76 protein-coding genes and 2 pseudogenes (1 of these 78 running past the window's edge) are annotated in these 56696 nt (G+C 31.8%); 68 read left to right on the top strand and 10 right to left on the bottom strand.

Going from position 1 to position 56696, the window contains the following annotated elements; all coding sequences use genetic code 11:
* Positions 1-724, top strand: the 3' portion of a protein-coding gene (locus tag BHU61_RS10940; RefSeq protein ID WP_111716816.1) for a metallophosphoesterase. Its footprint begins 359 nt before the window's first position; the window shows 724 of its 1083 coding nt (coding positions 360-1083); the start codon falls outside the window, past its left edge; the stop codon is at positions 722-724.
* 26 nt (positions 725-750) lie between these two features.
* Entirely contained in the window at positions 751-1656 is a 906-nt protein-coding gene (locus tag BHU61_RS10935; protein ID WP_111716815.1) for an AEC family transporter, read from the top strand.
* A 46-nt stretch (positions 1657-1702) separates the two neighbouring features.
* On the opposite strand, the gene BHU61_RS10930 is transcribed toward BHU61_RS10935, so the two are convergent.
* The 4 genes from BHU61_RS10930 to BHU61_RS10915 form a co-directional block, all read right to left on the bottom strand.
* A complete protein-coding gene (locus BHU61_RS10930; RefSeq protein ID WP_111716813.1) occupies positions 1703-2488 on the bottom strand; it encodes a glucose 1-dehydrogenase in 786 nt (261 codons plus the stop codon).
* Between the two features lie 17 nt (positions 2489-2505).
* Positions 2506-3357 (bottom strand): GRP family sugar transporter, encoded by an 852-nt coding sequence (locus BHU61_RS10925; RefSeq protein ID WP_111716811.1) that lies wholly within the window; start codon positions 3355-3357, stop codon positions 2506-2508.
* Positions 3358-3517: 160 nt separating this feature from the next.
* Positions 3518-4369, bottom strand: coding sequence for a GNAT family N-acetyltransferase (locus BHU61_RS10920; protein ID WP_111716809.1), 852 nt, complete (start codon positions 4367-4369; stop codon positions 3518-3520).
* A 5-nt stretch (positions 4370-4374) separates the two neighbouring features.
* A complete protein-coding gene (locus BHU61_RS10915; RefSeq protein ID WP_111716807.1) occupies positions 4375-5187 on the bottom strand; it encodes an HAD-IIB family hydrolase in 813 nt (270 codons plus the stop codon).
* 130 nt (positions 5188-5317) lie between these two features.
* Here BHU61_RS10915 and BHU61_RS10910 point away from each other — a divergent pair, with 130 nt between their 5' ends.
* Both BHU61_RS10910 and BHU61_RS10905 read left to right on the top strand, forming a co-directional pair.
* Positions 5318-7447: a DNA topoisomerase III gene (locus BHU61_RS10910; protein WP_111716805.1), complete on the top strand. Its 2130-nt coding sequence runs from the start codon at positions 5318-5320 to the stop codon at positions 7445-7447.
* 77 nt (positions 7448-7524) lie between these two features.
* A complete protein-coding gene (locus BHU61_RS10905) occupies positions 7525-9042 on the top strand; it encodes an SLC13 family permease (RefSeq protein ID WP_111716803.1) in 1518 nt (505 codons plus the stop codon).
* 52 nt (positions 9043-9094) lie between these two features.
* Here BHU61_RS10905 and BHU61_RS10900 read toward each other — a convergent pair whose 3' ends face one another.
* On the bottom strand, positions 9095-9811 hold the full coding sequence (locus BHU61_RS10900; protein WP_111716801.1) for a PepSY domain-containing protein: 717 nt from the start codon (positions 9809-9811) through the stop codon (positions 9095-9097).
* 254 nt (positions 9812-10065) lie between these two features.
* On the opposite strand from BHU61_RS10900, the pseudogene BHU61_RS10895 reads away from it, so the two are divergent.
* Positions 10066-11402 (top strand): annotated as a pseudogene (locus tag BHU61_RS10895) (NCS2 family permease).
* A gap of 37 nt (positions 11403-11439) precedes the next feature.
* Here BHU61_RS10895 and BHU61_RS10890 read toward each other — a convergent pair.
* Positions 11440-11838 (bottom strand): hypothetical protein, encoded by a 399-nt coding sequence (locus BHU61_RS10890; RefSeq protein ID WP_096077504.1) that lies wholly within the window; start codon positions 11836-11838, stop codon positions 11440-11442.
* 424 nt (positions 11839-12262) lie between these two features.
* Between BHU61_RS10890 and rpsJ the strand changes: the two genes are divergently transcribed.
* The 36 genes from rpsJ to rpsI (BHU61_RS10710) all read left to right on the top strand — a co-directional run bounded on the left by rpsJ (position 12263) and on the right by rpsI (BHU61_RS10710) (position 30996).
* Positions 12263-12571, top strand: a complete 309-nt coding sequence (gene rpsJ / locus BHU61_RS10885) for a 30S ribosomal protein S10 (RefSeq protein WP_096077503.1) — start codon at positions 12263-12265, stop codon at positions 12569-12571.
* Positions 12572-12597: 26 nt separating this feature from the next.
* The gene (rplC, locus tag BHU61_RS10880) at positions 12598-13260 is read left to right on the top strand and encodes a 50S ribosomal protein L3 (RefSeq protein WP_099578991.1); all 663 of its coding nucleotides are present in this window, start codon (positions 12598-12600) and stop codon (positions 13258-13260) included.
* 28 nt (positions 13261-13288) lie between these two features.
* Positions 13289-13912 carry a 50S ribosomal protein L4 gene (rplD, locus tag BHU61_RS10875; protein ID WP_099578989.1) on the top strand — a complete coding sequence of 208 codons (624 nt, stop codon included), beginning with the start codon at positions 13289-13291 and terminating at the stop codon, positions 13910-13912.
* Positions 13912-14187, top strand: a complete 276-nt coding sequence (gene rplW, locus BHU61_RS10870) for a 50S ribosomal protein L23 (RefSeq protein ID WP_096077500.1) — start codon at positions 13912-13914, stop codon at positions 14185-14187. The genes rplD and rplW overlap by 1 nt, the downstream gene beginning before the upstream one ends.
* A 47-nt stretch (positions 14188-14234) precedes the next feature.
* On the top strand, positions 14235-15065 hold the full coding sequence (gene rplB / locus BHU61_RS10865; RefSeq protein WP_096077499.1) for a 50S ribosomal protein L2: 831 nt from the start codon (positions 14235-14237) through the stop codon (positions 15063-15065).
* A 66-nt stretch (positions 15066-15131) separates the two neighbouring features.
* Complete coding sequence (gene rpsS / locus BHU61_RS10860) at positions 15132-15410, top strand: 30S ribosomal protein S19 (RefSeq protein ID WP_012656110.1); 279 nt, start codon at positions 15132-15134, stop codon at positions 15408-15410.
* 22 nt (positions 15411-15432) lie between these two features.
* Positions 15433-15810 (top strand): 50S ribosomal protein L22, encoded by a 378-nt coding sequence (gene rplV, locus BHU61_RS10855; RefSeq protein ID WP_099578987.1) that lies wholly within the window; start codon positions 15433-15435, stop codon positions 15808-15810.
* A 27-nt stretch (positions 15811-15837) separates the two neighbouring features.
* On the top strand, positions 15838-16491 hold the full coding sequence (gene rpsC, locus BHU61_RS10850) for a 30S ribosomal protein S3 (protein ID WP_096077496.1): 654 nt from the start codon (positions 15838-15840) through the stop codon (positions 16489-16491).
* A gap of 2 nt (positions 16492-16493) precedes the next feature.
* Positions 16494-16928: a 50S ribosomal protein L16 gene (gene rplP / locus BHU61_RS10845; protein ID WP_086041700.1), complete on the top strand. Its 435-nt coding sequence runs from the start codon at positions 16494-16496 to the stop codon at positions 16926-16928.
* A complete protein-coding gene (gene rpmC, locus BHU61_RS10840; RefSeq protein ID WP_041635771.1) occupies positions 16918-17130 on the top strand; it encodes a 50S ribosomal protein L29 in 213 nt (70 codons plus the stop codon). Before rplP ends, rpmC begins: the two co-directional genes overlap by 11 nt.
* Before the next feature lie 26 nt (positions 17131-17156).
* Positions 17157-17420: a 30S ribosomal protein S17 gene (gene rpsQ, locus BHU61_RS10835; RefSeq protein ID WP_096077495.1), complete on the top strand. Its 264-nt coding sequence runs from the start codon at positions 17157-17159 to the stop codon at positions 17418-17420.
* 30 nt (positions 17421-17450) lie between these two features.
* Entirely contained in the window at positions 17451-17819 is a 369-nt protein-coding gene (gene rplN, locus BHU61_RS10830) for a 50S ribosomal protein L14 (RefSeq protein WP_086041702.1), read from the top strand.
* Between the two features lie 31 nt (positions 17820-17850).
* Positions 17851-18159: a 50S ribosomal protein L24 gene (rplX, locus tag BHU61_RS10825; RefSeq protein WP_099578983.1), complete on the top strand. Its 309-nt coding sequence runs from the start codon at positions 17851-17853 to the stop codon at positions 18157-18159.
* 23 nt (positions 18160-18182) lie between these two features.
* A complete protein-coding gene (gene rplE / locus BHU61_RS10820) occupies positions 18183-18728 on the top strand; it encodes a 50S ribosomal protein L5 (RefSeq protein ID WP_096077493.1) in 546 nt (181 codons plus the stop codon).
* A gap of 28 nt (positions 18729-18756) precedes the next feature.
* Complete coding sequence (gene rpsN / locus BHU61_RS10815; RefSeq protein WP_036787751.1) at positions 18757-18942, top strand: 30S ribosomal protein S14; 186 nt, start codon at positions 18757-18759, stop codon at positions 18940-18942.
* Between the two features lie 29 nt (positions 18943-18971).
* Entirely contained in the window at positions 18972-19370 is a 399-nt protein-coding gene (gene rpsH, locus BHU61_RS10810; protein WP_096077492.1) for a 30S ribosomal protein S8, read from the top strand.
* 28 nt (positions 19371-19398) lie between these two features.
* Positions 19399-19935 (top strand): 50S ribosomal protein L6, encoded by a 537-nt coding sequence (gene rplF / locus BHU61_RS10805; protein ID WP_099578981.1) that lies wholly within the window; start codon positions 19399-19401, stop codon positions 19933-19935.
* Between the two features lie 27 nt (positions 19936-19962).
* Complete coding sequence (rplR, locus tag BHU61_RS10800; RefSeq protein ID WP_096077490.1) at positions 19963-20325, top strand: 50S ribosomal protein L18; 363 nt, start codon at positions 19963-19965, stop codon at positions 20323-20325.
* Between the two features lie 18 nt (positions 20326-20343).
* Positions 20344-20841 (top strand): 30S ribosomal protein S5, encoded by a 498-nt coding sequence (rpsE, locus tag BHU61_RS10795; RefSeq protein ID WP_099578979.1) that lies wholly within the window; start codon positions 20344-20346, stop codon positions 20839-20841.
* 14 nt (positions 20842-20855) lie between these two features.
* The gene (rpmD, locus tag BHU61_RS10790) at positions 20856-21035 is read left to right on the top strand and encodes a 50S ribosomal protein L30 (protein WP_099578977.1); all 180 of its coding nucleotides are present in this window, start codon (positions 20856-20858) and stop codon (positions 21033-21035) included.
* 27 nt (positions 21036-21062) lie between these two features.
* Positions 21063-21503: a 50S ribosomal protein L15 gene (gene rplO, locus BHU61_RS10785; protein WP_096077488.1), complete on the top strand. Its 441-nt coding sequence runs from the start codon at positions 21063-21065 to the stop codon at positions 21501-21503.
* Complete coding sequence (secY, locus tag BHU61_RS10780; RefSeq protein WP_111716800.1) at positions 21503-22792, top strand: preprotein translocase subunit SecY; 1290 nt, start codon at positions 21503-21505, stop codon at positions 22790-22792. Before rplO ends, secY begins: the two co-directional genes overlap by 1 nt.
* A 17-nt stretch (positions 22793-22809) precedes the next feature.
* Positions 22810-23457, top strand: coding sequence for an adenylate kinase (locus BHU61_RS10775; protein WP_096077486.1), 648 nt, complete (start codon positions 22810-22812; stop codon positions 23455-23457).
* A 51-nt stretch (positions 23458-23508) separates the two neighbouring features.
* Positions 23509-23790, top strand: a complete 282-nt coding sequence (locus BHU61_RS10770) for a KOW domain-containing RNA-binding protein (protein ID WP_099578973.1) — start codon at positions 23509-23511, stop codon at positions 23788-23790.
* Positions 23791-23810: 20 nt separating this feature from the next.
* Positions 23811-24029 (top strand): translation initiation factor IF-1, encoded by a 219-nt coding sequence (gene infA, locus BHU61_RS10765; protein ID WP_001118443.1) that lies wholly within the window; start codon positions 23811-23813, stop codon positions 24027-24029.
* A gap of 35 nt (positions 24030-24064) precedes the next feature.
* Positions 24065-24178 (top strand): 50S ribosomal protein L36, encoded by a 114-nt coding sequence (gene rpmJ, locus BHU61_RS10760; RefSeq protein WP_003156543.1) that lies wholly within the window; start codon positions 24065-24067, stop codon positions 24176-24178.
* A gap of 22 nt (positions 24179-24200) precedes the next feature.
* A complete protein-coding gene (gene rpsM, locus BHU61_RS10755; RefSeq protein WP_096077484.1) occupies positions 24201-24566 on the top strand; it encodes a 30S ribosomal protein S13 in 366 nt (121 codons plus the stop codon).
* A gap of 20 nt (positions 24567-24586) precedes the next feature.
* A complete protein-coding gene (gene rpsK / locus BHU61_RS10750) occupies positions 24587-24976 on the top strand; it encodes a 30S ribosomal protein S11 (RefSeq protein ID WP_096077483.1) in 390 nt (129 codons plus the stop codon).
* Positions 24977-25059: 83 nt separating this feature from the next.
* Positions 25060-26004, top strand: a complete 945-nt coding sequence (locus BHU61_RS10745; protein WP_099578971.1) for a DNA-directed RNA polymerase subunit alpha — start codon at positions 25060-25062, stop codon at positions 26002-26004.
* Between the two features lie 19 nt (positions 26005-26023).
* Entirely contained in the window at positions 26024-26392 is a 369-nt protein-coding gene (rplQ, locus tag BHU61_RS10740; RefSeq protein WP_096077481.1) for a 50S ribosomal protein L17, read from the top strand.
* Between the two features lie 296 nt (positions 26393-26688).
* Positions 26689-27489, top strand: coding sequence for an energy-coupling factor transporter ATPase (locus BHU61_RS10735; RefSeq protein ID WP_111716798.1), 801 nt, complete (start codon positions 26689-26691; stop codon positions 27487-27489).
* Positions 27486-28340, top strand: a complete 855-nt coding sequence (locus tag BHU61_RS10730) for an energy-coupling factor transporter ATPase (protein ID WP_111716796.1) — start codon at positions 27486-27488, stop codon at positions 28338-28340. Before BHU61_RS10735 ends, BHU61_RS10730 begins: the two co-directional genes overlap by 4 nt.
* Positions 28333-29136 (top strand): energy-coupling factor transporter transmembrane component T family protein, encoded by an 804-nt coding sequence (locus tag BHU61_RS10725; protein ID WP_111716794.1) that lies wholly within the window; start codon positions 28333-28335, stop codon positions 29134-29136. Before BHU61_RS10730 ends, BHU61_RS10725 begins: the two co-directional genes overlap by 8 nt.
* Positions 29137-29955 carry a tRNA pseudouridine(38-40) synthase TruA gene (truA, locus tag BHU61_RS10720; protein ID WP_111716792.1) on the top strand — a complete coding sequence of 273 codons (819 nt, stop codon included), beginning with the start codon at positions 29137-29139 and terminating at the stop codon, positions 29953-29955. It abuts the gene before it with no gap.
* A gap of 191 nt (positions 29956-30146) precedes the next feature.
* Positions 30147-30584: a 50S ribosomal protein L13 gene (gene rplM, locus BHU61_RS10715; protein ID WP_096077476.1), complete on the top strand. Its 438-nt coding sequence runs from the start codon at positions 30147-30149 to the stop codon at positions 30582-30584.
* A 19-nt stretch (positions 30585-30603) separates the two neighbouring features.
* Positions 30604-30996 carry a 30S ribosomal protein S9 gene (rpsI, locus tag BHU61_RS10710; protein ID WP_096077475.1) on the top strand — a complete coding sequence of 131 codons (393 nt, stop codon included), beginning with the start codon at positions 30604-30606 and terminating at the stop codon, positions 30994-30996.
* A 102-nt stretch (positions 30997-31098) separates the two neighbouring features.
* On the opposite strand, the gene BHU61_RS10705 is transcribed toward rpsI (BHU61_RS10710), so the two are convergent.
* From BHU61_RS10705 to BHU61_RS10695, 3 genes are read right to left on the bottom strand one after another with little or no spacing between them, the layout of a single operon-like run.
* Positions 31099-31293, bottom strand: a complete 195-nt coding sequence (locus BHU61_RS10705; protein WP_111716790.1) for a hypothetical protein — start codon at positions 31291-31293, stop codon at positions 31099-31101.
* A 21-nt stretch (positions 31294-31314) separates the two neighbouring features.
* Positions 31315-32481: a tyrosine-type recombinase/integrase gene (locus tag BHU61_RS10700; protein ID WP_111716788.1), complete on the bottom strand. Its 1167-nt coding sequence runs from the start codon at positions 32479-32481 to the stop codon at positions 31315-31317.
* Between the two features lie 38 nt (positions 32482-32519).
* Positions 32520-33365 carry a helix-turn-helix domain-containing protein gene (locus tag BHU61_RS10695; RefSeq protein ID WP_111716787.1) on the bottom strand — a complete coding sequence of 282 codons (846 nt, stop codon included), beginning with the start codon at positions 33363-33365 and terminating at the stop codon, positions 32520-32522.
* A 158-nt stretch (positions 33366-33523) separates the two neighbouring features.
* Between BHU61_RS10695 and BHU61_RS10690 the strand changes: the two genes are divergently transcribed.
* The 11 genes from BHU61_RS10690 (at position 33524) to BHU61_RS10640 (ending at position 40732) form a co-directional block, all read left to right on the top strand.
* Positions 33524-33805, top strand: coding sequence for a helix-turn-helix domain-containing protein (locus BHU61_RS10690; protein WP_111716785.1), 282 nt, complete (start codon positions 33524-33526; stop codon positions 33803-33805).
* Positions 33806-33967: 162 nt separating this feature from the next.
* On the top strand, positions 33968-34816 hold the full coding sequence (locus BHU61_RS10685) for a conserved phage C-terminal domain-containing protein (RefSeq protein ID WP_170122540.1): 849 nt from the start codon (positions 33968-33970) through the stop codon (positions 34814-34816).
* 562 nt (positions 34817-35378) lie between these two features.
* On the top strand, positions 35379-35744 hold the full coding sequence (locus BHU61_RS10680) for a hypothetical protein (protein ID WP_111716781.1): 366 nt from the start codon (positions 35379-35381) through the stop codon (positions 35742-35744).
* A 47-nt stretch (positions 35745-35791) separates the two neighbouring features.
* Entirely contained in the window at positions 35792-36184 is a 393-nt protein-coding gene (locus BHU61_RS10675; RefSeq protein ID WP_111716779.1) for a hypothetical protein, read from the top strand.
* A gap of 84 nt (positions 36185-36268) precedes the next feature.
* On the top strand, positions 36269-36367 hold the full coding sequence (locus tag BHU61_RS13770) for a DUF7695 domain-containing protein (RefSeq protein WP_420870477.1): 99 nt from the start codon (positions 36269-36271) through the stop codon (positions 36365-36367).
* A gap of 125 nt (positions 36368-36492) precedes the next feature.
* Complete coding sequence (locus BHU61_RS10665; protein WP_111716777.1) at positions 36493-36708, top strand: hypothetical protein; 216 nt, start codon at positions 36493-36495, stop codon at positions 36706-36708.
* Positions 36709-36753: 45 nt separating this feature from the next.
* Positions 36754-37134, top strand: coding sequence for a hypothetical protein (locus tag BHU61_RS10660; protein WP_111716776.1), 381 nt, complete (start codon positions 36754-36756; stop codon positions 37132-37134).
* Positions 37135-37256: 122 nt separating this feature from the next.
* A complete protein-coding gene (locus BHU61_RS13625; protein ID WP_242444252.1) occupies positions 37257-37721 on the top strand; it encodes an HNH endonuclease in 465 nt (154 codons plus the stop codon).
* Positions 37722-37750: 29 nt separating this feature from the next.
* Positions 37751-39025 (top strand): phosphoribosyltransferase-like protein, encoded by a 1275-nt coding sequence (locus BHU61_RS10650; protein ID WP_111716774.1) that lies wholly within the window; start codon positions 37751-37753, stop codon positions 39023-39025.
* 249 nt (positions 39026-39274) lie between these two features.
* Entirely contained in the window at positions 39275-40273 is a 999-nt protein-coding gene (locus BHU61_RS10645) for a retron St85 family RNA-directed DNA polymerase (RefSeq protein ID WP_242444251.1), read from the top strand.
* A gap of 219 nt (positions 40274-40492) precedes the next feature.
* Entirely contained in the window at positions 40493-40732 is a 240-nt protein-coding gene (locus tag BHU61_RS10640; RefSeq protein ID WP_338066944.1) for a GrpB family protein, read from the top strand.
* Positions 40733-40862: 130 nt separating this feature from the next.
* Here BHU61_RS10640 and BHU61_RS10635 read toward each other — a convergent pair whose 3' ends face one another.
* Positions 40863-41636, bottom strand: coding sequence for a PHP domain-containing protein (locus tag BHU61_RS10635; RefSeq protein ID WP_111716772.1), 774 nt, complete (start codon positions 41634-41636; stop codon positions 40863-40865).
* Positions 41637-41789: 153 nt separating this feature from the next.
* Here BHU61_RS10635 and BHU61_RS10630 point away from each other — a divergent pair, with 153 nt between their 5' ends.
* The 16 genes and pseudogenes from BHU61_RS10630 (at position 41790) to BHU61_RS10560 (ending at position 56524) form a co-directional block, all read left to right on the top strand.
* A complete protein-coding gene (locus BHU61_RS10630) occupies positions 41790-42350 on the top strand; it encodes a nucleotidyltransferase family protein (RefSeq protein WP_242444250.1) in 561 nt (186 codons plus the stop codon).
* A 17-nt stretch (positions 42351-42367) separates the two neighbouring features.
* The gene (locus tag BHU61_RS10625) at positions 42368-43351 is read left to right on the top strand and encodes a phosphotransferase (protein ID WP_111716770.1); all 984 of its coding nucleotides are present in this window, start codon (positions 42368-42370) and stop codon (positions 43349-43351) included.
* A 139-nt stretch (positions 43352-43490) separates the two neighbouring features.
* Positions 43491-43946 carry a GNAT family N-acetyltransferase gene (locus BHU61_RS10620; protein WP_111716768.1) on the top strand — a complete coding sequence of 152 codons (456 nt, stop codon included), beginning with the start codon at positions 43491-43493 and terminating at the stop codon, positions 43944-43946.
* A 501-nt stretch (positions 43947-44447) separates the two neighbouring features.
* Positions 44448-44678, top strand: a complete 231-nt coding sequence (locus BHU61_RS13765) for a type ISP restriction/modification enzyme (protein ID WP_170122544.1) — start codon at positions 44448-44450, stop codon at positions 44676-44678.
* 80 nt (positions 44679-44758) lie between these two features.
* The gene (locus BHU61_RS10615) at positions 44759-46618 is read left to right on the top strand and encodes a DUF262 domain-containing protein (RefSeq protein WP_111716766.1); all 1860 of its coding nucleotides are present in this window, start codon (positions 44759-44761) and stop codon (positions 46616-46618) included.
* Positions 46619-47234: 616 nt separating this feature from the next.
* A complete protein-coding gene (locus BHU61_RS10610) occupies positions 47235-48119 on the top strand; it encodes an ABC transporter ATP-binding protein (RefSeq protein WP_111716764.1) in 885 nt (294 codons plus the stop codon).
* Positions 48116-49237 (top strand): ABC-2 family transporter permease, encoded by a 1122-nt coding sequence (locus BHU61_RS10605; RefSeq protein WP_111716762.1) that lies wholly within the window; start codon positions 48116-48118, stop codon positions 49235-49237. The genes BHU61_RS10610 and BHU61_RS10605 overlap by 4 nt, the downstream gene beginning before the upstream one ends.
* Positions 49203-49469, top strand: coding sequence for a hypothetical protein (locus BHU61_RS13620; RefSeq protein ID WP_242444249.1), 267 nt, complete (start codon positions 49203-49205; stop codon positions 49467-49469). The genes BHU61_RS10605 and BHU61_RS13620 overlap by 35 nt, the downstream gene beginning before the upstream one ends.
* 348 nt (positions 49470-49817) lie before the next feature.
* Complete coding sequence (locus BHU61_RS10595) at positions 49818-50486, top strand: response regulator transcription factor (RefSeq protein ID WP_111716760.1); 669 nt, start codon at positions 49818-49820, stop codon at positions 50484-50486.
* Entirely contained in the window at positions 50474-51580 is a 1107-nt protein-coding gene (locus BHU61_RS10590) for a sensor histidine kinase (protein ID WP_111716758.1), read from the top strand. Before BHU61_RS10595 ends, BHU61_RS10590 begins: the two co-directional genes overlap by 13 nt.
* Positions 51581-51692: 112 nt before the next feature.
* Positions 51693-51788 (top strand): annotated as a pseudogene (gene rpsI / locus BHU61_RS10585) (30S ribosomal protein S9); the annotation flags it as partial.
* 581 nt (positions 51789-52369) lie between these two features.
* Positions 52370-53095, top strand: coding sequence for an ABC transporter ATP-binding protein (locus BHU61_RS10580; protein ID WP_111716756.1), 726 nt, complete (start codon positions 52370-52372; stop codon positions 53093-53095).
* Positions 53079-54008: an ABC transporter permease gene (locus BHU61_RS10575; protein WP_111716754.1), complete on the top strand. Its 930-nt coding sequence runs from the start codon at positions 53079-53081 to the stop codon at positions 54006-54008. Before BHU61_RS10580 ends, BHU61_RS10575 begins: the two co-directional genes overlap by 17 nt.
* 60 nt (positions 54009-54068) lie before the next feature.
* Positions 54069-54647 carry a response regulator transcription factor gene (locus BHU61_RS10570; protein WP_379883877.1) on the top strand — a complete coding sequence of 193 codons (579 nt, stop codon included), beginning with the start codon at positions 54069-54071 and terminating at the stop codon, positions 54645-54647.
* A 75-nt stretch (positions 54648-54722) separates the two neighbouring features.
* Positions 54723-55799: a sensor histidine kinase gene (locus tag BHU61_RS10565; RefSeq protein ID WP_170122539.1), complete on the top strand. Its 1077-nt coding sequence runs from the start codon at positions 54723-54725 to the stop codon at positions 55797-55799.
* A 395-nt stretch (positions 55800-56194) separates the two neighbouring features.
* Positions 56195-56524 carry a DUF488 domain-containing protein gene (locus BHU61_RS10560; protein WP_111716751.1) on the top strand — a complete coding sequence of 110 codons (330 nt, stop codon included), beginning with the start codon at positions 56195-56197 and terminating at the stop codon, positions 56522-56524.
* Positions 56525-56696 lie beyond the last annotated feature (172 nt).

Below are 56696 nucleotides of genomic sequence, written 5' to 3'. Positions count from 1 at the left end.
ACAAAGTGATATGGCTAAGGACGTGCGTAAGCATTTTAGTTACATTCATGATATCGTTCGTGATTTACCTTTAATGATTGAAACAGAAGATTTCATATTTGTACATGCAGGTATAGACCAATATGATTATATGAATACGTCTCGTTATAACGCACTGAACATGCCATATTTCTATAATGCAACGCATGATGCTGAAAAAATGGTTGTGGTCGGTCATTTTCCGACATGTAACTTTGTTGAAGATGGACTTATGAATAACAACATTAAGATAAATGAAGCGTCACGTATCATTGATATCGATGGTGGCAATCAAGTGAAATATAGTGGCCAACTTAACGCGTTAATCATTGAATATACAGATGATGCATACACATTAAATACTTTGGCGGTAGATGATTATAAGAGAGAGGTTGTAATTCAGGATTTCGAAGTGGCCTATCAGGAGCCACATACGTTTACTTATCCGCATTTTGAAATAGAAGTATTTGATGGGGATGAATATTTCACGCAGGCAAAACACATACATACAGGAATAGACTTTATGGTAAAGACAGAATTTATTAAAGCAATTGAAGATGGCTACCGTCTAAAAGATGATTACACCGATTATTTCATGGATGTATCAATTGGAGAAGAAGTTGCTATCATTGATGATTCATACTTAGGGTATACACTTATTATGAAAGATGGTATTACTGGTTGGGTACCTGAAGAAGTATTGTAACAAGCTATTAAGAGAGAAGGTTTATCATGACACAAAGCTTTATTATGATTATCGCTTTGATTATGCTCGGATATATTTTGAAAAAGCTAAAATATTTAAAAGAAGAAGATGGAAGAGTACTCGCTACTTTAGTGATGAATGTAACATTACCTTCCCTTGTGATTGTGACTTTAAGCGGGGTAGAAATTGATGCATCATTGATTATGCTTCCGATTATCATGATTATATATGCAGTCATCGCAAAATTTTTAGCAATCCTTTTGTTTCTGAAATATAATAATCAAATTCGTGGCTCAGTAGGTATGATGGCTTCAGCTTTTAATATTGGATTATTTGCTTATCCACTGGTTGAGCAGATGTTTGGTGCTAAAGGATTACTGTACTTTGGAATGTTTGATATCGGTGGATCTATTATGATGTTTGGTGTAACTTACTTTGTCGGCAGTTACTTTAGTGAAGGGGGAGACACGTTTGATATTAGATATTTATTGATGAGTATTTTAAAGACCGTACCGTTAATGACATATATCATCATGCTGATATTTAATGTGATTCACTTTAAATTACCGTCTCAAGTGCTGGATTTCTTTGAAATCATATCAAAAGCCAATCTACCGTTATCCATGATTTTATTAGGTGTCTTTTTAAACTTTAAAATCGATAAGTATTACTTACCGATTGCAATGAAATACTTAGCGTTCCATTATGGATTAGGGGCATTTGTCGGTGCGATTTGTTACTTCTTATTACCGTTTAATGAGATGTTTAGAACGACTCTACTTATTGGTTGGCTATTACCGATAGGTGTGGCGATTATTCCGTATGCAATTGAATTTAAATATAAGACCATTCCACTGATCAGTATGATAACAAATATTACGATAGTGATATCGATTGTGATCCTGTATATATTTCAGTTGATAATGCTATAAAAGAAGAGCGTAGGACAAATTAACTTTGTCTTACGCTCATAATTTTTTATCCTTTACCACCCATGAATGATGGATATTTTGTCATACCACCATCAACATAGATTGTTTCACCTGTAATATAACTTGCATTTTCACTCGCTAAGAATATTGCCACATTTGCTACCTGGTGAGGTTCACCGATTATTCCCATAGGAATCATTCGTTCTGTTTCTTCACGTGTTTTATCATCGCTAAACTTTTCTTTTGTATGTTCAGTTACAATGGCACCAGGTGAAATATTATTAATGCGAATGCCTTTAGGTGCAAACTCCATACTCATCGTTTCCATCATTAATTTCATGCCACCTTTACTTGATGCGTAATTCACATAGTTTGGCCATGGAATGACATCATGTACACTTGAAATATTAATGATATTGCCTTTTTTACCGGTTTCGATAAAATGTTTACATGCTTCTCTACTACCGACAAATGCACCGGTTAAGTTAATGTGCATGACATTATTGAATGCTTCGGCTGACATTTCGACTGATGGTGTTGCTTTCTCATATCCCGCATTATTAATCATAATATCTAAACCACCAAAGGTATCAATTGCGGTTTGTATAATGTTAACAACATCTTCTTCTACCGAAACATCTCCTTGCACAGTAATTGCGTCTCCTCCATTTTTCTTAACGATTGCAGCAACGTCCTCTGCTTTATCTTTACTTGAGTTATAATTGATGACTACTTTACACTCTTCAATACCAAATGCTTCAGCCATAGCTTTACCGATACCACTAGAGGCACCAGTAATAACGACAACCTTATCTTTTAAATCTTTATACATCATAAAACCTCCAGTATTTATTTTTTAGCTAGTCCTAATAAAAATGCTGCTACAATAATAAGAATGATACCGATTGCAATACCGATATACTGTTTCTTTGTCTTCTTTTCTTTTAAAATAAAAATACCGCCCAATGTTGAAACGACGACTAACATTTGTGAGAATGAGAAACTGGTTGCAACACCGACTTTTGGTTGTGAATAGAACAAAGCCATATTACCAAGTGCCCATACAACACCAGGGATAATATTTTTTAAAATATTTTTCTTTTTAGGTTGGTGTTTGAAGCTTAATAAAATACCACCAATCAACATACCGATGGCCTGTGGAAATAGTGCATCCCATCCTTCAACGCCGAAGAATTGTCCGATGACAACGTATGTAACATAACCGATTGTAGAAATTATAAGTATGGGCAAAGCTTTCTTATAGTTATTATTACCACCATCTTCATTGTCACCTTTTAATGAAGTTAAAATGACTCCGATAACAAGAAATAATAATGCGGCTATGCCTAGTACTACTGCTTTTGTAGTTGTCCATTCGTTAAAGAAAAGTACAGAAATTAACGTAGTACTCACAAGTTGTAAACCAGTTGAAATAGGCATTGTTTTTGAAACACCTATCAGTTCAACACTTTTAAGCTGATTACCTTGACCAAGTGCCCAAAAAGCACCAGAAATAATACCTACTGCTAGTATTTTCAAATTTAATTCAGGTTGTACTATAAAGTATGTAATTGTACCGATAATGAATGCACCTAATACTGTACCCATAATTTGTTCATACGGAGAACCACCCACTTTAACGTTTATGAGTACAACACTTCCCCATAGTAATGCAGGGAGTAATGCAATTAATAAATCCATATATTCACTCCTTCTCTCTATATCGATAACTATCTTTTACCCTTTATTATTTTTACTAAAACAACAGCCTGTAATCGAAAAAATCGAGGTAACTTTATTAACTAAAAAATAGTTTATAAAATCTACCCCGATTTCAATATATTCATTTCAATGATTTGTTCTAATCCAGTGTATATTTAAAATGATTCATTTCATTGATTTTCTTAAATCCAATCGCTTCATAGAAAGCGATATTCTTTTCACGTTTGCTTTTCACGGAAATCTGTACGCGCTTTGCGTGATGTTTGTTGAAGGCATGATCTACGGCAAAAGACACAAGCTCATGACCGATACCTTTATTTCGGTACTGTGGATGTGTCGCTAAATATTCGATATTACAAACATCATCGTCGTTGATTTGAATCCATATACAAGCTTTAACAAGTCCTTCATTTAAATAAAGGTATAGTTCATGTGATTGTCCAACTGTAGATAATATCTTCTCGCATTTAGCTTTATAGTCTACCTGTAAATCTTTCATAAGACGAGTAAAACTTTTTTTATAAATAGGTTTATACTTGATGATTTGTGGTGCGATAGCTGTCGTTTTATTTTCTTCAGCTTCCATCGTATATGTTGTGCCTAAATATTGAGTGCGGAGATGTTTCATAACAGCCTGACCAAATCGATGTTCTTCATGGAAACTGAAATAATACGTTGTTGTACTTGGATGATTGCGTAAGAAATCCTGCCACATGACATCTATCATATTAAGGGTTTCTTTATCTGTTTTTGTAGTAATTGGACCAAGAATATTTGCTTCAGTTTCATTAATATGTTCCATACCAAATGCGGCGATGATTTCATCACCCTCAGTAATTTGTAACATATCTTCCGGATCAATATTATTAAGTTGATCGATAATACTTTGTTTTGTGACACGTATGTTTCCTACGTGGTGTTTACTATCCTGGTTTAGTTGGAACAAGAAATCAGCTAATAATTGTATATCTTTCATTTGAGAAATGTACAAGTCTTTCACTCCTTGAAATAATGCTGTAGTCCTTCTAATATGCCTCTATTATATGGTGAATTGGTATGGTGTTTATATTTAGATTTTGCTTCTTCAGTTGCGTTACTTACTAAATACCCATGTTTGACACTGTTTAGCATTAATAAGTCGTTCCCGCTATCGCCAAAAGCAAAGGTATGGTCTTTATCAACATTGAATTTTTCCATTAAATACTGCACTACTGCATGTTTACCGGCAATAGATGGATAAAAATCTACATCGTAATGATTTTCCGGATCACCAATTTTAGGGTTACACTTGCTGACGTTAACGATAAAATTATGTTTTTTACCAGTTGCCTTAATTAAATCAATATTTTCAGTATCCAGATCTCCTAATGAACGATAATAATAGTTACGAGAAAATGGTGCATTTTCAAAAGGGATTTGTGTGATAAGGTCTATATTTTGTTGTTTAAGTTGTTCTTCTATATTGAGAATGACGCTTTTATCAAAATTTAATTGTTGAAATTTATTATGATATGTTTCATCTCTAATCAGTCTATTATTTTTTACATAATATATCTCAGTGCCTGAGTTAGTCGAAATAAAATGTGGATAGTGTCTGTAATTTCCTTTTTCAAAACAAGCTTCTATCATTTCTTTAGTGCTTGCAGAAATAATGCCGAAAAGAATTCTTTTAGCTACAACATTTTGTTCTAAAAATGCGTCTAAGGCGAGTACATCTTCAGGATTACTTAAATCATGTGCGAAAAACGTTTCGTCAAAATCCGAACAGATCAAGTATTCAACATTTTCCGGGAAATGAAGTGACTTCATTACATCCCCTCCTTATTTTATTTAAGCATAACGGAGTCATTATTAAATAACAATTGTAAATATCAAAAAAACAGATGATTCTAAAAATCTGTTATAATTTAAGAAATCAAAAGAGAATAGGACGGATAATATGAAATCAGTAGTACTTGCTGAAAAGCCTTCAGTAGCACGTGATATAGCGCGTGTATTGAATTGTAATCAAAAGAAAAATGGATATATGGAGAACAATCAGTATATCGTAACATGGGCGTTAGGGCATTTAGTGACGAATGCAGACCCTGAGCAATATGATAGTAAATATAAGACTTGGGATATGAAAGATCTTCCGATATTACCTGAACGTATGAAATCAGTAGTAATCGGTAAGACGCGTAAGCAGTTTAACGTCGTAAAAAGTCAGATTGAACGTCAAGATGTGAATGAAGTAATCATCGCGACAGATGCGGGTCGTGAAGGAGAGCTTGTAGCGCGTTTAATATTAGAGAAATGTAAAGGGAATAAACCTGTTAAACGTTTATGGATTTCATCAGTTACAGATGGAGCAATCCGTGAAGGATTTAAAAAGCTAAAGCCGGGGAGTGCGTATCATGGTTTATATCAAGCCGCACTTGCGCGTAGTGAGGCAGACTGGATTGTTGGTATTAATGCAACACGTGCTTTGACGACGAAATATGATGCGCAACTTTCAACTGGACGTGTACAAACGCCTACATTACAAATGGTGAAAATCAGACAAGATGCTATCAATCAATTTCAACCAAGAAAATATTATGGTTTAAATATTGTTGTTGATGGGGTGACTTTTAACTGGCAGTCACCAAATAGAATCTTTGATGAAACAGTTGTAGACGAACTTATTAAAGCATTGCAAACCGAAAAAGCAGTTATAAGCGATGTTGTAACGAACGAGAAGAAACGATATCCAGGTAAGCTATATGATTTAACTTCTTTGCAGCAAGACGCATATCGCAGATTTAAATATTCTGCTAAAGAAACGTTAAGCACGATGCAAAATTTATATGAATCACATAAACTTGTGACTTATCCACGTACTGATTCAAACTATTTAACGACTGATATGGTAAGTACATTAAAAGATCGTGTAGCTTCACTTTCATCAACTGAATATCGTACACAAGTTGTTGAATTATTAAAGTCACCAATCAAAGGCGGCAGCCATTTTATCAATAACGCTAAAGTAAGTGATCATCATGCGATTGTACCGACAGAAGTGCGTGTAAATCTTGATAGCTTAAGTGGACGAGAGCAAAATATCTATATGTTGATAGCGGAACGTTTTTTAAGCAATTTATTACCACCGAATGTCTACGCAGAACAAAAAGTCACTGTAAATATTGGTGGGTCTATTTTTGTAGCGAAACAGGAACAAACTGTAACATTAGGATTTAAGGCATTAAATCATCAAGCTTCTTTAGAAAAACATCATCGTTTCGTAAAAGGCACGACTTTAGAAAACATTAAAATTAATAAAACAACGCATGAAACTGAGCCACCTCCATATTTAAATGAAGGCACATTATTAAAAGCGATGGAAAATCCAAGTAGCATATTTGAGATTGATAAGACAGCACAATCAACGCTCAAATCTGCTGGTGGTATTGGTACCGTTGCCACGCGTGCAGATATTATAGAAAAACTTTATAATTTAAATGCGATAGAGAACTTTAATGGCAATATTAAAGTGACGAATAAAGGACGACAATTGTTAGAACTTGCACCAAATGCGTTGAAATCACCAGAACTTACGGCTGATTGGGAACATAAGCTCACGTTAATTGAGAAAAATAAATATGATAAAAATAAATTTATAGGTGAGATGCGCAAATTCACGAAAGAGATTATCGATGAGATTAAATCAAGTGAAGATAAATTTAAACACGATAATTTGACGACAACAGAATGTCCAACGTGTGGTAAATTCATGTTGGAGAAAAAGACGCGTAATGGTAAGATGCTCGTTTGTCAGGATCCAACATGTGGCACGAAAAAGAATGTGCAACGCAAAACAAATGCACGCTGTCCTGAATGTAAAAAGAAATTAACGTTACATGGTAAAGGTCCGAAAGCGATGTACAGTTGTATTTGTGGTTTCCGTGAAACGCAGGAACAAATGGATAAACGATTTAAATCACGTAAAACTGGTAAAGTATCGAAAAATGAAATGAAGAAGTATATGAAAAAAGAGGAAGAACCGATTAACAATCCATTTGCAGACGCTTTAAAAAACTTAAATCTTTAGTAGATTTTGTGAACATTGTTACCGTTTTCACAGAACATGATACAATAGGATTGAATAAAGTTAAGGGGGCTTCTACTATGGAAGAAGTTAAAAAGAAGTTGAATTTAAAGCCGTATTGGATTATTTTAAGTTTTATCGTCTTAATTGCTATCATATTACTACCGACACCAGCAGATTTGCCGATTATGGCTAAGATGGCACTTGCTATTTTAGCATTTGCAGTGATTATGTGGGTCACTGAAGCGGTGAGTTATCCGGTTTCCAGTATGATGATCGTAGCATTGATCATCATGTTGATAGGTTTTAGTCCGATTCAAAAATTAGGTGCAGCAATGGGTAACCCAATGGTAGCAGGGAAACCATTAGCTGAAGATGCGATGTTCGGAACACAAAATGCATTGAAAATTGCATTCAGTGGATTCTCGAGTTCTGCAGTAGCACTAGTTGCAGCAGCGTTATTCTTAGCAACTGCAATGCAGGTAACCAATTTGCATAAACGTCTTGCATTACTTGTCTTATCTGTAGTTGGTAATAAAACAAATGCGGTTGTAGCAGGTTCGATCATTGTTTCAATTATACTCGCATTCTTTGTGCCTTCAGCTACGGCAAGAGCAGGTGCTGTAGTACCAATTTTATTAGGTATGGTAACAGCATTTGGTGCAAAAAAAGAATCACGACTCGCAGCCTTACTTGTTATTACTGCTGTTCAGGCAGTGTCTATCTGGAACGTAGGTATAAAGACAGGTGCAGCACAAAATATGGTCGCTATGGGATTTATCAATAAACAATTTAACCAGGATGTATCTTGGGGTGAGTGGTTTATGTATGCAGCACCATGGTCAATATTAATGTCAATTGCCTTATATTTCATTATGATCACAGTTATTAAGCCTGAAACGAAAGAAATTGAAGGCGGTAAAGAGTTAGTGAAGAAACAACTTGCTGAACTTGGTCCGGTTACTGCAAGAGAATGGCGACTCATCGCTATTTCAGTAGCATTATTATTCTTCTGGGCAACAGAAGCGAAGTTACACCCAATTGATTCTTCTTCTATTACGCTAGTAGCATTAGCGATTATGTTAACACCTAAAGTCGGTGTATTTACGTGGAAAGATGTTGAGAAGTTAATTCCATGGGGAACGATCATTGTATTTGCGATCGGTATCTCTCTAGGAAATTTATTACTGCAAACAACAGCAGCCCAATGGCTAAGTGATAAAACGTTTGGATTAATGGGGTTAGAACATATGCCGTTACTTGCAACAATCGCTTTAATTACATTGTTCAACATTATCATTCACTTAGGCTTTGCAAGTGCTACTAGTTTAGCGAGTGCCTTAATTCCAGTGTTTATTGCCTTAACTGCAACACTAGGACTGAAAGATAACGCTATTGGTTTTGTGTTAATTCAGCAATTTGTCATCAGCTTTGGCTTCTTATTACCAGTATCAGCACCACAAAACATGTTGGCATATGGTACAGGTACATTTACGGTAAAAGACTTCTTAAAAACAGGTATCGCATTAACAATTATCGGTTACTTACTTATCCTGTTATTTAGTGCGACGTATTGGCAGTGGATAGGATTGTTATAAAAAATGACCAAAATAAGGAGCACAGTGAAAAATTCACTGTGCTCTTGTTGTGTTATGCATCTTTAGATAAAATTTTCATATCTTTCGCATCAAGTTCAAATTCTTTAGATTTACCATCTTGACCTTTTAATTCAACGTTATATTTAAATTTACCATCATCGTGATCAAGTGACCACTCTTTAATATCTCCATTGTAAACTTTTTGTGCAGCTTTTATGATTTTATCAGCTGGAACAAATTTACCGTAATCAAAAGTCTTTACGTTATCTTCATCATCTTCTACTTGAGTAGAGATAATTTTGTTTTGTTCAGCATTTACTTTAATTTCATGTGTCTTCTTATTTGTATCAATTAAAGATATAGAATAGATCCATTGACCGTTATCACGATCGAATGAAATACTTTCTAGATCACCAGGAATTTTTTTCTGTGCAGTTTTAATTGCATCTTCTGGTAATACTTTAATATCATCTAATTTAATAGAAGCTTCATTTTTATCGTTATCATCATCAGCTTCAGTAGCTTCATCTTCATTGTCTACGTCATCTTGTTCTTCTACGCTACTGTCGCCTTCTTCTTTTGCATCGTTCTTTTCGTCAGCATTATCGTCTTTGTCATTTGTATCCGTTGCTTTTGTATCCGTTTTTTCTGTTTGTTGTTCTTGTTTAGACTCGTCTTTTGGAGATTTTTCAATATCTTTCGCGTCATTATTACATGCTGCAAGCGCAAGTGCCGAAGATAGAATTAAACTTAATATTTTAAATTTCATAATAATAATTCCTCCTTTGTTATTTATATTTTGTATTCCCAAAATATAGACAAAAAAACATTCAAATGATTTATATGCATTTTTTATTATGATTAAGACATAATGACTATAGAAAGTTTAAAAGATATAACTTTAGGATAAGAAAAATAACTAAAATACGAATATTAAAATTAATATTCATAAAATTGTATTGATTTTTCCGAACGTTGAGATTAGACTATACAAGTATAAAAATTAAAAAAGGGAAGTGCACAATGAGAAAATATTTTAAATTTGATGAATTAGGCACGGATTATAAAAGAGAGATACTTGGTGGATTAACGACGTTCTTATCAATGGCGTATATTTTAGCAGTTAACCCGGCGATGTTATCTTTAGCAGGCGTTAAAGGTATTCCTGAGAGTATGCGTATGGATGCGGGTGCAGTTTTCGTTGCTACAATTTTAGCTTCAATCGTCGGTTGTTTATTTATGGGGCTTATTGCGAACTATCCTATTGCCTTAGCACCAGGTATGGGACTTAATGCATTCTTCGCATTCACGGTTGTATTACAATATAATATTCCATGGCAAACTGGATTAACAGGTGTATTATTCTCTGGTATCTTCTTTGCATTGCTTACGATGACCGGTCTCGCGAAACGATTATTAATGCAATTCCATTTGAACTTAAAATGGCAGTGTCAGCAGGTATTGGATTATTCATTACTTTCGTTGGTTTAAAAGGTGCTGGTATCGTTCAGGCAAATGAAGCGACATTAGTATCTTTAGGGAACTTACATGATCCTCATGTATTGCTTGCTGTAGCAGGTATCGTACTAACGATAATTTTAATGGCTAAACGTATTCCGGGTAGTATTTTTATCGGAATGATCATTACGGCTATTGCAGGTATGTTGTTCGGATTAATCGATGCACCGAAGCAAATCATTGGAGCAGTACCGAGTATTGAGCCGACTTTCGGTAAAGCATTCTATGCTTTTAGTAATCCTTCTGAATTATTAAACTGGAAATTCATTTCAGTTGTACTTACATTCCTATTCATCGATTTCTTTGACACAGCAGGAACATTAGTTGCTGTTGCAACACAAGCAGGTTTAGTAAAAGATAATAAATTACCAAGAGCAGGACGTTCGTTATTTGCAGATTCATTAGCGACAATTACGGGAGCAATATTCGGTACATCTACTACAACATCTTATATCGAGTCATCTGCAGGTGTAGCAGTTGGAGCACGTACAGGATTTGCAAGTGTTGTTACAGCAATCTGTTTTGCATTGGCTTTATTCTTCTCACCATTAATGTCAGTAGTTACGAGTGCAGTAACAGCACCCGCATTAGTGATCGTAGGTGTATTGATGGTTAGTAATTTAAATAAGATAGAATGGCCGAAGTTCGAAATCGCAGTACCGGCATTTTTAACAATTATTATGATGCCATTAACATATTCAATCGCTACAGGTATTGCTTGTGGATTTATCTTCTATCCTATTACGATGGTTATGGCGAAACGTCATAAAGAAGTGCATCCAATTATGTACTTCATGGCAGTAGTTTTTATTTGTTATTTTGCTTTCGTACAACATTCATAAAAAAATTGCGGATTCTACTATTAGAATCCGCAATTTTTTAATTTTTATATTCTCTTACTGTTTCACCGGCACGACGACTATTGTAATGCGTTGTATTGCCTCTATATTCGCGCGTATTTAACACGATTCCGATATAAACTAACATTAAGAAGAACATTAACCAGTGCATAAACATTCCTACAACTGGAATGAATGCTATGGCGTTTGCAATAATGCCTACTACAGCAATTGTAGAAAGTGAAAATCTCGCTTCATTTGAGCGATCAAGTGCGGTGATGAGTAACATGATAATGTAAATCGAAATATTACTACCAAGCGGTGCCCAACCTAAAGATAAGACATAAGTACCTCCTAAGAAAGGTAATCCCATAAACCCTTCAGAAAACAACATAATAAAACCAAGAATCAATAAAATAATACGTATTGGACTTTTCATTTTTATACCCTCCAAAATTTAAAAGTAACAAATGAAACTTTTTCTTTGTATATACATTATAACATGGTATAATCATATTCTATGTAAAAACGCTCAGTTAGACATTTTAAAGTTTCTTCTATATTAAATACAGAATAATAAGCGCTTAATATATAATTAATTCATATATATCTATACCTTGAATTTTTGATATTTACTAATAATTAATAAAGATTTAGATAATCTTAAAAATATATTAACAAATATCATGAAAACTATTGCTTATTCATTTATATTCGTGTATTATATCTACTGTTGGACTTTAAAAAGCGATGAAGCGAGAGGTTACTGACACACCCGGCCGCTTTGCCATGGCGATGTGTTTGACAATTTTCGTGGAGAAGTCTATCAAACCAAAATAGACGTTACAAGAGGAGGTAAAATTATGGCAAAACAAAAAATTCGTATTCGTTTGAAAGCGTATGATCACCGCGTGATCGATCAATCAGCTGAGAAAATCGTAGAAACTGCAAAACGTTCAGGTGCAGAAGTATCAGGACCGATTCCGTTACCGACGGAAAAAACAGTTTATACAATTATCCGTGCCGTTCATAAGTACAAAGATTCTCGTGAACAGTTTGAACAACGCACACACAAACGTTTAATCGACATTGTTAACCCTACACCTAAAACAGTTGATGCTCTTATGGGCTTAAACTTACCATCAGGCGTAGACATCGAAATCAAATTATAATAATAAAGTAGGAGGTGCGACTTTCGATGACCAAAGGAATCTTAGGAAGAAAAGTTGGAATGACACAAGTATTCGCTGAAAACGGTGAATTAATTCCAGTAACAGTAGTAGAAGCAGCACAAAACGTAGTATTACAAAAGAAAACTGAAGAAGTTGATGGTTACTCATCAATCCAAATCGGTTTTGAAGACAAACAAGCTTACAAAGCAACGCGTAAATCAAACAAATTTGCGACGAAACCAGCTGAAGGCCATGCTAAAAAAGCAGGCACAGCACCTAAGCGCTTCATTCGTGAATTCAGAAACGTAGATGCTTCTGAATACGAAGTAGGTCAAGAAGTCACTGTGGACGCGTTCCAAGCTGGTGACATCGTTGACGTAACAGGAGTTTCTAAGGGTAAAGGTTTCCAAGGGGCTATTAAACGTCACGGTCAATCACGTGGACCTATGAGTCACGGTTCTCGTTACCACAGACGCCCAGGTTCAATGGGTATGGCATCTGACGCTTCTAAAGTATTTAAAGGTAAAGCATTACCAGGCCGTATGGGTGGTAATACAGTTACGATGCAAAACTTAGAAATCGTTAAAGTAGACGCTGAAGCGAACGTTATCTTAGTTAAAGGTAATGTACCAGGACCTAAAAAAGGTTTAGTAAAAATTCAAACTTCAATTAAAAAAGGTAATAAATAAGTAACCACGAAAGGAGGAAACAAACATAATGGCAAATTATGATGTATTAAAAGTAGATGGAACAAAAGCTGGTTCAATCGAATTAAACGAAAGTGTATTCGGAATCGAACCTAATCAACATGTATTATTCGAAGCAATTAACTTACAAAGAGCTTCTATGCGTCAAGGAACGCACGCAGTTAAAAACCGTTCAGCAGTACGCGGTGGCGGACGTAAACCTTGGAAGCAAAAAGGTACTGGACGTGCGCGTCAAGGTACTATCCGTGCTCCACAATGGCGTGGTGGTGGTATCGTATTCGGTCCAACACCAAGAAGTTATTCGTACAAAATGCCTAAAAAAATGCGTCGCTTAGCTTTACGTTCAGCGTTATCAGCTAAAGTGAAAGAAAACGCATTTACAGTTTTAGAATCATTAACTTTTGATGCTCCTAAAACAAAAGAATTCAAAAACATGACTACTACTTTAGAGTTACCAAGAAAAGTATTATTCATCGTTGAAGCTGAAGATGTAAACGTAGCATTATCTGCACGTAACATCCCAGGCGTAACTGTTATTACTGCTACTGGCTTAAACGTTTTAGATATCGTTCATGCGAATCAAGTAGTAATGACGAAAGGTGCAGTTGAAAAAGTAGAGGAGGTGCTTGGTTAATGGAAAATCGCGATATCATTAAGCGCCCCGTTATCACTGAACGTTCATCTGAACAAATGGCACAAGATAAATACACATTTGATGTAGATACGCGTGCAAACAAAACTCAAATCAAAATTGCTATCGAAGATATCTTTGATGTAAAAGTTGATAAAGTAAACGTTATGAACTATAAAGCTAAGAAAAAACGTGTTGGCCGTCACAGCGGTTACACAAACAAAAGAAGAAAAGCGATCGTTACTTTAAAAGACGGTTCAATCGACTTCTTCAGCTAAAATTAAACTAAAAAATAAACATTTACCATTAAGGAGGTAAAACGACAATGGCAATTAAACATTATAAGCCAATAACAAACGGTCGTCGTAATATGACAGGTTCAGATTTCGCTGAAATTACGTCAACGTCACCTGAAAAGTCATTACTTGAGCCCCTTCCGAGAAAAGCGGGTCGTAATAACCAAGGTAAGTTAACAGTACGTCACAGAGGTGGCGGTCATAAACGTCAATACCGTGTAATTGATTTCAAACGTAACAAAGATGGTATCCCAGCGAAAGTGGCTACAATCGAATACGATCCAAACCGCTCAGCAAATATCGCTTTATTACATTACTTAGACGGAGAAAAACGCTACATTATCGCTCCTAAAGGATTAACAGTTGGTACACAAGTATTCAACGGTCCTGAAGCTGATATTAAAGTAGGTAACGCATTACCATTAGCAAACATCCCAGTAGGTACAGTAATTCATAACATCGAATTAAAACCTGGTAAGGGTGGCCAATTAGTACGTTCAGCTGGAGCTTCAGCTCAAGTACTTGGTAAAGAAGGTAAATACGTATTAGTTCGTTTAAAATCTGGTGAAGTTCGTATGATCTTAGCTACTTGCCGTGCTACAATCGGTCAAGTTGGTAACGAGCAACACGAATTAATCAACATTGGTAAAGCGGGTCGTTCTAGATGGAAAGGTATCCGTCCAACAGTTCGTGGTTCTGTAATGAACCCTAACGATCACCCACACGGTGGTGGTGAAGGTCGTACTTCAATCGGTCGTCCATCTCCAATGTCACCATGGGGTAAACCAACGCTTGGTAAGAAAACTCGTAAGAAGAAAAACCGTTCTAACAAACTTATCGTTCGTGGACGTAAAAAATAATAATAACTTACTTAAGTTAGCGGCATAGACCGCTAACGACAGGTAAGACATGAGGGAGGCGCCATAATGGCTCGTAGTCTTAAAAAAGGACCTTTCATCGATGATCACTTAATGAAAAAAGTTGAAGCATTAGAGGAAGGCGGCAAAAAAACAGTAATCAAAACTTGGTCTCGTCGCTCTACAATTTTCCCGAACTTTATCGGACACACTATCGCAGTATACGATGGACGTAAACACGTACCTGTATACGTAACTGAAGATATGGTTGGACATAAATTAGGTGAATTCGCACCAACTCGTACTTACAAAGGTCACGGTGCAGACGACAAGAAAACTAAACGCTAATTTCAAATAAGGAGGAATAACCATGGAAGCAAAAGCGGTTGCAAGAACAATCAGAATCGCACCTCGTAAAGTGAGATTAGTTTTAGATCTTATCAGAGGTAAAGAAGTAGCGGAAGCTATCGCTATTTTAAAATTAACAAACAAAGCATCATCACCAGTAGTTGAAAAGTTATTAATGTCAGCATTAGCTAATGCAGAACATAACTATGATATGAATATTGATACTTTAATCGTTAAAGAAGCTTATGCAAACGAAGGACCAACTTTAAAACGTTTCCGTCCACGTGCACAAGGTCGTGCAAGTGCGATCAACAAACGTACAAGCCACATCACAATCGTTGTTGGCGACAAAGAAGTAAAAACTTCAAACAAAGCAGTAACTACAGAAGAAGCAAAATAATTTCAATCTCATTAAGGAGGGAATACAGTGGGTCAAAAAATTAATCCTATCGGACTTCGTGTCGGAATCATTCGTGACTGGGATGCGAAATGGTATGCAGAAAAAGATTTCGCTACTCTATTACATGAAGACTTAAAAGTTCGTAAATATATCGCAGAAAACTTAAAAGACGCTTCTGTTTCTCGTGTAGAAATCGAACGCGCAGCGAACCGTGTAAACATCGCTATCCACACTGGTAAACCTGGTATGGTTATCGGTAAAGGCGGATCAGAAATCGAAAAATTACGTAACGCATTAAACAGCTTAACTGGTAAACGTGTTCACATCAACGTTATTGAAATCAAAAAGGTTGATATGGATGCTACATTAGTTGCGGAAAACATTGCACGTCAATTAGAAAACCGTGTATCATTCCGTCGTGCTCAAAAACAAGCGATCCAACGTGCTATGAAGTTAGGTGCTAAAGGTATCAAAACTCAAGTATCAGGTCGTTTAGGCGGCGCAGACATCGCGCGTGCTGAACAATATTCAGAAGGAACTGTTCCACTTCATACATTACGTGCTGACATTGATTACGCACATGCAGAAGCAGACACTACTTACGGTAAATTAGGTGTTAAAGTATGGATCTATCGTGGTGAAGTTCTTCCTACAAAGAAGTCTAGTGAAGGAGGAAAATAGTAATGTTATTACCTAAACGTGTAAAATACCGTCGTCAACATAGACCTAAAACAACTGGTCGTTCTAAAGGCGGAAACGAAGTAACATTTGGTGAATATGGTTTACAAGCAACTACAGCTGCTTGGATTACATCTCGTCAAATTGAATCAGCTCGTATTGCAATGACTCGTTACATGAAACGTGGCGGGAAAGTTTGGATTAAAATCTTCCCTCACACACCATATACTAAAAAACCATTAGAAGTACGTATGGGATCTGGTAAAGGTGCAGTTGAAGGATGGGTAGCAGTAGTAAAACCTGGACGTATTATGTTTGAAATCGCAGGCGTATCTGAAGAAGTAGCGCGCGAAGCATTACGTTTAGCATCTCACAAACTTCCAGTGAAAACTAAGTTTGTAAAACGTGAAGAATTGGGTGGTGACACAAATGAAAGCTAAGGAAATTAGAGATTTAACCACTTCAGAAATTGAAACTAAAGTAAAATCGCTTAAAGAGGAACTTTTCAACCTACGCTTTCAGTTAGCTACAGGTCAACTTGAAAATACAGCACGTATTCGCGAAGTGAAAAAATCAATCGCGCGTATGAAAACTGTTGTACGTGAAAGAGAAATCGAGCAACAAAAAACTGAACAAAAATAATTTTTAAGGAATAGGAGGGAACTCTTGTGAGCGAAAGAAACGATCGTAAAGTTTACACAGGTAAAGTTGTATCTGACAAAATGGATAAAACTATCACTGTTGTAGTTGAAACTTATAAAACACATTCTTTATACGGCAAACGTGTAAAGTACTCTAAAAAATATAAAGCACATGATGAAAACAACACAGCGAAAATGGGCGATATCGTAAAAATTATGGAAACACGTCCTTTATCAGCTACAAAACGCTTCCGTTTAGTAGAAGTTGTTGAAGAATCAATTATCATTTAATAAGTAAATTAGATAAAGGAGGTAACTCGAATGATCCAACAAGAATCACGCTTGAAAGTAGCAGATAACTCTGGTGCTCGTGAAGTATTAACTATTAAAGTATTAGGCGGATCTGGTCGTAAAACAGCTAACATCGGTGACGTAATCGTATGTACAGTTAAAAATGCTACACCAGGTGGCGTTGTTAAAAAAGGTGACGTTGTTAAAGCTGTTATCGTTCGTACTAAATCTGGTGTACGTCGTAACGACGGTTCATACATCAAATTTGACGAAAACGCTTGTGTTATCATCCGTGATGACAAAGGACCTCGTGGAACACGTATCTTTGGACCTGTTGCACGTGAATTACGTGAAGGTAACTTCATGAAAATCGTTTCATTAGCACCTGAAGTATTATAATAAACACTAATAAAGAGGAGGTGTCTACGACATGCATATTAAAAAAGGCGACAAAGTTATCGTTATCACAGGTAAAGATAAAGGTAAAACAGGAACAGTAATCGAAGCTCTTCCTAAAAAAGATCGCGTAGTTGTTGAAGGTGTAAACATCGCAAAAAAACACCAAAAACCTACTCAAATGAATCCTGAAGGCGGCATCGTTGAATTTGAAGCTGCAATTCACGTTTCAAATGTTATGTTAATTGACCCAAAAACAAACAAACCAACACGTGTTGGTACGAAAATAGAAGATGGCAAGAAAGTACGTGTAGCTAAGAAATCTGGAGAAATCATTAAATAATTATCTGGAAGGAGGTTCTCACATTGACACAAACACGTTTAAAAGAAAAATTCATTAAAGAAATCTCACCTGAAATGATGAAGAAATTTAATTACGCATCAGTGATGGAAGTACCAAAAATCGAAAAAATCGTAGTAAACATGGGTATCGGTGACGCTGTTCAAAACTCTAAAGTCTTAGACTCAGCAGTTGAAGAATTACAAGCAATCACTGGTCAAAAACCAATGGTTACACGTGCTAAAAAATCAATCGCAACATTCCGTTTACGTGAAGGTATGCCAATCGGAGCAAAAGTTACTTTACGTGGCGAAAGAATGTACGAATTCTTTGATAAATTAGTAAACGTTTCATTACCTCGTGTACGTGACTTCCGTGGTATCTCAAACAAAGCGTTTGACGGTCGCGGTAACTACACATTAGGTGTAAAAGAACAATTAATTTTCCCTGAAATCGATTATGATAAAGTAAGTAAAACACGCGGAATGGATATCGTTATCGTAACTACTGCTAACACTGACGAGGAAGCTCGTGAATTGTTAACACAATTCGGTATGCCATTTCAAAAGTAATCTCTAATATAAAAGGAGGCTAAATTTAGTGGCTAAAAAATCAATGATCGCTAAACAACAGCGTAAACAAAAATTTAAAGTACAAGAATACACTCGTTGTGAACGTTGCGGACGTCCACATTCAGTATTACGCAAATTCAAACTTTGCCGTATTTGTTTCCGTGAATTAGCTTATAAAGGTCAGATTCCTGGCGTTAAAAAAGCAAGCTGGTAAAATTCAAACCTGAAAGGAGGATATTTTAAATGACTATGTCAGATCCAATCGCAGATATGCTAACTCGCGTACGTAACGCAAACATGGTACGTCACGAGAAATTAGAATTACCTGCATCAAACATTAAAAAAGAAATCGCTGAAATCCTTAAACGTGAAGGATTCGTTAAAAGTGTTGAATATATTGAAGATGATAAACAAGGTGTTATCCGTATGTTCTTAAAATACGGTTCTAACAACGAACGTGTTATCACTGGTTTAAAACGTATCTCTAAACCTGGTTTACGTGTATACGCGAAAGCTGATGAATTACCAAAAGTATTAAATGGTTTAGGTATTGCATTAGTTTCAACTTCTGAAGGTGTATTAACTGATAAAGAAGCGCGTCAACGTAACATCGGTGGAGAAGTATTAGCTTACATCTGGTAAGAATTATTAAAGAAGGAGGTGCCGACTAATGAGTCGTGTTGGTAAGAAGATTATTGAAATCCCAGCTGGGGTTGACATTAAAATCGACGGTAATACTGTAACGGTTAAAGGACCTAAAGGTGAATTAACTAGAACATTTAACGAAGAAATGACATATAAATTAGAAGACAATACTTTAGAAGTAGTTCGTCCATCTGATTCTAAAGCTCATAAAACAATCCACGGAACTACACGTGCTTTAATCGCTAACATGGTTGAAGGTGTATCTAAAGGATTTGAAAAGAACTTAGAATTAATCGGGGTTGGTTACCGTGCTCAAATGCAAGGTAAAAACTTAATCCTTAACGTTGGATACTCTCACCCAATTGAAATCGTAGCTGAAGATGGTATTACATTATCAGTAGATAAAAATACGAAAGTAAAAGTTGAAGGTATTTCTAAAGAACGTGTTGGAGCAATCGCTTCAAATATCCGTGCTACTCGTCCTCCAGAGCCTTACAAAGGTAAAGGTGTACGTTACGAAGGCGAATATGTTCGTCGTAAAGAAGGTAAAACTGGTAAGTAATCTCTAAAATAGGAAAGGAGAATATTCATGATCACTAAAATCGATAAGAACAAAGTGCGTATGAAAAGACATGCTCGTGTACGTAGTAGATTAGCTGGTACTACTGAGCGTCCTCGTTTAAACGTATATCGTTCAAACAAACACATTTACGCACAAGTGATTGATGACGTTAAAGGTGTAACTTTAGCTCAAGCATCAACACAAGATAAAGGTTTAGGCTTAGAAGCTACTTCAAATGTTGAAGCAGCAGCTAAAGTCGGTGAAGCAGTTGCTAAATTAGCAGTAGAAAAAGGCGTTAAAGCAGTTGTATTCGACCGCGGAGGATATTTATTCCACGGACGTGTAAAAGCATTAGCTGATGCAGCACGCGAAAACGGTTTAGAATTTTAATAAAAGGAGGAACTCTTAATGCGTCGTGAAAAAGAAGTTAAAGAATTTGAAGAACGCGTAGTTACCATCAACCGTGTATCTAAAGTTGTTAAGGGTGGACGTCGTATGCGTTTCACTGCTTTAGTAGTTGTTGGAGATAAAAATGGTCGCGTTGGTTTCGGTACTGGTAAAGCACAAGAAGTACCAGAAGCGATTAAAAAAGCAATCGAAGATGCTAAGAAAAACTTAATCACTGTTCCTCGTGTTAAAGGTACAACACCTCACGAAGTTACAGGTAGATTCGGAGCAGGAAGCGTATTAATCAAACCTGCAGCACCTGGTACAGGAGTTATCGCTGGTGGTCCAGTCCGTGCCGTGTTAGAATTAGCTGGTATTACTGATATCTTAAGTAAATCATTAGGTTCAAATACACCAATCAACATGGTTCGCGCTACTGTTCAAGGTTTAAAAGAACTTAAAGTTGCTGAAGATGTGGCTAAATTACGTGGTAAATCAGTCGAAGAATTATACAATTAAGGAGGGCATAAACAATGGCTAAAATTAAGATTACCCTCACTCGTAGTATTATCGGTCGTCCTGAAACACAACGTAAAACTGTTAAAGCTTTAGGGCTTAACAAAATGCATCAAACAGTTGAAGTTGATGACAACCCTGCGATTCGTGGGCAAATTAACAAAGTAAGTCACTTAGTGACAGTAACAGAAGCATAAAATTTTTAAGAATAAGGAGGTGCCGAAATGAAATTACATGAAATGAAACCAGTTGAAGGCGCTCGTAAAGAACGTAACCGTGTTGGTCGCGGTATGGCTTCAGGTAATGGTAAAACAAGTGGACGTGGTCACAAAGGTCAAAAAGCACGTTCTGGTGGTGGAGTACGTTTAGGTTTTGAAGGTGGACAATTACCTTTATTCCGTCGTTTACCAAAACGTGGATTTACAAACATTAACCGTAAAGACTATGCGATTGTTAACTTAGATCAATTAAACCGTTTTGAAGAAGGTACAGAAGTAACACCAGCTTTACTTATTGAATCAGGTGTAGTATCTAACGAAAAATCAGGTATTAAAATTCTTGGTAATGGTGAATTAACAGCAAAGTTAACAGTAAAAGCTCATAAATTTTCAGCTTCAGCGAAAGAAGCAATTGAAGGTAAGGGCGGAACAACTGAGGTGATCTAATGTTTGATACGCTTATTAGTTTCTTTAAAGTAAAAGAAATACGTAGCAAAATCATCTTTACACTCGCAATGTTAATTATCTTTAAAATCGGAACATATATTCCGGTTCCAGGTGTCAACCCAGCAGCGTTTGAAAGTCAGACCAATAAAGGTATTACTGATTTGATGAATACGTTTGGTGGGGGAGCACTGCAAAACTTCTCCATTCTTGCAATGGGGATTATGCCCTACATTACTGCATCAATCGTCGTTCAATTACTGCAAATGGATGTTGTACCCAAGTTTACAGAATGGTCTAAACAAGGTGAAGTTGGACGTAAAAAGCTAACGCAATTTACGCGTTACTTCACAATTGTATTAGCATTCATTCAAGGGTTTGGTATGAGTTATAGTTTCAATAACATGTTAGGTGGTCAATTGATCACGAATACAAGTATATGGAACTTCATTCTTATCGCTATCGTGTTAACAGCAGGTACTGCATTTTTAATGTGGTTAGGTGAACAAATTACACAACACGGTGTTGGTAATGGTATTTCTATTATCATCTTCGGTGGTATTTTATCTTCTATTCCACCAGCGTTAATTCAGTTCTATCAACAATCATTTGTTGGTGCGAACGATACAACAATGGCAGTTTTAGAAGCGATTGGTATTTTTATTGGTATGATACTTCTTACTGCTTTTGCAGTATTCGTACTTCAAGCAGTTCGTAAAATTCCAATTCAATATGCGAAACGCACAACAGGTAACAGATTAGCACCACAAGCAACATTCTTACCGTTAAAGGTTAATGCTGCTGGGGTTATTCCGGTTATCTTTGCAATGGCGTTTTTCATGCTTCCGAAGACGTTACAATTACTCTTCCCGAAAGCGGATTGGGCAAAAACTTTAGCAGCACATTCTGATCCGGCACAGCCGATCGGTATGATTGTATATGTAATATTAATTATTGCATTTGCTTACTTTTATGCATTTGTTCAAGTTAATCCTGAACAAATGGCTGACAATTTAAGAAAACAGGGTAGTTACGTGCCGGGAATTCGTCCTGGTAAAAATACTCAAAACTATATTACAAAAGTTCTTTATCGTTTAACTTTTGTTGGTTCTTTATTCTTAGCAGGTATTGCAGTGTTACCATTAATCGTTTCAGATTTCTTAAACTTACCGCAATCATTACGCATTGGTGGAACAAGTTTATTAATCGTAATTGGGGTGGCATTAGAGACAATTGCTCAGTTAAAGGCTCAACTTGGTCAACGTGAATATAAAGGTTTTAAAAGACGTTAATGTCTGGAGGGCATTTTATGAATATCATTTTAATGGGCTTACCTGGCGCAGGTAAAGGGACTCAAGCGAGTGAAATTATTAAGAAATACCCAATTCCTCATATTTCTACTGGAGACATGTTCCGTGCAGCTATCAAAAATAATACTGAGCTTGGTCAAAAAGCAAAGTCATTTATGGATAACGGCGAACTTGTTCCAGATGAAGTTACGATTGGTATCGTTCGTGAAAGATTGTTAGAAGAAGATGCTAAACGCGGTTTCCTACTTGATGGTTTCCCAAGAACAGTTGAGCAGGCTGAAGCACTGAACGAAATGTTAGCTGCTGTGGATCGTAAGATTGAAGGCGTAATTAACATTGATGTTCAGGAAGAAGAATTGATGAACCGTTTAACGGGACGTCGTATTTGCGAAACTTGTGGGACAACTTATCATTTAGTGTTCAATCCACCTAAAGTAGAAGGTATTTGTGATATTGATGGTGGAAAGTTATATCAACGTGCAGATGATAATCCTGAAACAGTTCGTACACGTTTAGACGTAAACATTAAACAAACGAAACCATTACTTGATTTCTATACAAATCAAGGTGTGCTTTTCAATGTTGATGGTTCGAAAGACATTAAGGATGTTACTACTGAAGTTGAGAAGGTATTAAATCAGCTTTAATCGTTTACCGAGATTCACCTCCTGGTGAGTTGCTTAAGTGGATGTGATCAGTTGAATCAAGTAAGTATTGGTCAAATTGTCACGAGTAATCGTGGCAAAGATAAAGGGTTACCTGGAGTCATTATTGCTATTATCGATCATCGATTTGTACTTGTTGCAGACGGAGATAAACGGACTTATGAATATCCAAAGAAAAAGAACCTGTCGCATTTAATACTAAGTGATGAACACTCACCTGAAATTAAATCGAGTATTTCTGAAGCAGGTTTTGTAACAGACGCTAAATTACGTTACGTTTTGCAAAAATATACCGCTCGAATTTCGGAATCTTGATAAAAAGGGGGAATTTGAAAATGGCTAAACAAGATGTAATTGAATTAGAAGGTACTGTATTAGATACTTTACCAAATGCAATGTTTAAAGTAGAATTAGAAAATGGTCATGAGATCTTAGCGCATGTTAGCGGTAAAATTCGTATGAACTACATCCGTATTCTACCTGGCGACAAAGTAACTGTTGAAATGAGTCCTTACGATTTAACTCGTGGACGCATTACGTATCGTTATAAATAATAAGAACTCCAATATTAAATTAGGAGGTAAGAAACATGAAAGTTAGACCATCAGTAAAACCCATTTGTGAAAAATGTAAAGTTATTCGCAGAAAAGGTAAAGTAATGGTAATTTGTGAAAATCCAAAACACAAACAAAAACAAGGATAAGAAAACAGGAGGTGCAATATAAATGGCACGTATCGCAGGTGTAGACGTACCACGTGAGAAACGCGTAGTGATCGCATTAACTTACGTTTATGGTATTGGTAAAACAACAGCTCAAAAAATCTTAGCAGCTGCTAATGTTAACGAGAGTACTCGTGTGCGCGACTTAACAGAAGATGAATTAAACAGAATCCGTGAACAAGTAGATGGATACAAAGTTGAAGGTGACTTACGTCGTGAGATCAACTTAAACATCAAACGTTTAATGGAAATTGCTTCATACAGAGGTATTCGTCACCGTCGTGGTTTACCAACACGTGGACAAAATACTAAAAACAATGCACGTACTCGTAAAGGTCCAGTTAAGACCGTTGCTAACAAGAAGAAATAATAAGTAAAGGAGTGAGCTAAATGGCACGTAAACAAGTATCACGTAAGCGTAGAGTTAAAAAGAATATTGAGTCTGGTGTTGCACACATCCGTTCAACATTCAACAATACAATCGTAACAATTACTGATGAATTCGGTAATGCTTTATCATGGTCATCTGCTGGTGCGTTAGGTTTCAGAGGTTCTCGTAAATCTACACCATTCGCAGCTCAAATGGCATCAGAAACTGCATCTAAAGCAGCTATGGAACATGGTTTAAAAACTGTAGAAGTTACTGTTAAAGGACCTGGTCAAGGTCGTGAAGCAGCAATTCGTGCGTTACAATCAGCTGGTTTAGAAATTACAGCGATTAAAGACGTTACACCAGTACCACATAACGGTTGTCGTCCACCGAAACGTCGTCGCGTATAATTTTCAATTAGTATCAAAGACACTTATAATAGTATATGGAACTAAAATAAAATTATTCGACGTTGTTGAAGGAGGATTATTACATGATTGAAATCGAAAAACCTAGAATTGAGACAGTTGAAATTAGTGAAGATTCTAAATTCGGTAAATTCGTAGTTGAACCGTTAGAACGTGGTTATGGTACAACATTAGGAAACTCCTTACGTCGTATCCTATTATCTTCATTACCAGGTGCGGCTGTTAAGAATATTGAAATCGAAGGTGTCTTACATGAATTCTCAGCTGTTGAGAATGTAGTGGAAGATGTTACAACAATGATCATGAACATCAAAAAGCTTGCGCTTAAAATCTACTCTGATGAAGATAAAACGCTTGAAATTGATGTAAAAGATGAAGGCGTTGTTACTGCGAAAGATATTATGCATGACAGTGATGTTGAAATTTTAAATCCTGATTTAAAAATCGCAACAGTATCTAAAGGTGGACACTTAAAAATGCGTTTGGTAGCAAATGCAGGACGTGGTTACACTTTAGCTGAAGATAATAACACAAGTGATTTACCAATTGGAGTAATTCCAGTTGATTCAATCTACACACCAGTTGAGCGTGTAAACTACACAGTAGAGAATACACGTGTTGGTCAAAGTACTAACTTTGACAAATTAACTTTAGATGTATGGACTGATGGATCATTAACACCACAAGAAGCTATTTCTTTAGGTGCTAAGATTATGACAGAACATTTAAACATCTTCGTTGACTTAACTGATGAAGCACAAAATGCTGAAATCATGATTGAAAAAGAAGAAGATCACAAAGAAAAAGTACTTGAAATGTCGATTGAAGAACTTGATTTATCAGTTCGTTCTTATAACTGTCTGAAACGTGCAGGTATTAATTCTGTTCAGGAATTAGCCGACAAATCAGAAGCTGATATGATGAAAGTTCGTAACTTAGGACGCAAGTCTTTAGAAGAAGTTAAATTTAAATTAGAAGACTTAGGTCTTGGATTAAGAAAAGAAGACTAGTTAAAGGAGGTTACGATTCATGGGTTACAGAAAATTAGGTCGTACATCAGATCAACGTAAAGCTATGTTACGCGATTTAGCAACTTCTTTAATCGTTAACGAGCGAATCGAAACGACTGAAGCACGCGCGAAAGAATTACGTAAAATCGTAGAAAAATTAATTACTTTAGGTAAACGTGGAGACTTACATGCTCGCCGTCAAGCAGCTGAAGTTTTACGTCGTGTTGAAATTTTAAACGAAGATGAAACTACACAATTCGCAATTCAAAAATTATTCTCTGACATTGCTCCTCGTTACACAGAGCGTCAAGGTGGATATACTAGAATTATGAAAGTTGGACCACGTCGTGGAGACGGTTCAGAAATGGTTATCATCGAATTAGTATAATAATAATCATCATGGATTTAGGGATCACTTATCTTACACATACACACATAAGCAAATGAGTGCAACGATAATGTTTGCCACACACAGATATTGTCTAGCTCAGAGTACTTCGCCATAATAGAATAACGTTTTGCGTGACCTCTAGGCGGAGTGCGCGCTTTTTTCATTATTAAATCCGGAATTCCGGGTTTTTTATTTATATACAGACATTTTGTTTTGTGTTAATGATTTATGGTATAAATAATTAACAGAACATGAAATGTATTGATTTAAATTAAAAAAAGAAAGGTGAATGTATGGAACCGATCATTACAATAAACAATTTATCATATACTTATGATGGTCAGAGTATTCCCGCAATTGACGATCTTTCTTTAACGATTAATAAAGGCGAGTGGATATCCATTGTTGGTCATAACGGTTCAGGTAAGTCGACTTTACTTAAACTGATCGGTGGTATTGAACTTATCCAAAAAGGTGACATTACAATTAATAAAATCAAACTCAGAGAAGATACAATCCAATCTGTACATGAACAGTTAGGCATAGTATTTCAAAATCCGGATAACCAATTTGTTGGTGCAACAGTTGAAGATGACATTGCCTTCGGATTAGAAAATTATGGTGTCCCTCATGATGAAATGCATGTACGTGTAAATCAGGCTTTAGAGGCCGTTGAAATGTCACATATGAGAAGACATGAACCACATCATTTATCTGGTGGTCAGAAGCAGCGTGTAGCGATAGCAAGCGTATTGGCGCTACAACCTGAAATCATCATTTTAGACGAAGCGACATCAATGCTGGATCCTGAAGGACGTACTGAAATATTAAGAATAATAAAGCGTGTACAACAAACACATCGGCTTACAATTATACATATTACGCATCATCTGGAAGAAACGCTGGACAGTGATCGCATCTTTGTAATGAACAAAGGCAGTGTTGTGCTGTCCGGCACACCGGAAACGATATATAAAAGTGCTGATGAATTAATCTCTATAGGACTTGATTTGCCATTTGAAATGAAAGTAAATCGACTATTATTTAATCAGGATGAATTTATAACAACAGAGGAGTTGCTCAAGAAACTATGAAGATACAATTAAACGACGTTGGTTTTCATTATTCTAAAGACACTCCTTTTGAAGTTCGTGCTTTAACAGACATTAATATGACGTTTGTTGAGAATAAATTTTATGCGATTATCGGACATACTGGATCAGGTAAATCTACTGTGATTCAGCATTTAAATGCACTGATTAAACCGACAGAAGGTAACATCGATATTGATGGACAAGTGATAACTCACAAAACGAAGAATAAATATCTCAAACCTATACGAAAAAAAGTCGGGATGGTCTTTCAGTTTGCAGAGCAGCAATTATTTGAAGAAACTGTGCTTAAAGATATCATGTTTGGTCCTTTGAACTATGGTATAGCGGAAAAAGTTGCTGAGGCACGCGCACGTGAACTATTTAAATTATTTGGTATGGATGAGTCTGTCCTTCATAAAAGCCCGTTTGAGCTCTCTGGAGGGCAAATGCGACGTGTTGCAATAATGGGAGTACTTGCGATGAAACCTGATGTACTAATCGTTGATGAACCAACAGCAGGACTTGATCCGAGAGGACAACAGGAAATTATGACTTTGTTTCATCAGCTGCAGCAAGATTTAGGGATCACTGTTATATTAGTTACACATCAAATGGACCAGGCAGCCCGTGCTGATTATTTATATGTGATGCATCAAGGAGAGTTAGTAGATCAAGGTACACCTCAAGAAATATTCAGTAAAGATTTAACACACTTTGACATCCATCCACCTGAGATTACACAGTTACAAAGAAAGTTTGAAACAAAATATAATACTAAATTGCCATACACTGCGCTTTCGATAGAAGATTTTAATGCAATGTATCAAGAATGGAGGAAAAGCCATGCTTGATAAAATGATTCTTGGTAGATTTGTCCCAATTGACTCTTTCGTACATTCGTTAGATCCGAGAGCGAAGTTGATCTTTGTATTTATTATGACGATACTCGTTTTCTTTATGGATAACTGGTATGGTTATCTGTTTGGTTTTGTATTGGTATTCCTCATTATTAAATTATCTAATCTTAAATTTATGTTTGTTTTTAATGGTATTAAGCCTATCCTGTTTTTAATCATTTTTACATTTTTAATGCATGTCTTTTTGACGAAGGGCGGCAGAACATTATTCGACTGGGGAATATTTAATATTCAAATGGATGGTGTGTTGATGGGGATAATGATTTCATTTCGCTTTATTATTATTATCTTCTTATCGACAGTAATGACACTCACGACAAGTCCAATCGCTTTGACTGATGCAATTGAATCAATATTAAATCCATTCAAGAAAATAAAGTTACCAGTACATGAACTTGCGCTAATGATGTCTATCGCTCTTCGTTTTATTCCAACATTGATGGATGAAACGCAGAAAGTAATGAAAGCACAAATGTCTCGAGGTAGTGATTTAGCGAGTGGGAACGCATTGCAACGCTTCAAAGCAATTGGACCATTGCTTATTCCGTTATTTGTATCAGCATTTAAACGCGCAGATGATTTAGCGATTGCCATGGAAGTAAGAGGATATAAAGGAGACACTGGACGCACAAAATATCGACAACTTAAATGGCAAACGAAAGATACACTTACGATACTTACACTTATTCCAATCGGTGTCATCATATTTATATTAAGGAGCATCACATAAATGGAACGCATATTGTTACAACTCTCATATAACGGTGCGGACTTTCAGGGATTTCAAATTCAGAATGAAGGTCGCACTGTGCAATATGAATTAGAACGTATATTAAAACGCATGCATAAAGATTTTATCAGAATTCATCCGTCCTCTCGAACAGATAAAGGTGTACATGCATTGATGCAGTACGTCCATTTCGATACACCATTGTCACTACCGACAAATAAATGGCAACATGCCTTTAATTCTGCATTACCAGACGATATATATATCAATCAAGTGACAAAGATTAATGCAGATTTTCATTCCCGTTATGACTGTTTAGGTAAAGCATATCGCTATAAAGTTTATAAAGCGCCTCATAGAGATGTGCTGAAAAGAGGCATTGAAACGCATATTACTGAAACACTAGATACTCGAAAGATGAATGAAGCGGCAAATTACTTCATTGGCACACACGACTTTACATCGTTTTGTTCGGCGAAGACAGAAATTGAGAACAAAGAACGTACAATGTATAAATTTGAAGTGATAGAAACTGATACAGGTTATGAATTCTTCGTCATTGGAAGCGGCTTTCTTTATAACATGGTCCGTATTATGGTGCATTTCTTAATGGACGTGGGACGAGGAAAAAGACAAGGGTCAGAAATACCCGCAATCATTGCAGCCAGTGATAGAACGAAAGCAGGAAAGACAGCGCCAGCTGAAGGATTATATTTAGAAAAGATCTATCTGTCACCTGAAGAACTCACACAAGATATACCGAAAGGGACAACCATCACACTTAAACCAACCCGCAGACAATTAACACCACAATCTTAAATCCGTTATAACGAATAAAAATAAATAAAAAGAATTTGGGAATAAGATTGACAAACACCCTTGAAATGTTATAAGATAGACAACGGTATTGTTTAATATCAACCACGACAATAAGCCCCGGAAACTTATTGTGTTACAGATATATAAGCAGGATTCAGAGGGAATTTTTTTTATTTTAGGAGGAAAATATAATGCGTCAAACATTCATGGCAAACGAAGCAAACATTGACCGCAAATGGTACGTAATTGATGCTGAAGGTAAGACTATGGGTCGCCTTTCATCAGAAGTTGCATCAATCTTACGCGGTAAACATAAACCAACATTCACACCACACGTAGATTGTGGAGATCACGTTATCTTAATTAACGCTGAAAAAATCTATTTATCAGGTAACAAAGCAGAAGATAAAATTTACTACCGTCACTCATTACACCCAGGTGGAATTAAATCTATCTCAGCTGGTGAATTACGTGAGAAAAACCCAGTTCGTTTAATGGAAACATCAATTAAAGGTATGTTACCAAAAGGTTCTTTAGGCGACAAAATGTTCAAAAAATTACATGTTTATGCTGGAGCAGAGCATCCACATGCAGCACAACAACCTGAAAACTACGAGTTACGTGGTTAATTAAGAGGAGGACAATACATTGGCACAAGTTGAATATAAAGGCACAGGCCGTCGTAAACATTCAGTAGCACGTGTTCGTTTAATTCCTGGAGAAGGAAACATCACAATCAACAACCGTGACGTACGTGACTACTTACCATTCGAATCATTAATCTTAGACTTAAACCAACCATTCGATATTACTGAAACTAAAGGTAACTATGACGTTTTAGTAAACGTTAAAGGTGGCGGTTTAACTGGACAAGCACAAGCAATCCGTCATGGTATTTCTCGTGCATTATTAGAAGCAGATCCTGAGTACCGTGGATCATTAAAACGCGCAGGCATGTTAACACGTGACCCACGTATGAAAGAACGTAAAAAACCAGGTCTTAAAGGCGCTCGTCGTTCACCACAGTTCTCAAAACGTTAATATCGTTGTTATATCAACGTTTACAGCACTTCTCGAAAATACTCGAGAGGTGCTTTTTTATATGGTTTTTGCATGGATGTTACCCCTTAAATACCCCTCGAATTATTTTCTTTTGTTTTTATTCTTGAAATTTGATTTATCTGTAGCTATTTTAGAAAATCTTTTAAGACGATTCTTTCTTTTAAATATCATAACTTCCATATTTACTTCACTTTTTACTTTCTTAAATAAAGGTGCTTTTTCAGGATTTTTATCAAGATAATCTTCTATATATTTTTGTATAGCAGTTTGACCCATAAAAATACCTCCTGATATTATTTAAAAATCAATATATTTATGAAAAACTTCAGCTAACTTTTCTCTAGATGATTGAGTAATATGAGTATAGATATCCATTGTTGTCTTAATATCACTATGTCCTAATCTTGATTGTACATCCTTCAGTTTTGCACCAGATTCAAATAATAGCGATGCATGAGTATGTCTGAAGCCATGAACGTGTATCTTATGTAAATCCTTATGCCGATTAAAGAATGCTTCTAATTTGTCGTTAGGAGTAGATACACGCATGTACTTCATTTGATTAAGTCTAGTATGATAAGTTGCAAAAATAGGCTGATTTTTGTCCTCATCTACCTCAAAACCATATTCTTTATATTGATTTACTTGTTCACGTTTCCATTCTTTTAATAATTGAATTGTAATTTCGTCAATATCTAACCATCTATATGACTCTCTTGTCTTTGGTGGTTGAAGAATATGCTTGTTATTTACTTTTGCTAATGTCTTTTGAACATATAAATCTTTTGTTTTAAAGTTTATATCAGACCAGTGCAAAGCTAATACTTCTCCTTTACGCATACCTGTAAAAGCGAGTAGGCGAAATAGACAAGTAGCTTGTAAATTGTTTTCTTGATCCAAGTACTGCATAAATAATTTTAGTTCATCTTTAGTGAGAAAATTTCTTTCTTTTTCGATGAATACTTTATCTTCGCTACGACTAGGTAAAGTAATATACTCCATAGGATTACTGTCGATTAACTCTAGCTTCATAGCATAGTTGAAAACAAGTCTTGCTTGTATAACATAGTCATTAAAAGCCTTCATTTCATTCGCCCATTCATTGACTACAGTTTGACAATAAACACGAGAAATCTCTTTGATAGGCATTCTTCCAAACTTCGGCAAGATGCGTTTATTAAACTTACTTTCTTTACTAGCTAGTGTAGTACCTCTTATTTCATTCTTATGGTTTTCTAACCATAACAAATAAACATCCTTATAAGTATATTTGTTGATTGACTGTGTGGCTTTTTCTAAGCCCATTAATTGTAACTTTCGCAGCCCTATTTGAGCTTCTCTCAACGTTTCATAACTTCTGCTAGTTCTTTTCTTTTTCCCTGTCACTTTATCTACACCAAGATATACGTTAAATTTATAGCGAATTTCTCCACTTTTTAATGTTATTTTTTTTATATTTGTCATTTTAACCCTTCCTTATTTGCTGGCCGGCAGTAAGGGGATTATAGAGTGAAATATAATATTAAATTGCTATCTTCATTAATTTCAATATCAAAAAAAGAATAATGATAATTTATTAAAGGTATATTAGGAAAAATTTCGTATTTCCAATTTTCCAATTCATAATTTTCAGCAAGACTGCTATTTTTAAAATTTATTAGAGAAATTTCAAAGGTATCATCAAGCATATGACTTCTTACTTGATTAGAATAAAGTTCTCTGTTCTCTATATTTAAAGATTTATAAAGTTCCTTATAGTTAATATAAAACTTATCTTCTATCGAATAATAATTTTGATCAATAAGAAAATAATTTGTTGTTAAAGTATATGCTAAAGAGTAGTAAAAATTATTGTATAACTTTAGTTGATAAAGAGTAAGTTCTTTGAAATTAATGGGACTGTCAGATGGAATATCTATTGATTGAATATTAATAAAAACTTTTTTATCTCCATTTCTACTTTCTAAAGTTTCGAAATAATAATTAATAGTCAAAGAATGAGTATCAATTTTTTCAAGCCCAATTTCAAATGCATCATTAGGGAGGTCTTTTTCATATTCTATAAATGAATTTAAATCTAGTTTGCATGTATATGAATCTGAGCCACTATCATAGATTACTTGATCATAAGGTACCAAGTTAAAAATTATAGGCGATAGCTCTATAATCTCATGTAATTTAGCATCTAAAGCACGTGATATTTTTTCAAGCGTTCCATAATGTACACTTTCAGTTTTCTGATTCTGAAAAAAACTTAAAGTTTTTGGATTTATATTGGTTAATTTACTTAATTCATTTAGAGTCATGTTTCTTTGTTTTAATAATTCTTTTAATTTTACTTTTATCATATTAATCCTCCTTATATTCTATAATAGAATGCTATTACAAATAAGTAAATACCAAGTTGCTTTAAAATAAAATCACTTGACATTATAAAGTTTAACCATTAATATTACGATAAGGTAATATTAAATTATCTTAATTATAAATACAAGGAGGTGAAAGAATGAATAATCAACTTTACATACCATTAAAGTTAGAAGAGACTTCACTCAAATTATTGGAAGATATTTTTAAAAGTATAGCTGAGAATATTATTCAACAAATAGAAGATGAAAAAAATATTCAAGTTTATATGAATAAAAAGCAAGCATCTTCATATTTAGGAGTAAGTTTTAATACTTTAAAAAAGTTTATCGAAGAAGGTTTACCTGTAATTGATGTAAGTGGTATTCAAATGATTAGAAGACAAGATATAGATAATTTTTTAGAATCAAAAATAAAATAGCTGGCTGGCAGTAAGGTTTAATCTTTAAAAAAGTTGGTGATTGATATAAAAAAAATAGAAATATTAAGAAGATGGATTACTATAATTTCAGGAAATGATAATTATATTTTAGTGAACAGATTCTATTTAGAATTCATGGAAGATTTACAAGGGGCGGTATTCTTGTCTCAACTAACATTTTGGGCGGATAAAGGTAAAAATAAAGAAGGATGGATTTATAAGACGCAAGATCAATGGTTTAAAGAGACAGGTATAAAAAAATTTAAAATTGCACAAATAACAAGAGAATTAGAAAGTAGAGGAATTATAGAAACAAGAGTAATGAAAGTAAATGGAAACCCTATTAAGCATTATCGTCTACTGTATGATAATTATTTAGAGGAAGTAGAATCAGTGTTAGAAAATAAACAAATGAATATTGATATTCTAAAAACAGAAAAACGAAAATCTGAAAACAGAAAAAGGATTAGTGAAAATCAAAAAAAGGAATTTGTAAAAACAGAAAAAGGTAAGTCTAAAAACGGTATTTTTTCTATTACAGAAGATACATTAACAGAGAAAACTACAGAAATAGCAACGAATCGCTATATTAATACAATTAGTTTAGTAGCAATTAGTTATATAAACAAATTAACAGATCGCTCATATAAATTTAATAATCAATCTTATATAAAATTAATAAGTGATTTAATAAATGAAAATTATAACATAATTGATTTGATTGAAGTAGTTGAGAAAAAATATTATGAATGGAGGAATGATAGAAAGTTCAATAAACTAATAAGGCCAGAAACACTTTTTAAATATGAGAACTTCAAAAAATATGTTGGAGAAGACTTTGCAAATAATATCGAAGTCACACCAAAATTTATTTTAATTGAAAATAAAAAGAATCTTTGTGAGTCAATTTTAAATTTTATTACTAAGTTAGAAAAAGAAATTGAATCAGAAGAAGACTACGAATTCGATCGGCTAAAATCAGAAATTCATAGTCTATGTGAAGAGTTATGAAATAACTCTATCTAAAATATTAACATAATAAATAATGAATTTGTAATTTATGCTTAAATCAATAGAACATTTTTGTTCTATTGATTTTTAGTACATGAGCATAAGAGAAAGTGATATCACGTCGCCCTCTGGGACGAATTTCGGCAGAGCCGAACGTGATTAAATCGGCAGTGCCGATTACTTTCTATATATGTGAAATCTACGTATATGGTGATATCACAATTTTAACTAATCATTTATATGTCACATATACATTTTATTACAACACGTATATATCACATATACACACCATGTATATTAAATATATGTGATATATACATTGAGTAATAATTATTGAAAAACATGGTATATGTGAAATCCACGTATAGAATGAATTTTTAAATAATTGAATATGTGTGATATCCACATATATAAAGATTTTTAATCAAAAAGCTTATTGATGAATTTAATATTTAGACATTAGGTACAAATTATTTTATTAAAATTGTTGAAAGAATAACAAAGACATAAGCACTTGTTGCATTAATTAAAACAAAAAAACCTTAAAAAAGGAGATATGAATATGGAAAGAAGAGGAACGAACAAAACTTATTATCTAAATGATAGTACGCTAAATAAAATTGATGAGTTAAAAGAAGAAAAAGGATTTGCAAATATGAATCAAGTTTTGACTTATCTCTTTGAAAAAGAAGAACAAGCATTAGAAGATAATTATAACTTAAAAAGTATCAATGATAGATTGTCTACAATTGATAAAAAATCAGAAATGATTTTAGAAATCGTTTCGTGGAGCGCTGACAGACATGATCATATTCCAATGCTTTCTTTTAAAGAAGGTCAAAATATTAGTTACAATAAAGCAAAAGAATTCGTTGAAGAAAAACAAATGAAAGCACCAATCAAAAAGAAAAGTTCATTCTTTCTATAAACAATTTAATATGAAATTGGAAAGATGATTTTAAAAAGGAGAATATGATGAACTTTATTACGAACTATTTAAGAGGATTAAATATCTTTCGTCTTATCAAATCAGTTCTATTTGCTTTTTTGGTAAGTGCGATTATATATATGTATCAACAAGCCTATGGAGAAGTTGGACATAAAACTCCAGGAATTATTATGAATACTTTATTATTACATAGTCCATTTTCTTATTATGTAATGTTTGATATTAAAAGTGGTGCGAATACATTTACCGGTACTAGAGTCTATTATATTACTAGAGATACATTAGCTTTTTATGGATTGTTCAAGATCGTTGGAATTGTTATATGGGGAACAGTATTTTTATTCTTGTCGCCAATTTTTACATATATTCATTTCAAAGATGTTAGTAAGTATGGTCAGTATAAATCACAAAATAAATGATAAAATTGTATTGATAATAATTTTTCAACTACTACAGAGGTGAAAATTATGCAAAAGATAATTAGAAGTATTGCACACTGTTAAATTTGTGATGATGTAATTGAATCAAAGCACACACATGATTATGTCATGTGTAAATGTGGTGCAATCTTTTTAGATGGTATTAAAGAGTATCAAAGGTAAGGATGGTGGCCAGAGAAAGTACAAGGAAAAACTAGAGATGAAATAATAGATTTTAGTCTTTCAGAGTACGAGAATGAAGAATAGCAAATACAAGTTCTTTTAATATTAGAAAGGAGTCGACAAATATGAACCTCAAAGGAAAAACTATTAATGACTTCACACAAGAACAAAGAGATAAGATGACAGGCGATCAAAGAAGAGAACTAAGAGCAAATACAAGATTAATAATGAAACAAAATGGTTATTATGATGATGTCAGAAGATTGCGTAAAGACAATCCACTTCGTGAAGATGATAAAATGGATTATTTTTTCGGTAAATCAATAGGTATATTTGAATAGTAGATATATAAGTTATGATTAACTAATAAACTAAGGTGTGATGATATGCTTGAAGTTGACAAAGAAAAAATTCAAAAAATGCTTGAAAGTGATTTGACTTCGGATGAAATAGCCGAATATTCAGGAATAGCGTATACTACTGCGAGAGAATTAAAAGATGGAATTACAAGTATTGATGAAGCATCATTTAGAACACAAGTTAAATTAACATATGGATATAAAATAGCATTTGAAGGGCATGTGCCTGAAGAAGTTAGCTTAAAAAGAAGAATAGCGATAGTTGATGCAGCAATAGGAATAAATAAAATTGATGGTCTTGTATTAACGGATGAATATATAGAAAAAATGTACGATATGGCACATGGAAGAATTAAGCGATCTGAATTTGCTGAGTACGTACTACAAGAGACAACAAAAAGTGATTGATGAACCAATATAATTATTTGATTTGGCCACCTATTTTAGGTGGCTTTTTAACATGAGAAGTATAGTTTTAATGGCAAAAAGAAAATATTAGAACATTTATCGAATAGATAAAAATGATATACTTGAAGAAAAGTATAAATATAAAAAGTACAGATATTCAAAAAGGGGAAATAGAATGGGGAAGATTATATGAAACATATCATAACAACTCATACAATCCCTCAGTATTAGAATATAAACTTTCAAGTTTATATGAAGATAGTGATGTTTCAAGGAAGGCAGGAATTTATGAGTATTTATTAAGCGGAGAAAAATTAGAATTTATAAAATTACTTTCTATTAGAGTTTTCACTGAAACTGATAAAAAATCGAAGTATCAAGAGCAAACTAATTCTGCAAGAAAAAATGGCGTTTCTAATTGCCCAATTTGTAATACAGATATACAATATGAGCACCAAACACATATATGGAATTATAAAGATATGGCTGGTGATCACATAATTCCATGGAGTAAAGGTGGTAAAACAGAACGTAAAAATCTGCAAATGTTATGTAAACATCATAATAGCTTAAAATCCAATTATTAAAAAAATGAAAAATATAAAGTGGTGAGCTTTTGGAGAAAAGTGAAGAATTCAATGTAATAATAAAAAACTTTTATGAAAGAAATAATATAAGAGATAATATTGAAGATGATTATCTTCAAAATTTTAGAAATAAGTTTGGAAAATTTTTGAGTCAAGAAGGTCTAAAAGAAAACGATGAAATAAAACAAGAAATATTAAGTATAATAAGTAACGATTACTCATATTATAGCGAAGAATATACTGTAAAATACTTATCAAAACTTTACTCAAAGTTAATAGAGCATTTAGAAGGTAATGAATTGACAATTAACGATTGCCATTTTTCAGTAATTTTAAATAAAGATCCTGAGGTTTATAATAGTTCCGATGTTTTAACTTCATTATTTATGTCAATTAATAATATACCTAACAATCTGTGCAAATCATTTTCAAGAGCAGTGAATTATTATTATTCAGATGAACCGGTTGATATAAATATAGAAAAGCAATTATATATTGATTTTGAAAATATATTAGGGGAAAAAACGTATTTAATATTAATAGATGATTATTCAGGCACAGGAAAATCTATTAATGATTTTTTGAATGCAATTCAAAAATATATCAAAAATCTATATATAGAAATTTTAATTTTTTGTGCTCATATTACAGAAGAAGCTAAGGTAGAGATCGAGAACAACTTAAAAGATAATGGAATAGAATTTAGTATTTTGTATATAAATAAAACAGGAAAATATTTCAAAAACAAAGAAGAATTAGAGAAAAAGTTCGTTACTTTTGAGCGTAAAGTAGTTGAATCGGGCAAAAAAAATACTTTAGGATTCAAGAAAACTCAATCATTAATAACAAATTATAGAAATACACCCAACAATACTATTAGTCTGTTTTGGTATGAAAGTATTAATTGGAAACCACTATTTAAAAGAAATTCAAAAAATAGTAATATAAAATGGGTTGACAAAGTAAATGAAATTAAATGGTTTGTTAGTAGTAAAATTGTTAATGAGAAAGAAAGGGATTATATCATAGTATTATTATTTTTAAAGAATAATACTATGAAATCTGATTACTTTGAAATGGCAATAAAAAAAATTATTAAGTATAATAAAAATATATTGCAAGAATGCCTTGAAAATAAATATTTAACAACTAATAATGGAGTATATTATATTACTGAATTAGGACTAAGACTGTTGGAAAATAATCAGTTAAATGATGTTTCTTTAAAAACAATATTAGATGAATATAAAGCTGAAGGACTCCATTTGCAAAAGAATAAAAAGCTGAATGGGCCATTAATTTGAGTAAGAGTGTCTGATAAGCGAGTCGCTTAATCTATGAAGAAAGGTACACAATTGATTACAGTAATATTTTCTTCGAAAATCTTACTGTAAATAATTATTATATTTCTTTAATAATATTTTTGTATAATTATTTACATTCATTAGTAATTAGGGAGGCCCCTAATATCTAATGAATGTAATAATAAAAGATGAATTTTTAGTTTAGAGTTACTCAAATTTAATGTAAAAGCGTTCATGAGGAGAATTTAGTTGAAATATAAAGTAGAGGTATTTCCTGCAATAGATTCAATAGAAGATTTAAGAAATATGATAGGTGTTCAATCTAATTATTTCTATAAATGTTTATATTCAAACGAATATTTTTATAAGACTGTCAAAATTCCAAAACGAAGAAATGATGAATATAGAGAACTAACAATTCCGACAATGGCTTTAAAAAATATTCAAAGATGGATACTAGATAATATATTATATAAATTTTCAGTTCATCCTTGCGCTAAAGGTTTTGTGCCTGGGAAATCAATAATTGATAATGCTATTCCCCACATAAATAAAAAATATGTAGTGAAAATGGATGTTAAAAACTTTTTTCCTAGTATTAGTTTTAAGGATGTAAGAATACTATTCTTGAATTTAGGATATAAAATTGAAGTTGCCATAGCACTAGCAAATTTATGTACTTACAAAAATACATTGCCACAAGGATCACCTACAAGTCCATATATCGCAAATTTAATATTCTATAAAATTGACAAAAGAATTTCTGGTTTTTGCAATAAAAACAATTTAACATACACACGGTATGCTGATGATATAACTATATCGGGGAAAAGTAATATATCATTTAGTATCAAAATAATTAACCAAATATTAACTCAAAATAGATTTGAATTGAATGATAAAAAAACTAAAGTCTTAAAACCTGGTGATAGAAAAATAGTTACAGGAATTATAGTAAATGAAAAATTAACAATACCTAAAGATTTTATAAGAAATGTAAAAAGAGACCTCTATTATATTAATAGGTTTGGCTTATTAAATCATTTGAATTTCATTAGTATAGCAGAAGATAATAGTGAATATTATCTTAATAGTTTAAGTGGGAAAATTAGTTTTATTAAGATGGTTGATTATAAGCAAGGATATATACTACAAAATGAATTAGATAACATTATCGGATATAATGATAAGCATGAAGAAAAATATATTGATCTTGAAGATATAGATATTAAATGGGAAAAATTATAGTTTTTAAATATTCTTATATATTTCTATAGAGATAAATAATTTGGGTAAAATCCTGTTCATTTTCAAAACGATTTGCAACATAAATTTTGTTATTTTCAATAGTTAATTCTGCATGTACTACAGTATCATATTCTTCAGTCATTAATTCTAAACTAGAGATGCTAGGTTATGACGTAGCAGGTGAATAGGGAATTACAGGTAGGAGATTACTCCGTAAAGGTGGAGATAACAGAACACACCATATTCATATATCAATTTGATCATCCTGAAATATACCGTCACCTAGTAGTAAGAGATTATTTATTAGAACATTCAGAAGAAGTTAAGTCGTACAGTGGGTTTAAAGAGATGTTGGCTAGTAAATATGATGAAACAAGAGAATACAGTAAAGCTAAAAAAGATTTTGTTTCTAAACTTGAACAAAGAGCGATAGAATATTTTAGTAATGAAATGATATAGATGAAAATATTTATAAAATTAAAATCTAAGAATATAGTAGATAACAATTCATTTATGAACTACCAAGCAAATATTAAAATCACTTCTCGAATAATAATAGAGAAGTGATTTGCTATATATAAAGTTAAATTTATATATATTCTATTATTTTTTCACCTTGTTTGAACTCTACTATATGATTTACATTGTATGATTTTAATAATTGGATAGCATTTTCAAAGCAATAAAACATATCTTCTTGTTTATGTGCATCAGATCCTAAAGTAAAGTCTTTTCCACCCATAGCAATATAGTGCTCAATAACAAATTCATATATAAATAAATTGTCGTATTTATACATACTTTTTGTATTGAGTTCTAGTGCGATATTCTTAGAAATTATATTAGATAATATATTAACAATCTGTTCTTTATAATCATTTAATTTTTCGTGAGAGATATTATGAATTCTAAATCCATAGTCAATATGCGCTAGAATAGTTGCACAATCAACATTTTTAACAGCATCTATTAATAAATTTAGATATTCATAAATAGGGTCATTTGATATCGTAGTAATATCAGGATCCATAAAATCACATTTGTTATTGTGGTGTACACTTAATATGATAGAGTCATAATTATATGATGACAAGTGCTTTAAAATATCTGAAATTCTTGCCTTAACATATCCTACTTCAATGCCAATCAATAGTTCGGTATTATAAATTTCCTTAGCTTCTTTCTGATATCTTTGTAGTTTTTCTAAGTCAGGTATATCATCTTCATCATTTGAAATAGGATTATTTAAATCGAAATGATCCGTAAAAATTATCTGTTTAACATTGTTATTTAAATAATTTGTATATGGCTCTTTGCAGTCAAATGATGCGTCACAATGCATATGTTGATCTATTAATTTCATATTTTCCTCCAAGTTATAAAAATAGATATTTCTAATGTTAACCTCATTATAATAAATATAGAATTTTAGATATATTGTTATGTTAAACTAATAATAAAAGTTAACTGAAAATTCTTTATAATAGAAATGATATCATTTTAAGGTGTTGAGAACATGATAATTAAGTCCAAAGAAGAACTAATAAATATTATTGAGTCTGACAAAGACATGATGGAAATCTTAAAAACTGTTTCATTACTTGATTTACCAGATTGGTGGATTAGTGCTGGTTTTATAAGAAATAAAATATGGGATGTTCTTCATGACTATAATATTAAGACTAAGTATAATGATGTAGATGTTATTTACTATGATGTATCAGACATTCGAGAAAGTACTGAGAAGATGTATGAAAAAGAGTTGAATAAATTAGACTCAGAGATACCTTGGTCATTTAAAAATCAAGCAAGAATGCATTTAAGAAATGGGACTGATCCTTATGATTCATCTGTAGATGCTGTAAATCAATACCCTGAATGTCCAACAGCTATTTGTATAAAGTTAGTTAATAATAAAGTGGTTATTCATTATAATTACAATTTTGAAGAATTATTTAATGGAATCGTCAGACCAACGCCATACTTTGATAATGAAGAAAGAAAATCTATATATTTAGAAAGAATCAAAGAAAAAGATTGGCATTCAATGTGGCCGAAGTTAGAAATTCATAGATAACAATTAAGAGGTGACAAGTGGATAAGAATTTAGCTTTAAAAGTACTATCATTTATGAATGTTAGTGAAATAATTATTACACCACGTGAAATATCAGGTGGTCTCCTTCACAAAATGTACAAAGTAGAAACCGATCAAGGAATATATGCAATAAAGCAATTGAACGAAGAAATCATCTCACGAACTGAAGCGCCTAATAATTATATTCTCTCAGAAAAATTTGCTAGTTTTTCAAAAGAAAATGGTATTGATGCTGTCTGTGCAAAATATAATAATGATTTGCCTTGGACAATTGTTGATAATAAATATTATATGGTATTTGACTGGATTGAAGCCCATTCCCTTGATCAAGATGAAATTGAAGATAACAATTTAATAACTATTTCTAAATTACTATCAAAGTTACACCATTTAAATTATCAAAGCGATTTAGTTCAAAGAGAATACAACTCAATGGACTATCAAGAATTTGATCAAATAATTAATAATGTATCAGTTAATGGGGTTGCATGGGGGATAGAGATAAATATTCTAAAAGAAAATATTAAAGTATGGATTGATTTATATAATCACTCAATGAGTCACCTAAGTAATAAACAAATCATAAGTCATAGAGACCTTGATTCAAAAAATGTATTGTGGAAAGAAGGAATACCGTACATTATCGACTGGGAATCAACAGGATATATTAATCCAGCCATTGAGCTAATAGATGTTGCGACTAACTGGAGTAGGGATGGAAAGGGGAATATAAGTAAGGAAAAATTTAATTTAGTGATAAATAGTTATAGGGAAAATCATGCTATTGATGATGATTTAACTAATGCGATGTATGGTAATTTGGGTGGGATGCTTGGATGGTTGCTTTATAACATGAAAAGAACATGTGATATTGATAATAATGATGATGAAAAAGAATTAGGTTATCTTCAGGTATTTGGAACCTATAGTCAAATACAAAAATATATTGAAGAAATTCCTTACTTGTTAGATAGAATTTAAAGATAAACGTCTTTTAATAAAGTATAAAGAAAATCCATCAATTTCATTAACAATATTTTTTGTTAGAGATATAATTAAGAAAACATTTTGGAAGTAGTATTTGAAAATAATAATCTAAATAATTTAAGGGGACCGAGTAATGAAAATTAGAGAATTTAAATTTGATGATTTAGAACAAGTTAGTGGTTTATTAAACAATTATAGAATTTTTTATGGAAAAGAATCAGATATAGAGTCTTGTACCAAGTTTATTAAGGACAGATATGTTAGTAATGAATCAAAGATATTTGTAGCAGATAATGGAGAAGAATTAGTTGGATTTGTACAAATATATCCAGTATTTTCAACTGTAAGTCTGCAAAGAGCATATATATTAAATGATTTATATGTAAGTTCAAACAGTAGGACAGGTGGAGTTGGGAGACAGCTTATTGAAAAAACTTTTGAATATGCACGAAAAAATAATGCACGTTATGTAACGTTAGAGACAGGTATTGATAATACAAAGGCACAGTCGTTATATAAAAAGATGGATATGAAAGTAGATGATTCCGTGCTACATTTTTCAAGAACGTTTGATATTAACGAAATTTAAAGTGTAAAAGTTATAATGTTGATCAATTAAAAATAATATTATCAAGAAAGTCACATTGGAAATGATACTTCCAATAATTATTAAATGTACTTTGTTAAGTAATATAGGTGACAAAAAATGATTTTAGTACACTTTTAATAAATCAAATTCCTGAAAAAGATTTAATAATCAATGGTCAGTTTTTCTTAAAAGAATATCTAATGCCAGTTACACCAAGTCAATAAACAAACATATATTAAAATTTTATTAATAACTATAATAATGAAGATGAGGCATTTCATTGTATTTATGATTTACTACATTCTAAAAACTAAATAAATTTAAAAATGAACTAATAAATAGTTTTCCACGACTACTTTTATTAAGTAATTATGAAAAGTATATAGCAATGGGTAAAAAATTAGTAGAATTTCATATTAATTTTGAAAATTAGAAGAGCTTGAAAGAATTAAATATTATTTTCCGTAAATATTAATATAATTTCACAGTTGAGAAGATGAAATATCATTCAACACTAATAAAAATGTAATAATATTTAACCAAGATATTGAAATTCATAATATACATTTAAGAGCATACGATTCTAAAGTCAGTGGACGATTAGTAATAGATTGGATTGTAGAACAATATAGCATTAGAGAAAATGATAATATAGATAATCCATTTACATACTCTGAGGACCCTAAATATATATTTAATTTGTTTATTGTCTGTTATTACTATAAGCATTAAGATTTTAGATTTAATTGATGAATTACCTAGTTGTATGAAAGTAATTAATAATAAATTTTTAATAATAAGGGGGAGATTTAATGGGATTTAGCACAGAAAATAGAACCGTTCTTTCATTATTTCAAAGATCTTCTGTATATAAAGTACCTCGATATCAAAGAGCATATGTTTGGACAGAAAAAAACTGGTCCGAATTATTAGCGGATATTAATTTTACTGTAAATATTGATGATATTAATTGGTCTCATTTTTTAGGTACAATTGTATTAAACAATATTGATAAACAATTGGGAGATAGAAAAGATCCAGGAATTATTAATTTCGAAATAATTGACGGCCAACAAAGAATCACAACACTATTTATATTATTCAATGCAATTTCAAGACATTTAATGGAACTAAAGACAGAGGAAGCAACTAAACGTGCGAAATATATTCATTCTACGTATATTTCTGCTATGAAATCAAACAGCGAAAAGATTCCTAAAATTGAAAATGAAGATATAAAAGAAGATATATTAGAAATAATTGATTACTCACGACATCTTGACTCAGAAAAAATCTCTAATAAAAATTCGCTTCTCAAACCATACAAATATTATTTAAATTTTCTTTCTACGAAATCATTTAAAGAAACTGATATATTTTTGAATAAGTTATTAAATATAAATATAGTTGAAATTATTTCAGAACAAGAAGAAGAGATTTATAATATATTTGAGGTATTAAATGCACGAGGACAAAAATTAAAGCAAATGGAATTATTAAAAAATCATATTATGAAATATATACATCCTAGAGAAGAAGCTTATATAGATCATGCTAAAAAGAAATGGAATGATATTATTAAGAGGGCGGAGACACTTAGCGATATTGACAATCTTATGGTACATTTTGCAAAGTGTTATATAAAAAAAGATGCTGAGAATTCTAATTCTGTTTACAAACTTATTAAGGAAGAAATAAAAATAGAATCTTTATCAAATATGTTGAATGATTTTGATGATTTTTCAAAAATATATATTAAAGTTAATGAAAAAGATACTGATGATACTACAATTGAGTATTTTAACATAAAAAGAAATCAGCAAATTAGAGCTTTACTTACAGCTATACTATTAAAGGAACAAGAAGGAATAATTAATCAAGATATAAGGGAGAAAATATTTTTAAATCTGAGAAATTTTTTCTTTATTTTTAATGGAATGCAGAAAACTAGTAACTTTACAGATAAGTTATTAAATCAATATAATTATTTAATATACCACTGTAAAAAAAATGTGGAATTTAAAATGCATATAACTGATTTATTTTTAAAGTTAGAAAGATTCATAAATAAAGAAGATTTTATTAGTATTATGCAAAATCACCCATCATTTAGATACTCTAATAAAGATAAGACTTTAAAGAAAAATTTAAAATTAGTACGTTTTACTCTGGGAGAGTATAGTAAATTATTTCAAAAAGATATTAATATAAATATTAAAGAAATGACTATTGAACATTTATTAAATGACAATGGGGAAAAAGAAACGGTCAATCTGGGTAACTTAACTTTAGTTTTATCTTCTACAAATGAAGATAAGTTAAAAAACAAAATTATTGATGAAAAGTTGAGGATACTACTAGACGAGTCTGATATTAATATAAATAAATCTTTAGGAGATTACTTTTCTGAGGAAAAAGGATTTGATACTATAACACGTTTAAATTCAATAATTGAGGATTTATATGAAAGAGTATTTATTTTTAATCCTTATATACTTAATTTAAATAAAGAAGACGTAAATTTATATCTAACATTAAGCGAAAAATTTAGAGGGGATGAAGAATTATTAGATTTGCTGAAGGAACATGGAAAATATTTTGTTGATAAAGTTTCACGTGATCCTTCATTAAGTGAATTATATGAAAGATATTTAATAATTAATAATAAATAGTAGTAATTTAAAGTGAACATTATAAAAGATTCTATAGAATTCATAAAATACCCCTAGCCAGCAGTTTATTCAAGTTACACTTAAGTGATATTTGATGCATTTCTATGCAATCGAAAAAATCAGAAATCCTTTAATATCAAGATGTACGACGGTCTATACAACTATACGAAACCCTAAAGTTTTTTGAACGTAAAAAAACCAGGTCTTAAAGGTGCTCGTAGTTCACCACAGTTCTCAAAACGTTAATGCTGGAATTGTTGCAAACTTGTTTGCTTACAAGTCCAGTACGCAAACTGGCGTAGATAGTTTGTGTTCCATAAGAACTTTGAAACCACTCTTCAGCATTGCTGGAGAGTGGTTTTTGTTCGTCTATAGATTTGGTACGCAAATTGCGTCAGCAATGTGTGTTCAATTGAAGATTCGTTTACAGCACTTCTCGAAAATATCCGAGAGGTGCTTTTTTACCTAATCCTTTTGTATTAGCTTATTAATTCATTAATTAGAACAAAATATTGAGAATTTTTTTAAAGAGCAATATGTAAGATATGTAACTTATAAAAAATTGATAATTAGTTGATATGTATTTGTTATCTTTTAAATAAAGGAGGAGTATACGATGAATAAAATAGTTATTAAAAATGTAAGTAAATTATATGATAACAAAAAGAAGGCATTGAACGACGTTAATTTAGTTATTGAAAATGGTATGTTTGGTATTCTTGGTCGAAATGGTTCAGGGAAGTCGACGTTGATGAAGATTATCGCAACTATTCTCAAAAAAAGTGAAGGGTCAGTTGTCATTAATGGTATTCCACTAGAAAAGACCGAGAAAATACGAGAGTTGATAGGATACTTGCCGCAAGATTTTGATTTTTATCCTAATATGAAGGTTGAAGAGTGTCTTTACTACTTAGGTATATTATCAGGTATGGATAAAAATACAATAGATAGTAAGATAGAAGAAGTGTTGAAAAAAGTGAATTTATTCGAACATAAATCTAAAAAAGTAAAAGGATTATCAGGAGGGATGAAAAAGAGGTTAGGCATTGCACAAGCAATCATACACGACCCATCAGTAATTATAGTTGATGAACCGACTGCCGGTTTAGACCCTGAGGAAAGAGTTCGATTACGAAATCTATTATCGGGTTTGGCTGAAGATAAGATTGTTATTATATCTACGCATATTGTGAGTGACATTGAATCAATATGTAAAGATATCGCGATATTAGATAAGGGGAAAATTGAATATACCGGTAGTATAAGTGATTTGATTGAAAGTGCTCATAATAAAGTTTATGACATTATTATCCCAAATAATGAACTCATCTCATTTAGAAAGGAAAATGTATTTATTACTAAAATAAATGAATATCAAGGGCATTTGAAAGTTCGTTTTGTATCAGATGAAAAGATACATGGATCTGAGATAGTTGCTCATGATTTTGAAGATGCCTATATGTACTTTTTACAAAAAATAGATAGAGGTGAGCGTGTATGAAACTTCTACCTCTAGAAATGAAAAAGATAGTGACTAGTAAAACATATATTTTTTATGTACTACTCATCTTTATTTTTGGGTTTTTAAACTGCCAACAAATAATCGATTTTAACCTTAATTCTGATATTTACAAAGATGGTGAAATCGTTATGAACACAAATGATAAAAATATTATACGAAAGAATATTATTGATGATTTGGAAACAGAGATTAAAAGTAATGAATTTAAAACATATCAGTTCGGATTTTTGAAAATAAAAAACTTGAATAAAAAAGAATTAAGAGAAGTAAAAGACATATTCCTCAAAATGAAAAGCAGTAAAAACTATAACGATTTTAACAAATATAAAAATGCTATATCAGAATATATAGGCTCAGGATCGAATTATTCTGAAGATAATATACATTTATACTCGAAGAAAGCGATGAATAAGCAAGAACTCCAATCAGAGAAACAATCGATAAAAAACAATGACCTTTATCTAGGTGCATATAGTCGTTATTATTCGGATGTAATGGGGATAGTTTTAGGGATTTTACCATTTTTTCTAGGTGCATATACTTTTTTATCAGATCGTAAGAGTAAAGCTTTTGAAAGCATCTATCCTAAAAAAATATCATCTTTGAAATTAATAAGTGTAAGATTTATCACTGTAATACTGTTGTCATTTTTACCGGTGCTACTATTTTCGATATATTTTGTTATAAATCTTGCGAGTGTTCATTCTATCTCGATTCAATCCCTCTTAATATTTTATAAAATACTTATCATATGGACTTTACCTATCATAACGCTTTCAAGTGCGATGGGTATGATGTTGACTATTTTATTTAGTTCATTTATAGGGTGTATTGTTCAAATTTTTATATGGTTCATCAATTTAAATATAGGTTCAAAAAGTATAGAAGGGATTTATGGTTCATTATATATCCCTAGACATAATACACTATTTAATTCAATTCATTTTTATAATAACTTTAATGATTTTATTATGAATAGATTTATCTATTTTATGGTAAGCATAATCATTTTTATAATGAGTATATACTTATTTAGGATTAAAAGAAGGGGGGTCATTTCAGGTGGTAAAATTATTCGAAATAGACTTAAAGAATAATCTTTTAAACCTTTATATCGTTTGTTTCATCGTTGTTGTATTTAGTATGTTCTTAAATGGTATATCTAATTTAAATCATGATCGTGTTATACAATATTTAGAGTTATTCTTTTGTATTATGGGCATCGTTCTATTTCCAACGCTATTCTCAATCGAAAAAAATCATGATATCACGGAACTCATTAATACAAAAAATATGATTATCAATATATTTTTGTATTTAGAACTGTAAGTACTTTAGTTGTAACTTTATTGTTATCTATCTTTGCTTATATTATGCTTGTGATATTTAATTCTCAAGTTAGATTAACAGATATATTTATCGCATTTACAAGTACAATTTTTATTGGTTCAATTTGTTTATTAATAAGTATTTTAACCAATAATTTTTTAAATGGATACATGTTAGGATTAGTATATTTTCTAATTTGTTTAGGATTTAGAAATTTAGGATTTATGTTTCTATTTCCAGAAACATTCAATTTTCCAACTCAAGTAAAACATATACAATTAATAATGAGTATACTAATCTTGATAGTGATTATTCCAAACATAAAAAATCTTAAAAGAGGTTTTAGATATGACATATAATATTATGATTGTAGATGATGAAGAAAATATAGTTTCTTTCATACAAGAAAGCTTATTTCTAGAAGGTTTTAATACAATAGTTGCATACAATGGAAGAGAAGCGATAGAAAAACTGAATAGTAGTATCAATCTAATAATATTAGATATTAAAATGCCTTATGTAGATGGTTTCACTGTTGCAGAGCAAATCTCATCTACAGATATTCCTATAATTTTTTTAACTGCAAAAGATAATTTAGATACACGTTTGAAATGTTTTTCATTAGGGGCAAAAGATTATATAGCTAAACCTTTTTATATGGAAGAGTTGGTGGTAAGGATTAAAAATATACTTAACCAACAAAGTGATATTAATCACATAAATAATATTAGAAGATATAAAGACTTAGTGATAGATTATGATGCTTTTGAAATATCAGTTAATGACAATCCTATTTATCTTACTAAAATTGAGTTTGAAATTATTAAGCTATTATCATTGAACTCAAATTACTATTTTAGTAAAGAACAAATATATGATTTAGTAAACTTAAATAAGCAAGGAAGTACACAAGTTATTTCGGAACATATCAGAAAAGTAAGAAAGAAGATTAGTAAGTTTAGTGAATATGAATATATTGATACCAAATGGGGTGTTGGTTATAAATGGTTAACGTAGAAAGTATAAAAAAAAAGATTCAAAAGTTGAATATATTAATAATACTGGTCAGTATTTTAACAATTTTTTTGTTACAAATCATATTGAACAGAATAGAATTTTCGAAAATAGGTCATTACCTTTATCCAGACTTTTGGGAAGAAACACACTATTTATTTATGATAACTAGTACTTTAATAAATATTTGCGTACCATTATTTTTTATATACTTCTTAACAAGATATTTTTATAAAAAAGAAATACTAAACAATATAATACACATGAATAATATTATACAAGGATTAAAAGATAAAGATCTTAACAAAAAGATTGAAAAAACGAATATTAAGGAATTCAACGATATTATATCTGAAATAGAAGAAATTCAAGATTTTTTACGAAGTAATATTAAGGAACAATTGACAATTCAAAATAATTTCAAGAGGAAATTAGAAGTTTTTGAGCATGATTTAAAGACGCCTTTGACTGTATTGCAAGGCCATACGGAATTATTAAGAAAAATTAATGAATCTAAATTACCTGATGAAATTATTAGAGAAAAAATTAGTAAAGAAAGTGAAATTATAAGCAATTCTCTTTATCGAGTTAATGATCAAATAAAAATTCATATTAATAATATTAATATGCTACCTGAAAATACTGATTTGATAAATATTAAAGATATAGTAGAAATTTTGAACAAAAATTATAATAATGAATATATTTTAAAATCAAAAGTAATGAATATAAACATGGATGATGAATTTCTTAGTAGTAAATATTTTATAAATAGTCAAATTCTATATCATGTAATAGATAACTTAATAAATAATGCCTTAAAGTACTCAGATAAAATAGTTTATGTAAAGCTTCAATACATTCCTACCAATTCTTTGAAGTTTTCTGTAATCAATGATGGAAAATTATTTAGTTCAGAAGAAATTAATTCCGCAAAAGAATGGGGTGTAAAAAGTAAGGAATCTAATGGCTCTGGAATTGGATTATATTTTGCAAGTGAGGTATTGAAACAGTTTGATAGTGATGTATTTATTAATAATGAAGATGGTAAAGCAGTAGTAAGTTTTGTGATTAATACAGAAGTTATAAAAACATAATTACCGCCGGCCAGCAGTTTATTTAGTTACCCTTTAGTTACCCCTGAGTGATATTTGGTGCAATTATATGCAATCGAAAAAATCAGAAATCCTTTAATATCAAGCCTTACGACAGTCTATACAACTGTACGAAAACCTAAAGTTTTTTGAACGTAAGAAGCCAGGTCTTAAAGGCGCTCGTCGTTCACCACAGTTCTCAAAACGTTAAGCTGCAGCTGTTGCGAATTTATTCGCTTACAGATGGAGTTCGCAAATTGCGTCAGCAATTTGTGTTCAACTGAAAATACGTTTACAGCACGCTTTGGATTATTCCAAAGCGTGCTTTTTTGTGTTTATATTGATAGATTCAGTTACCCCTAAGTGATATTTGATGCAATTCGATGCAATAGAAAAAATTAGAAATCCTTTAATATCAAGGCTTACAACAGTATATACAATTGTACGAAATCCTAAAGTTTTTTGAACGTAAGAAGCCAGGTCTTAAAGCGTCAGTCACTCACCACAGTTCTCAAATTGTTTCAGCAATTTTTTTCAAAAAAATATACGTTTACAGCACTTTCCAACTCATGTTGGGGGGTGCTTATTTGTTTCAAAAATAATAAATTGATATCCTTTGAATCAATTTATTGAAAATCATTGAAATTCAAAATTGTATAAATTCATTAATACTTATTAAAGTGCTTATAACCTCGTGAAAAGATAAAGCATTTCATTGTTTAGTAAGTATTTTCTATTAATTTACCTTCTGTTTACTTTTAAACTTTAAGATTAATTTAAGGAGGGAATAAAATGAATAAATCAGTATTAAAATTAGATGAAGTAAATAAAATAGTCAAAGGTGCACACTTAATTCAAAATATTTCTTTTGATATAAAAGAAGGAGAAATTGTTGGATTTTTAGGTGCTAATGGTGCAGGTAAGACAACGACAATGAGAATGATAGTAGGATTGTCGAAAATAACATCTGGTGAAATCCAAATTTGTAATAGCAGTATTAATACCAATTTTAAAGAAGCAGTTAAAAATATTGGTGCAATAATCGAAAATCCAGATTTTTATAATTATTTGTCAGGATATGAAAATTTAAAACTTTGTGCAAATCAATTTGATAATGTGACTGAGGAAAGAATACAAGATGTCATAAAGTTGGTTAGATTAGATAATAAAATACATCAAAAGGTAGCACATTATTCTTTAGGAATGAAACAACGTTTAGGTATAGGACAAGCGATACTACATCAACCAAAATTATTAATACTTGATGAACCTCTCAACGGATTAGATCCAGATGGTATAAGTGAATTTAGATTATTGATGAATTATTTAGCCAAAAAAGAAAATACTGCAATTTTAATATCAAGTCATTTATTGACTGAAATGAGTTTGGTAGCAGATAGAGTTGTTATTTTAGATAATGGAAAAATAATTGGAAGAGAAGAGATTTTAAATGATCAGTTTGACTTAGAGAAGAAATATAGAGAAATTGTAGGAGGATATCATGAAAGTTTTAATTAAAAATGAACTATATAAAATGAAGTCACGTAAATTGTTATGGATTATCTTGATTTTTCTAATTGTTTTTGCAATTGCAAGTATCATTGCACAATATCAACCAAATTATTCGGACAATTGGAAATCTGAGTTGAATCAAGAAAATAAGAATTATGAAACGCAATTAACTATTGATAATATTCATCCTATACTTAAAAAAGATATAGAAAATAAAAAGAAAATAAATGAATATCGAATAAAAAATAACATCCCACCCGTCAAAGAAAATGTATTTGAGGATATGTTAAAAACGTCAGGTCTAATTGAATTTGTTATTATCGGGATGATAATCTTATCTTCAGATATTGTTTCGAGCGAGTTCTCGAATAAAACAATTAAATTTTTATTAATTCGTCCATACCATCGTTGGCAATTTATTATAAGTAAATTTATAAGTTTAATTATAATCTCGACTATTTTGTTAATAATAATTGGTGTAGTTACATTAATAACTTCTATGATTGCTAATCAATTTAATTTTGAATCAACTAATTTATTTATTAATCAAAATAATGAAATTTATAACGGTAATTTGTTAAAATTAACATTGCAATTTTATGGATCAAGTTTGGTATCAATTATATTTTATGTTTCATTAGGTTTAATGATTTCAACATTATTAAGAAGTAGTATGTTGGCAGTTGGATTATCACTATTGATCATGATTACCTCAAATAGCTTAGTAGCTCTTTCTGAAAAAATTGACATTTTAAAGTATACTCCTGTTCCAAACATTGATATGAGTTCATTTATATATCATTTAAATTTAAATGATGATATTAATATAGTTTTTGCTATATTGACACTATTCATATATGTAATTGTATTTATTATCATTAGTATTATATACTTTGAGAAAAAGGATGTTACTAGGTAGGTGTAAGGATTGAAAGATTATAAAATATTGATAGTAGATGATGAGATAGGTCTTACTTTCATGCTAGAAAAAGTATTTCAAAAAGAGGGTTTTAATAAAATTATTTGTAAACATGACGGAAAAACTACTTTAGAATATATTCAAAATAACAAAGTAGATTTAATATTACTAGATATTATGTTACCAGATATGGATGGTTTTGAACTTTGTAATAAGATAAGAATGCAATCATTCGTTCCTATCATTTTCCTTACTGCAAAATCAAGTGATTTAGATAAAATAACGGGTTTAACTGTTGGCGGTGATGACTATATAACTAAACCATTTAATCCATTAGAAATAGTTGCACGTGTTAAAGCAAAATTTCGTAGAGAAGAAAGTTATAACCAACATTATAATTTGAAGCATTATAATTATGGATATCTTATAATCGATGAAGAAGCTGGAGAAGTATTTGTAAATAAGAAAAGTATTAGTTTACCAGCAAAAGAATATGAGTTACTATTATTCTTTATTAAAAATCCTAATCAAATATTTACAACATCTGAAATTTATTACAAAGTATGGGGGATGGATAATTTTGGTGTTGAAAAAACAGTTTCTGTGCATATAAATAGATTAAGAAAAAAATTGGATTAAATACAAATAAATCTTCACCAATTGTCAATTTGAGAGGCATTGGATATAAATTTGTTCCACCAAAGGAAGATGATTATGCTGAAGAGAAATAAAGTAGCTTTCAAGTTTATTGTTCATTTTATTACACAACAAATTTTGTTACTAACTGCTTTATTTATTCCAGCTATACCTTTTTTAATTTTTAATGGTGAGGTGCCAAATAATCAGAATTTAGCAGTAGCAGCATTCTTCATGTATGTTCTTTATTGTATATTTTATGGATATTATATTGCAGTTCCTATCATTAATATCATAAACAATTTAAATAAATTATCTGAAGGTAATTATATTGCAAGCAATAAGAAAAGTAATTTATTCTTATCAAAATATTTATATAAAGAAGTTTATGAAGATCTAGAGAATTTGGCGACAACTTTGCAACAGAATGAACTGAATAAAATAAAATTTGAAGAAGAGAGGTATAACTGGGCATCTGGCATTGCTCATGATATTAAGACTCCTCTAACTTATATTACAGGATACTCAACTATGCTTTTAGAAGAAAAATATAATTGGAATCAAGATGAAAAAAAAGAATTCCTACAACAGATTAAACTTAAGTCTGAACATATTGAAGATTTGATTGGTGATTTAACTATAATATTTCAAATAGAGCAAAATAAGTTAATGATAGTAAAAAAAGAAGAAATAAATTTAATAGATTTTTTAAAAGTAATTATTAAAGAAATTGCAATATTGAACCCAGAATATATCTATGAATTTAATTATTTAGAGAATGAAATAATATGTTGTATAGATAAGAAACTATTTCAACGTGCAATAACAAATTTAATAATTAATGCAGTGACTCATAATCAAAAAGGGACAAAAATTATTATTGATGCCTCTATACATGCAAATTATATCGAATTAAGCATAATAGATAATGGGAATGGGATGAATCAACAAGCAGTGAATCGTATATTTGAACAATATTATAGAGGTACTGATACATCTATCCCATCTGGAGGGACAGGATTAGGCTTATCTATCGTTAAAAGTATTGTAACTATGCATGAAGGTACTGTAGAAGTAGAATCAAAATTAGGATATGGAACAAAGTTTAAAGTAAGCATACCTTACGAGAATAAGTATTCCAAACCTAAGGGATAGAAATAATATAGTAACAACTAGCCAATAGTTTATTTAGTTACCCCAAAGTGATATTTGATGCAATTCTATGCAATCGAAAAAATCATAAATCCTTTAATATCAAGACTTATGACAGTATATATAACCATACGAAATCCTAAAGTTTTTTGAACGTAAGAAGCCAGGTCTTAAAGCGTCAGTCACTCACCACAGTTCTCAAAACGTTAATATTGCCAAAGCTGTTGCGAACTTGTTCGCTTACAGATTTGGTACGCAAATTGCGTCAGCAATTTGTGTTCAATAAGAACTTTAAACACTCTTCAGTATTCGTTGGAGGGTGTTTTCTTTTATTTCAATATAGATTTAGTGTTACGCTTGAATAAGCAATAATAAAATCTATACTTGAGGTGATTAATATGTACAAACTTGCACGTATTTATGATGAAGATATTCCTAAAGGAAAACGTGTGTTAGTTGATCGTGTTTGGCCGAGAGGGATAAGTAAAGAAGATGCTAAATTAGATGAATGGTTGAAAGATATTGCACCGAGTACGGATCTTAGAAAGTGGTTTGATCATGATCCAGACAAGTTCGATGATTTTAAGAAAAAGTATAAAGAAGAACTTAAAGATAATGATGCTGTTAAAAAGCTCAAAGATATGAAAGGGACAATTGTACTACTATATGGTGCTAAAGATGAAAAATATAATCATGCGGTTGTGCTGAAAGAATTTATGAAAAAGTAATATTGATAACAATAAAAAATTAATATAGGGAGTATGATATGAAAGAAGTGAAAATTAAAAAAAGTATATTAAAAATGGTGCTGAACCCTTAATTTGAGACATAACAAAAAAGCATCTCAATTAGGCTGCTTGTTTTCGATATTCTATCGGAGATAAGTAGCCTAATTTTTGT

Source organism: Macrococcus epidermidis (assembly GCF_003259695.1).
Lineage (GTDB): Bacteria > Bacillota > Bacilli > Staphylococcales > Staphylococcaceae > Macrococcoides > Macrococcoides epidermidis.
Note: the sequence above shows the minus strand (reverse complement) of the source record. Positions and strands in the feature narration are given on the sequence as shown.

Bases quoted from the DNA above. Each gene is read 5' to 3' on its own strand.
- BHU61_RS10935 (WP_111716815.1), top strand. From the start codon at position 751: ATGACACAAAGCTTTATTATGATTATCGCTTTGATTATGCTCGGATAT.
- BHU61_RS10930 (WP_111716813.1), bottom strand. From the start codon at position 2,488: ATGTATAAAGATTTAAAAGATAAGGTTGTCGTTATTACTGGTGCCTCT.
- BHU61_RS10925 (WP_111716811.1), bottom strand. From the start codon at position 3,357: ATGGATTTATTAATTGCATTACTCCCTGCATTACTATGGGGAAGTGTT.
- BHU61_RS10915 (WP_111716807.1), bottom strand. From the start codon at position 5,187: ATGAAGTCACTTCATTTCCCGGAAAATGTTGAATACTTGATCTGTTCG.
- BHU61_RS10910 (WP_111716805.1), top strand. From the start codon at position 5,318: ATGAAATCAGTAGTACTTGCTGAAAAGCCTTCAGTAGCACGTGATATA.
- BHU61_RS10905 (WP_111716803.1), top strand. From the start codon at position 7,525: ATGGAAGAAGTTAAAAAGAAGTTGAATTTAAAGCCGTATTGGATTATT.
- BHU61_RS10900 (WP_111716801.1), bottom strand. From the start codon at position 9,811: ATGAAATTTAAAATATTAAGTTTAATTCTATCTTCGGCACTTGCGCTT.
- BHU61_RS10890 (WP_096077504.1), bottom strand. From the start codon at position 11,838: ATGAAAAGTCCAATACGTATTATTTTATTGATTCTTGGTTTTATTATG.
- rpsJ (WP_096077503.1), top strand. From the start codon at position 12,263: ATGGCAAAACAAAAAATTCGTATTCGTTTGAAAGCGTATGATCACCGC.
- rplC (WP_099578991.1), top strand. From the start codon at position 12,598: ATGACCAAAGGAATCTTAGGAAGAAAAGTTGGAATGACACAAGTATTC.
- rplD (WP_099578989.1), top strand. From the start codon at position 13,289: ATGGCAAATTATGATGTATTAAAAGTAGATGGAACAAAAGCTGGTTCA.
- rplW (WP_096077500.1), top strand. From the start codon at position 13,912: ATGGAAAATCGCGATATCATTAAGCGCCCCGTTATCACTGAACGTTCA.
- rplB (WP_096077499.1), top strand. From the start codon at position 14,235: ATGGCAATTAAACATTATAAGCCAATAACAAACGGTCGTCGTAATATG.
- rpsS (WP_012656110.1), top strand. From the start codon at position 15,132: ATGGCTCGTAGTCTTAAAAAAGGACCTTTCATCGATGATCACTTAATG.
- rplV (WP_099578987.1), top strand. From the start codon at position 15,433: ATGGAAGCAAAAGCGGTTGCAAGAACAATCAGAATCGCACCTCGTAAA.
- rplP (WP_086041700.1), top strand. From the start codon at position 16,494: ATGTTATTACCTAAACGTGTAAAATACCGTCGTCAACATAGACCTAAA.
- rpmC (WP_041635771.1), top strand. From the start codon at position 16,918: ATGAAAGCTAAGGAAATTAGAGATTTAACCACTTCAGAAATTGAAACT.
- rplN (WP_086041702.1), top strand. From the start codon at position 17,451: ATGATCCAACAAGAATCACGCTTGAAAGTAGCAGATAACTCTGGTGCT.
- rplX (WP_099578983.1), top strand. From the start codon at position 17,851: ATGCATATTAAAAAAGGCGACAAAGTTATCGTTATCACAGGTAAAGAT.
- rpsH (WP_096077492.1), top strand. From the start codon at position 18,972: ATGACTATGTCAGATCCAATCGCAGATATGCTAACTCGCGTACGTAAC.
- rplF (WP_099578981.1), top strand. From the start codon at position 19,399: ATGAGTCGTGTTGGTAAGAAGATTATTGAAATCCCAGCTGGGGTTGAC.
- rplR (WP_096077490.1), top strand. From the start codon at position 19,963: ATGATCACTAAAATCGATAAGAACAAAGTGCGTATGAAAAGACATGCT.
- rpsE (WP_099578979.1), top strand. From the start codon at position 20,344: ATGCGTCGTGAAAAAGAAGTTAAAGAATTTGAAGAACGCGTAGTTACC.
- rpmD (WP_099578977.1), top strand. From the start codon at position 20,856: ATGGCTAAAATTAAGATTACCCTCACTCGTAGTATTATCGGTCGTCCT.
- rplO (WP_096077488.1), top strand. From the start codon at position 21,063: ATGAAATTACATGAAATGAAACCAGTTGAAGGCGCTCGTAAAGAACGT.
- secY (WP_111716800.1), top strand. From the start codon at position 21,503: ATGTTTGATACGCTTATTAGTTTCTTTAAAGTAAAAGAAATACGTAGC.
- BHU61_RS10775 (WP_096077486.1), top strand. From the start codon at position 22,810: ATGAATATCATTTTAATGGGCTTACCTGGCGCAGGTAAAGGGACTCAA.
- infA (WP_001118443.1), top strand. From the start codon at position 23,811: ATGGCTAAACAAGATGTAATTGAATTAGAAGGTACTGTATTAGATACT.
- rpmJ (WP_003156543.1), top strand. From the start codon at position 24,065: ATGAAAGTTAGACCATCAGTAAAACCCATTTGTGAAAAATGTAAAGTT.
- rpsM (WP_096077484.1), top strand. From the start codon at position 24,201: ATGGCACGTATCGCAGGTGTAGACGTACCACGTGAGAAACGCGTAGTG.
- rpsK (WP_096077483.1), top strand. From the start codon at position 24,587: ATGGCACGTAAACAAGTATCACGTAAGCGTAGAGTTAAAAAGAATATT.
- BHU61_RS10745 (WP_099578971.1), top strand. From the start codon at position 25,060: ATGATTGAAATCGAAAAACCTAGAATTGAGACAGTTGAAATTAGTGAA.
- rplQ (WP_096077481.1), top strand. From the start codon at position 26,024: ATGGGTTACAGAAAATTAGGTCGTACATCAGATCAACGTAAAGCTATG.
- BHU61_RS10735 (WP_111716798.1), top strand. From the start codon at position 26,689: ATGGAACCGATCATTACAATAAACAATTTATCATATACTTATGATGGT.
- BHU61_RS10730 (WP_111716796.1), top strand. From the start codon at position 27,486: ATGAAGATACAATTAAACGACGTTGGTTTTCATTATTCTAAAGACACT.
- BHU61_RS10725 (WP_111716794.1), top strand. From the start codon at position 28,333: ATGCTTGATAAAATGATTCTTGGTAGATTTGTCCCAATTGACTCTTTC.
- truA (WP_111716792.1), top strand. From the start codon at position 29,137: ATGGAACGCATATTGTTACAACTCTCATATAACGGTGCGGACTTTCAG.
- rplM (WP_096077476.1), top strand. From the start codon at position 30,147: ATGCGTCAAACATTCATGGCAAACGAAGCAAACATTGACCGCAAATGG.
- BHU61_RS10705 (WP_111716790.1), bottom strand. From the start codon at position 31,293: ATGGGTCAAACTGCTATACAAAAATATATAGAAGATTATCTTGATAAA.
- BHU61_RS10700 (WP_111716788.1), bottom strand. From the start codon at position 32,481: ATGACAAATATAAAAAAAATAACATTAAAAAGTGGAGAAATTCGCTAT.
- BHU61_RS10695 (WP_111716787.1), bottom strand. From the start codon at position 33,365: ATGATAAAAGTAAAATTAAAAGAATTATTAAAACAAAGAAACATGACT.
- BHU61_RS10690 (WP_111716785.1), top strand. From the start codon at position 33,524: ATGAATAATCAACTTTACATACCATTAAAGTTAGAAGAGACTTCACTC.
- BHU61_RS10680 (WP_111716781.1), top strand. From the start codon at position 35,379: ATGGAAAGAAGAGGAACGAACAAAACTTATTATCTAAATGATAGTACG.
- BHU61_RS10675 (WP_111716779.1), top strand. From the start codon at position 35,792: ATGAACTTTATTACGAACTATTTAAGAGGATTAAATATCTTTCGTCTT.
- BHU61_RS10665 (WP_111716777.1), top strand. From the start codon at position 36,493: ATGAACCTCAAAGGAAAAACTATTAATGACTTCACACAAGAACAAAGA.
- BHU61_RS10660 (WP_111716776.1), top strand. From the start codon at position 36,754: ATGCTTGAAGTTGACAAAGAAAAAATTCAAAAAATGCTTGAAAGTGAT.
- BHU61_RS10635 (WP_111716772.1), bottom strand. From the start codon at position 41,636: ATGAAATTAATAGATCAACATATGCATTGTGACGCATCATTTGACTGC.
- BHU61_RS10630 (WP_242444250.1), top strand. From the start codon at position 41,790: ATGATAATTAAGTCCAAAGAAGAACTAATAAATATTATTGAGTCTGAC.
- BHU61_RS10620 (WP_111716768.1), top strand. From the start codon at position 43,491: ATGAAAATTAGAGAATTTAAATTTGATGATTTAGAACAAGTTAGTGGT.
- BHU61_RS10615 (WP_111716766.1), top strand. From the start codon at position 44,759: ATGGGATTTAGCACAGAAAATAGAACCGTTCTTTCATTATTTCAAAGA.
- BHU61_RS10610 (WP_111716764.1), top strand. From the start codon at position 47,235: ATGAATAAAATAGTTATTAAAAATGTAAGTAAATTATATGATAACAAA.
- BHU61_RS10605 (WP_111716762.1), top strand. From the start codon at position 48,116: ATGAAACTTCTACCTCTAGAAATGAAAAAGATAGTGACTAGTAAAACA.
- BHU61_RS10595 (WP_111716760.1), top strand. From the start codon at position 49,818: ATGACATATAATATTATGATTGTAGATGATGAAGAAAATATAGTTTCT.
- BHU61_RS10590 (WP_111716758.1), top strand. From the start codon at position 50,474: ATGGTTAACGTAGAAAGTATAAAAAAAAAGATTCAAAAGTTGAATATA.
- BHU61_RS10580 (WP_111716756.1), top strand. From the start codon at position 52,370: ATGAATAAATCAGTATTAAAATTAGATGAAGTAAATAAAATAGTCAAA.
- BHU61_RS10575 (WP_111716754.1), top strand. From the start codon at position 53,079: ATGAAAGTTTTAATTAAAAATGAACTATATAAAATGAAGTCACGTAAA.
- BHU61_RS10570 (WP_379883877.1), top strand. From the start codon at position 54,069: ATGCTAGAAAAAGTATTTCAAAAAGAGGGTTTTAATAAAATTATTTGT.
- BHU61_RS10565 (WP_170122539.1), top strand. From the start codon at position 54,723: ATGCTGAAGAGAAATAAAGTAGCTTTCAAGTTTATTGTTCATTTTATT.
- BHU61_RS10560 (WP_111716751.1), top strand. From the start codon at position 56,195: ATGTACAAACTTGCACGTATTTATGATGAAGATATTCCTAAAGGAAAA.